At 62.9% G+C, this 55,559-nt stretch carries 55 protein-coding genes and 1 tRNA gene; 39 read left to right on the top strand and 17 right to left on the bottom strand.

Annotated elements, in window-relative coordinates:
• Nucleotides 1–65: 65 nt before the first annotated feature.
• The gene (locus LB551_RS03475; RefSeq protein WP_224658229.1) at nt 66–1,040 is read right to left on the bottom strand and encodes an alpha/beta hydrolase; all 975 of its coding nucleotides are present in this window, start codon (nt 1,038–1,040) and stop codon (nt 66–68) included.
• Nucleotides 1,041–1,133: 93 nt separating this feature from the next.
• The gene (locus LB551_RS03470; RefSeq protein WP_140548623.1) at nt 1,134–1,955 is read right to left on the bottom strand and encodes an SDR family oxidoreductase; all 822 of its coding nucleotides are present in this window, start codon (nt 1,953–1,955) and stop codon (nt 1,134–1,136) included.
• A gap of 230 nt (nt 1,956–2,185) precedes the next feature.
• Here LB551_RS03470 and LB551_RS03465 point away from each other — a divergent pair, with 230 nt between their 5' ends.
• From LB551_RS03465 to LB551_RS03445, 5 genes are all read left to right on the top strand, one after another.
• The gene (locus tag LB551_RS03465; RefSeq protein ID WP_224658228.1) at nt 2,186–3,220 is read left to right on the top strand and encodes a cysteine synthase A; all 1,035 of its coding nucleotides are present in this window, start codon (nt 2,186–2,188) and stop codon (nt 3,218–3,220) included.
• The gene (locus LB551_RS03460) at nt 3,220–3,963 is read left to right on the top strand and encodes an alanyl-tRNA editing protein (protein WP_224658227.1); all 744 of its coding nucleotides are present in this window, start codon (nt 3,220–3,222) and stop codon (nt 3,961–3,963) included. Before LB551_RS03465 ends, LB551_RS03460 begins: the two co-directional genes overlap by 1 nt.
• Nucleotides 3,964–4,038: 75 nt before the next feature.
• Nucleotides 4,039–4,890, top strand: a complete 852-nt coding sequence (gene sseA / locus LB551_RS03455) for a 3-mercaptopyruvate sulfurtransferase (protein ID WP_140548617.1) — start codon at nt 4,039–4,041, stop codon at nt 4,888–4,890.
• A gap of 2 nt (nt 4,891–4,892) precedes the next feature.
• Nucleotides 4,893–5,456: a GNAT family N-acetyltransferase gene (locus LB551_RS03450; protein WP_224658226.1), complete on the top strand. Its 564-nt coding sequence runs from the start codon at nt 4,893–4,895 to the stop codon at nt 5,454–5,456.
• Nucleotides 5,457–5,632: 176 nt separating this feature from the next.
• Entirely contained in the window at nt 5,633–6,100 is a 468-nt protein-coding gene (locus LB551_RS03445; protein WP_224658225.1) for a DUF1203 domain-containing protein, read from the top strand.
• A 390-nt stretch (nt 6,101–6,490) separates the two neighbouring features.
• Here LB551_RS03445 and ald read toward each other — a convergent pair whose 3' ends face one another.
• The gene (ald, locus tag LB551_RS03440; RefSeq protein WP_140501325.1) at nt 6,491–7,606 is read right to left on the bottom strand and encodes an alanine dehydrogenase; all 1,116 of its coding nucleotides are present in this window, start codon (nt 7,604–7,606) and stop codon (nt 6,491–6,493) included.
• A 157-nt stretch (nt 7,607–7,763) separates the two neighbouring features.
• On the opposite strand from ald, the gene LB551_RS03435 reads away from it, so the two are divergent.
• Nucleotides 7,764–8,237 (top strand): Lrp/AsnC family transcriptional regulator, encoded by a 474-nt coding sequence (locus tag LB551_RS03435; protein WP_224658224.1) that lies wholly within the window; start codon nt 7,764–7,766, stop codon nt 8,235–8,237.
• Nucleotides 8,238–8,269: 32 nt separating this feature from the next.
• Here the strand turns inward: LB551_RS03435 and LB551_RS03430 are convergent, their stop codons facing one another.
• The gene (locus LB551_RS03430) at nt 8,270–8,929 is read right to left on the bottom strand and encodes a 5-formyltetrahydrofolate cyclo-ligase (RefSeq protein ID WP_224658223.1); all 660 of its coding nucleotides are present in this window, start codon (nt 8,927–8,929) and stop codon (nt 8,270–8,272) included.
• Between the two features lie 165 nt (nt 8,930–9,094).
• Between LB551_RS03430 and LB551_RS03425 the strand changes: the two genes are divergently transcribed.
• The 7 genes from LB551_RS03425 to LB551_RS03400 all read left to right on the top strand — a co-directional run bounded on the left by LB551_RS03425 (nt 9,095) and on the right by LB551_RS03400 (nt 15,557).
• Nucleotides 9,095–10,360, top strand: coding sequence for an NAD(P)/FAD-dependent oxidoreductase (locus LB551_RS03425; protein WP_224658222.1), 1,266 nt, complete (start codon nt 9,095–9,097; stop codon nt 10,358–10,360).
• Nucleotides 10,361–10,513: 153 nt separating this feature from the next.
• The gene (locus tag LB551_RS03420; RefSeq protein WP_224658221.1) at nt 10,514–12,493 is read left to right on the top strand and encodes a bifunctional 2',3'-cyclic-nucleotide 2'-phosphodiesterase/3'-nucleotidase; all 1,980 of its coding nucleotides are present in this window, start codon (nt 10,514–10,516) and stop codon (nt 12,491–12,493) included.
• Nucleotides 12,494–12,694: 201 nt separating this feature from the next.
• Nucleotides 12,695–12,829, top strand: coding sequence for a hypothetical protein (locus tag LB551_RS29895; protein WP_263486323.1), 135 nt, complete (start codon nt 12,695–12,697; stop codon nt 12,827–12,829).
• A gap of 118 nt (nt 12,830–12,947) precedes the next feature.
• The gene (locus tag LB551_RS03415; protein WP_140548605.1) at nt 12,948–13,238 is read left to right on the top strand and encodes a Dabb family protein; all 291 of its coding nucleotides are present in this window, start codon (nt 12,948–12,950) and stop codon (nt 13,236–13,238) included.
• Nucleotides 13,239–13,285: 47 nt separating this feature from the next.
• Nucleotides 13,286–14,176, top strand: coding sequence for a VOC family protein (locus LB551_RS03410; protein ID WP_224658220.1), 891 nt, complete (start codon nt 13,286–13,288; stop codon nt 14,174–14,176).
• Nucleotides 14,173–15,018: a 3-deoxy-8-phosphooctulonate synthase gene (gene kdsA / locus LB551_RS03405; RefSeq protein WP_140557261.1), complete on the top strand. Its 846-nt coding sequence runs from the start codon at nt 14,173–14,175 to the stop codon at nt 15,016–15,018. The genes LB551_RS03410 and kdsA overlap by 4 nt, the downstream gene beginning before the upstream one ends.
• Before the next feature lie 173 nt (nt 15,019–15,191).
• Complete coding sequence (locus LB551_RS03400; protein WP_140501340.1) at nt 15,192–15,557, top strand: PRC-barrel domain-containing protein; 366 nt, start codon at nt 15,192–15,194, stop codon at nt 15,555–15,557.
• A gap of 69 nt (nt 15,558–15,626) precedes the next feature.
• On the opposite strand, the gene LB551_RS29890 is transcribed toward LB551_RS03400, so the two are convergent.
• Nucleotides 15,627–15,749, bottom strand: coding sequence for a hypothetical protein (locus LB551_RS29890; protein ID WP_263483006.1), 123 nt, complete (start codon nt 15,747–15,749; stop codon nt 15,627–15,629).
• Nucleotides 15,750–15,948: 199 nt separating this feature from the next.
• Between LB551_RS29890 and eno the strand changes: the two genes are divergently transcribed.
• From eno to LB551_RS03350, 10 genes are all read left to right on the top strand, one after another.
• Nucleotides 15,949–17,223, top strand: a complete 1,275-nt coding sequence (eno, locus tag LB551_RS03395; protein ID WP_224658219.1) for a phosphopyruvate hydratase — start codon at nt 15,949–15,951, stop codon at nt 17,221–17,223.
• Between the two features lie 157 nt (nt 17,224–17,380).
• Complete coding sequence (locus LB551_RS03390) at nt 17,381–17,704, top strand: FtsB family cell division protein (RefSeq protein ID WP_140501344.1); 324 nt, start codon at nt 17,381–17,383, stop codon at nt 17,702–17,704.
• A 214-nt stretch (nt 17,705–17,918) separates the two neighbouring features.
• Entirely contained in the window at nt 17,919–18,956 is a 1,038-nt protein-coding gene (gene pdhA, locus LB551_RS03385) for a pyruvate dehydrogenase (acetyl-transferring) E1 component subunit alpha (RefSeq protein WP_140548599.1), read from the top strand.
• A gap of 15 nt (nt 18,957–18,971) precedes the next feature.
• On the top strand, nt 18,972–20,363 hold the full coding sequence (locus LB551_RS03380; RefSeq protein WP_224658218.1) for a pyruvate dehydrogenase complex E1 component subunit beta: 1,392 nt from the start codon (nt 18,972–18,974) through the stop codon (nt 20,361–20,363).
• 18 nt (nt 20,364–20,381) lie between these two features.
• The gene (locus LB551_RS03375; RefSeq protein WP_224658217.1) at nt 20,382–21,791 is read left to right on the top strand and encodes a pyruvate dehydrogenase complex dihydrolipoamide acetyltransferase; all 1,410 of its coding nucleotides are present in this window, start codon (nt 20,382–20,384) and stop codon (nt 21,789–21,791) included.
• A gap of 123 nt (nt 21,792–21,914) precedes the next feature.
• Nucleotides 21,915–22,550, top strand: a complete 636-nt coding sequence (locus LB551_RS03370) for an SGNH/GDSL hydrolase family protein (protein WP_140548593.1) — start codon at nt 21,915–21,917, stop codon at nt 22,548–22,550.
• Between the two features lie 15 nt (nt 22,551–22,565).
• The gene (lpdA, locus tag LB551_RS03365; RefSeq protein ID WP_224624558.1) at nt 22,566–24,011 is read left to right on the top strand and encodes a dihydrolipoyl dehydrogenase; all 1,446 of its coding nucleotides are present in this window, start codon (nt 22,566–22,568) and stop codon (nt 24,009–24,011) included.
• Between the two features lie 99 nt (nt 24,012–24,110).
• Entirely contained in the window at nt 24,111–24,368 is a 258-nt protein-coding gene (locus tag LB551_RS03360; protein ID WP_140498561.1) for a GlsB/YeaQ/YmgE family stress response membrane protein, read from the top strand.
• A 134-nt stretch (nt 24,369–24,502) separates the two neighbouring features.
• On the top strand, nt 24,503–25,468 hold the full coding sequence (lipA, locus tag LB551_RS03355) for a lipoyl synthase (protein ID WP_224658574.1): 966 nt from the start codon (nt 24,503–24,505) through the stop codon (nt 25,466–25,468).
• 114 nt (nt 25,469–25,582) lie between these two features.
• Nucleotides 25,583–26,038, top strand: coding sequence for a type II toxin-antitoxin system RatA family toxin (locus LB551_RS03350; RefSeq protein WP_140548589.1), 456 nt, complete (start codon nt 25,583–25,585; stop codon nt 26,036–26,038).
• Here the strand turns inward: LB551_RS03350 and LB551_RS03345 are convergent.
• Both LB551_RS03345 and LB551_RS03340 read right to left on the bottom strand, forming a co-directional pair.
• Nucleotides 26,017–26,523, bottom strand: coding sequence for a CinA family protein (locus tag LB551_RS03345; protein ID WP_224658216.1), 507 nt, complete (start codon nt 26,521–26,523; stop codon nt 26,017–26,019). The genes LB551_RS03350 and LB551_RS03345 overlap by 22 nt on opposite strands.
• A complete protein-coding gene (locus LB551_RS03340) occupies nt 26,520–27,749 on the bottom strand; it encodes a bifunctional 2-C-methyl-D-erythritol 4-phosphate cytidylyltransferase/2-C-methyl-D-erythritol 2,4-cyclodiphosphate synthase (protein ID WP_224658215.1) in 1,230 nt (409 codons plus the stop codon). The genes LB551_RS03345 and LB551_RS03340 overlap by 4 nt, the downstream gene beginning before the upstream one ends.
• Nucleotides 27,750–27,987: 238 nt before the next feature.
• On the opposite strand from LB551_RS03340, the gene dusB reads away from it, so the two are divergent.
• The 8 genes from dusB (at nt 27,988) to hflX (ending at nt 38,198) form a co-directional block, all read left to right on the top strand.
• Nucleotides 27,988–29,010, top strand: a complete 1,023-nt coding sequence (gene dusB, locus LB551_RS03335) for a tRNA dihydrouridine synthase DusB (RefSeq protein ID WP_224658214.1) — start codon at nt 27,988–27,990, stop codon at nt 29,008–29,010.
• Nucleotides 29,007–30,149, top strand: a complete 1,143-nt coding sequence (locus tag LB551_RS03330) for a two-component system sensor histidine kinase NtrB (RefSeq protein ID WP_224658213.1) — start codon at nt 29,007–29,009, stop codon at nt 30,147–30,149. Before dusB ends, LB551_RS03330 begins: the two co-directional genes overlap by 4 nt.
• On the top strand, nt 30,146–31,606 hold the full coding sequence (gene ntrC / locus LB551_RS03325) for a nitrogen regulation protein NR(I) (protein WP_140515418.1): 1,461 nt from the start codon (nt 30,146–30,148) through the stop codon (nt 31,604–31,606). The genes LB551_RS03330 and ntrC overlap by 4 nt, the downstream gene beginning before the upstream one ends.
• Nucleotides 31,607–31,734: 128 nt before the next feature.
• The gene (locus LB551_RS03320) at nt 31,735–34,020 is read left to right on the top strand and encodes a sensor histidine kinase NtrY-like (RefSeq protein ID WP_224658212.1); all 2,286 of its coding nucleotides are present in this window, start codon (nt 31,735–31,737) and stop codon (nt 34,018–34,020) included.
• A complete protein-coding gene (locus LB551_RS03315) occupies nt 34,010–35,371 on the top strand; it encodes a sigma-54-dependent transcriptional regulator (protein ID WP_140548579.1) in 1,362 nt (453 codons plus the stop codon). The genes LB551_RS03320 and LB551_RS03315 overlap by 11 nt, the downstream gene beginning before the upstream one ends.
• 183 nt (nt 35,372–35,554) lie before the next feature.
• The gene (locus LB551_RS03310) at nt 35,555–36,418 is read left to right on the top strand and encodes a D-amino-acid transaminase (protein ID WP_224658211.1); all 864 of its coding nucleotides are present in this window, start codon (nt 35,555–35,557) and stop codon (nt 36,416–36,418) included.
• A 145-nt stretch (nt 36,419–36,563) separates the two neighbouring features.
• On the top strand, nt 36,564–36,809 hold the full coding sequence (gene hfq, locus LB551_RS03305) for an RNA chaperone Hfq (RefSeq protein ID WP_006202172.1): 246 nt from the start codon (nt 36,564–36,566) through the stop codon (nt 36,807–36,809).
• The gene (gene hflX, locus LB551_RS03300; RefSeq protein ID WP_224658210.1) at nt 36,810–38,198 is read left to right on the top strand and encodes a GTPase HflX; all 1,389 of its coding nucleotides are present in this window, start codon (nt 36,810–36,812) and stop codon (nt 38,196–38,198) included. It abuts the gene before it with no gap.
• Nucleotides 38,199–38,204: 6 nt separating this feature from the next.
• On the opposite strand, the gene mazG is transcribed toward hflX, so the two are convergent.
• Both mazG and LB551_RS03290 read right to left on the bottom strand, forming a co-directional pair.
• Nucleotides 38,205–39,029: a nucleoside triphosphate pyrophosphohydrolase gene (gene mazG / locus LB551_RS03295; RefSeq protein WP_224658209.1), complete on the bottom strand. Its 825-nt coding sequence runs from the start codon at nt 39,027–39,029 to the stop codon at nt 38,205–38,207.
• A gap of 89 nt (nt 39,030–39,118) precedes the next feature.
• Nucleotides 39,119–40,303 (bottom strand): aromatic amino acid transaminase, encoded by a 1,185-nt coding sequence (locus LB551_RS03290; protein ID WP_224658208.1) that lies wholly within the window; start codon nt 40,301–40,303, stop codon nt 39,119–39,121.
• 194 nt (nt 40,304–40,497) lie between these two features.
• Here LB551_RS03290 and LB551_RS03285 point away from each other — a divergent pair, with 194 nt between their 5' ends.
• The 5 genes from LB551_RS03285 to LB551_RS03265 all read left to right on the top strand — a co-directional run bounded on the left by LB551_RS03285 (nt 40,498) and on the right by LB551_RS03265 (nt 44,101).
• A complete protein-coding gene (locus LB551_RS03285) occupies nt 40,498–41,031 on the top strand; it encodes a sigma-70 family RNA polymerase sigma factor (protein ID WP_411908892.1) in 534 nt (177 codons plus the stop codon).
• Entirely contained in the window at nt 41,028–41,801 is a 774-nt protein-coding gene (locus tag LB551_RS03280; protein WP_224658207.1) for an anti-sigma factor family protein, read from the top strand. The genes LB551_RS03285 and LB551_RS03280 overlap by 4 nt, the downstream gene beginning before the upstream one ends.
• 23 nt (nt 41,802–41,824) lie before the next feature.
• Nucleotides 41,825–42,541 (top strand): Bax inhibitor-1/YccA family protein, encoded by a 717-nt coding sequence (locus LB551_RS03275; protein WP_140638091.1) that lies wholly within the window; start codon nt 41,825–41,827, stop codon nt 42,539–42,541.
• Nucleotides 42,542–42,746: 205 nt separating this feature from the next.
• On the top strand, nt 42,747–43,631 hold the full coding sequence (locus LB551_RS03270) for an aldose 1-epimerase family protein (RefSeq protein WP_224658206.1): 885 nt from the start codon (nt 42,747–42,749) through the stop codon (nt 43,629–43,631).
• Nucleotides 43,632–43,708: 77 nt separating this feature from the next.
• Nucleotides 43,709–44,101: a GFA family protein gene (locus LB551_RS03265; RefSeq protein WP_224658205.1), complete on the top strand. Its 393-nt coding sequence runs from the start codon at nt 43,709–43,711 to the stop codon at nt 44,099–44,101.
• Nucleotides 44,102–44,126: 25 nt separating this feature from the next.
• On the opposite strand, the gene LB551_RS03260 is transcribed toward LB551_RS03265, so the two are convergent.
• On the bottom strand, nt 44,127–45,644 hold the full coding sequence (locus tag LB551_RS03260; protein WP_224658204.1) for a winged helix-turn-helix domain-containing tetratricopeptide repeat protein: 1,518 nt from the start codon (nt 45,642–45,644) through the stop codon (nt 44,127–44,129).
• 136 nt (nt 45,645–45,780) lie between these two features.
• Here LB551_RS03260 and LB551_RS03255 point away from each other — a divergent pair, with 136 nt between their 5' ends.
• A complete protein-coding gene (locus LB551_RS03255) occupies nt 45,781–46,041 on the top strand; it encodes a DUF1127 domain-containing protein (RefSeq protein ID WP_318012712.1) in 261 nt (86 codons plus the stop codon).
• Between the two features lie 614 nt (nt 46,042–46,655).
• Complete coding sequence (locus LB551_RS03245) at nt 46,656–47,420, top strand: GNAT family N-acetyltransferase (RefSeq protein ID WP_224658203.1); 765 nt, start codon at nt 46,656–46,658, stop codon at nt 47,418–47,420.
• A gap of 10 nt (nt 47,421–47,430) precedes the next feature.
• Here the strand turns inward: LB551_RS03245 and LB551_RS03240 are convergent, their stop codons facing one another.
• The 7 genes from LB551_RS03240 to LB551_RS03210 form a co-directional block, all read right to left on the bottom strand.
• Nucleotides 47,431–48,252, bottom strand: a complete 822-nt coding sequence (locus LB551_RS03240) for an MBL fold metallo-hydrolase (protein WP_224658573.1) — start codon at nt 48,250–48,252, stop codon at nt 47,431–47,433.
• A gap of 3 nt (nt 48,253–48,255) precedes the next feature.
• On the bottom strand, nt 48,256–49,050 hold the full coding sequence (locus LB551_RS03235) for a TatD family hydrolase (protein WP_224658202.1): 795 nt from the start codon (nt 49,048–49,050) through the stop codon (nt 48,256–48,258).
• Nucleotides 49,050–50,603 carry a methionine--tRNA ligase gene (gene metG, locus LB551_RS03230; protein ID WP_224658201.1) on the bottom strand — a complete coding sequence of 518 codons (1,554 nt, stop codon included), beginning with the start codon at nt 50,601–50,603 and terminating at the stop codon, nt 49,050–49,052. Before metG ends, LB551_RS03235 begins: the two co-directional genes overlap by 1 nt.
• A gap of 83 nt (nt 50,604–50,686) precedes the next feature.
• Nucleotides 50,687–51,742: a DNA polymerase III subunit delta' gene (locus LB551_RS03225; RefSeq protein WP_224658200.1), complete on the bottom strand. Its 1,056-nt coding sequence runs from the start codon at nt 51,740–51,742 to the stop codon at nt 50,687–50,689.
• Nucleotides 51,739–52,413 (bottom strand): dTMP kinase, encoded by a 675-nt coding sequence (gene tmk, locus LB551_RS03220; protein WP_224658199.1) that lies wholly within the window; start codon nt 52,411–52,413, stop codon nt 51,739–51,741. Before tmk ends, LB551_RS03225 begins: the two co-directional genes overlap by 4 nt.
• 178 nt (nt 52,414–52,591) lie before the next feature.
• A complete protein-coding gene (locus LB551_RS03215; protein ID WP_224658198.1) occupies nt 52,592–53,758 on the bottom strand; it encodes a D-alanyl-D-alanine carboxypeptidase family protein in 1,167 nt (388 codons plus the stop codon).
• 83 nt (nt 53,759–53,841) lie between these two features.
• Nucleotides 53,842–55,059 carry a septal ring lytic transglycosylase RlpA family protein gene (locus tag LB551_RS03210; protein ID WP_224658197.1) on the bottom strand — a complete coding sequence of 406 codons (1,218 nt, stop codon included), beginning with the start codon at nt 55,057–55,059 and terminating at the stop codon, nt 53,842–53,844.
• A 324-nt stretch (nt 55,060–55,383) separates the two neighbouring features.
• Between LB551_RS03210 and LB551_RS03205 the strand changes: the two genes are divergently transcribed.
• Nucleotides 55,384–55,473 (top strand) — tRNA-Ser (locus LB551_RS03205).
• The last annotated feature ends 86 nt before the right edge of the window (nt 55,474–55,559 follow it).

The raw sequence follows: 55,559 nt of genomic DNA, 5'->3' as shown, positions 1-55,559 counted from the left end.
CCACCAGTAACATAAAGGGCGACCGCGGTGAGGCTGCGGTCGCCCTTTCCGTATGGAAGCTCGGGCTACTTCGCGACCGCCTCGATCCAGACGGCAATTCTTTGTGCAAGGAAGGTCGTGGTCGATGGCGACAGGGCGTCGCCGGCGATGACGTGGTTGTCGCGATCGCCGGTGTCGTCGACCGGAACCAGTTCGTGCGGCGCGCCCCAACGCCCGGCGATTTCACGCGTGCGGTCAGGCCGCACCACGCTGTCCGAATCCGAAAAGATGAAGAGGGCAGGGACCTTCGCTTTCTCCACCGGCGCGCCATAGGCAAGCTCCGTCAGCGCTTGCATCGGCAGCGTCGCGGCAAGGGGATATCTGGTGGTCCACAACGTCTCGTGCAGCGCGTTGCGCGGCATGAAACTGCGCTCTTTACCAGCGACGAGTTCGGCGATTTGTTTGCCCCACGGCATCGTCAGGACCTCGGCGCCGGACGCCTCGACGCCGAAATTCGGCGAGATGAACGCGATCGCCGCCACGCCGTCCGAAGCGCCCGGCTGTGTTGCCGCCCAGGCCGCCAGCGAGCCGCCGGTCGAGGTGGAGATGACGATCACCTTGTCGCCGATGGCCCGGCCGATCGCGAGCGCCTCCTCATAATCGTTGATCCAGGCATTGACGCTGCCTTGCGTCATGGCCGCGCCATTCTGCCCGTGGCCGGTGAGGCGGGTGAAGAACAGATTGGCGTCGAGCTGGTCGGCAACCTCGTCGGGCAGCGGACGGACCTCGCCTTTCGACGCCGAAAAGCCGTGGATATAGACGATGGACAGCCGTGTCCTGGCATGCACCATCGGATTGGCCCAGATGATCTCCTTCTCCAGCCCGTCGCGGATTCCGGATATGGCCGCTTCTTCCTTGGCCACATAGGCCTGCGGATCGTCGCCGATTGCGGAAGGATCGAAGCGGATCGTGGTGTCGACGGGAACACGCGGGCCAAGCACGAAGGTCAGTGCGAGGATGGCGACTAACCCCAGCACGGCAAGCACGATTCGTCGCCCCATCGCAGACTCCAAACGCAACAACAACAAACCCACCGGGGTGGCCGGGAGCAGGCAACGACCGGCCCGGCGATGATGCCGCCGATCCGGTAGCTTCTATTCGCTCGGCGGCTTGCGGTCGTAATTCAGCGGCCGTGCCTTCCAGCTCGTCATGAGGCTGATCACGCCTCGGTACACCGGTCTCGGCAACAGGCTGAGCAGCTTCAGGGGCCAGCTCGTCCGGCGCGGGAACGTGACCTCGAAGCCGCCGGATTTGATACCTCGCACCATGCGCCGCGTCGCTCGGCTGACCGGCATCAGCCCTGGCATGGGCAGCATGTTTTTCTCGGTCAGCGGTGTGTCTATGAAGCCCGGATTCATGACCTGGACGCGCACGTTCATCTTGTCGAAATCGTATTTCAGCGATTCGGCCAGGATGTTGATCGCCGCTTTGGTGCCGCCATAAGCGGCCGTCGTCGGCCAGCCGAAATAAGCGGTAACCGAGCCGACCAGCACGACATGGCCGCGCGCCCGCACGCGCATGCGTTCGACGACCGGCACCAGCCCGTTGATGATGCCGAAATAGTTGACCTCGAAAGAGCGGCGAAAATCGCTGACGACGAGAGCCTCGCCAGGCGTGGAAATGTAATTGCCCGCGTTTAAGACGGCGAGCACAATGGGGCCAAGCTCGTTCTCGATCGCAGCGACGGTTCTCGCCATGCGCGGCTCGTCGGTGACATCGCAGGGAAAAGCCTTCACCTTGCCCGGCATCTGCGCGGTCTCGACAATCAGCGTGTCGATCGGATCGCCATCGGGTGCCGTTACGGCCACCGCATAGCCCTGGGACGCAAGATCCCTGGCCAGCGAACGGCCGATGCCGCTGCTGCCTCCCGTGACCCAGGCGACGCCATGCTTCGGGTCGGCCCGATAGAGTGTCATCCTGCGCCCCCGTCGAATTGTTCTTGGCTTTTGCTCTAACCGCGAAGAAATCGAATGAAAAGAGCGGTTTTCGATGCGGCCGCAAATGAACAGCGCGGATACGCCCGGCACCAGGGAGATGCCTGCGCAAAATGCAGTACGGAAAATGCGACTGGACCAGGCAAATTCTTGCCTTGAAACCGAAGCTTCGGGTTTCTAGGGTTTCGCCGCAGCTACACAAGGACTCCCGAATGCCCCGCTCCGTGATCGACGCTATCGGCAACACGCCATTGATCCGCCTCAACAGGGCTTCGGAAGAAACCGGCTGCGAGATTCTGGGCAAGGCCGAATTCATGAATCCAGGACAGTCGGTCAAGGACCGCGCCGGCCTGTTCATCATCCGCGATGCCGAAGAGCGTGGGCTGCTCAGGCCGGGTGGCGTCATTGTCGAGGGCACGGCCGGCAATACCGGCATCGGGCTGACGCTGGTCGCCAAGGCGCTCGGCTACCGCACCGTCATCGTCATTCCCGAGACGCAGAGCCAGGAGAAGAAGGACACGATCAAGCTGCTCGGCGCCGAGCTGATCGAGGTTCCGGCCGTGCCGTACAAGAACCCCAACAATTACGTGAAATTGTCGGGGCGGCTGGCTGAGCAAATGGCGCGGTCGGAGCCGAACGGCGCTATCTGGGCCAACCAGTTCGACAATGTCGCCAACCGCGACGGGCATATCCGCACCACGGCGCAGGAGATCTGGAGCCAGACCGGCGGCAAGGTCGACGGCTTCGTCTCGGCGGTCGGCTCGGGCGGGACGCTGGCCGGCGTCGCTTTCGGGCTGAAGGCGAAAAGCAGGGACGTCAAGATCGCTCTCGCCGATCCGCTGGGCGCCGCTCTCTACAGTTTCTACACCAGCGGTGAGCTGAAATCCGAGGGCAGTTCGATCACCGAAGGCATCGGGCAGGGACGCATCACCGCCAACCTCGACGGATTCACGCCCGACTTCTCGTTCCAGATTCGTGATGAGGATGCGTTGCCGATCGTCTTCGACCTGGTCCAGGAGGAAGGCCTTTGCGTCGGCGGTTCGACCGGCATCAACATAGCGGGCGCGATCCGGCTGGCGCGTGAACTCGGCCCCGGCCATACCATCGTGACCATTCTTTGCGACTACGGCACACGCTACCAATCGAAGCTGTTCAATCCCGAGTTCCTGCGCGAAAAGAAGCTGCCGGTGCCCGGCTGGATGGAAGAGAAATCAGAGATTTCCGTGCCGTTTGAAAAGGTTGCGTGATGGCGCACAAGACCGAAGCGCTGTTTCGCGACGACGTCTATCTCAGGACGGCCGATGCCGTGGTTGTCGCCGTCAACGAGCGCGGCGGCATCGTTCTGGACCGCACCATCTTCTATGCCACCTCGGGCGGGCAGCCAGGCGATAGCGGCTATCTCCAGCGCGCCGATGGCAGCCGCATCGTCCTGGCCGCCACCATCACCGGGGAGACGAAGGACGAGATCATCCACGTGCCGGCGGCGGAACAAGCCGCGCCTGCGGTCGGCGAGCGCCTGAAGCTCGCTATCGACTGGGAGCGGCGGCACCTTTTAATGCGCATGCATGCCGCTTGCCATTTGCTCACCGTCGTCTGCCCGTTTCCAATCACCGGCGCGGCGGTTTCGGAAGACGACAGCCGTGTCGATTTCGACATCCCTGACGCCAGCTTCAGCAAGGAAGAGGTGACGGCTAGCCTGATGAGCCTGGTGCGGGCCGATCATCCGATCTTTACCAGGCTGATCAGCGACGAGGAACTGGCCGCCAATCCGGGTCTGGTGAAGTCCAAAAATGTCCGTCCGCCGCTAGGTACCGGCAAAATCCGGCTGGTCTGCATCGGCGAGAACGCTTCGGTGGACAGCCAGCCCTGCGGTGGCACCCATGTCAAAAGCACCGGCGAGATCGGCGAAATCCATATCGGCAAGATCGAGAAGAAGGGGCGTGAAAACCGGCGCTTTCGCATCCGGTTCGGCCCAATGCCCCAAACATGATCTCGAAAGCTGCGACGTTTTCGACAAGATCATGCGGCAAGGCAACGTCTGGTCAATGGCGGCAGGAGAACCACAATGGCTGAAGACAGTCCTTTCACCGTCGACGCGGACTGGTTGCAGGAGCGTTTGGGTCAGCCTGGCCTGACGATTGTCGATGCATCCTGGTACCTTCCGGCGCAAAAACGCGACGCGCGCGCCGAATATGATGCCGGACACATTCCGGGCGCCCGCTTCCTGGATCAGGATGCGGTCTCGGATCCGGACGCTGCGCTGCCGCATACGCTGCCGTCGCCGCAGCATTTTGCCCAGTATGTCGGCGCGATGGGCGTTTCGGCAGATGACACGATCATCGTCTATGACGGCCCGGGCTTTTTCTCGGCACCTCGAGCATGGTGGATGTTCCGGGTGATGGGCGTCTTCCAGACCTATATCCTTGACGGCGGTTTCGATGGCTGGAAAGCGGCAGGTCGGCCGGTGACGGCCGAACCGACAAAAATCGCGCCAAGCGTGTTCCACGCCGATTTCGACGCCGGCCGGGTCGCCAGCCTTGCCGATATGCGCCGCATCGTCGAAACCCGGGAAAGTCAGATCGCCGATGCGCGCGGGGCAGGGCGCTTCACCGGCGCGGAGCCGGAACCGCGCGCGGGCGTCCGTTCCGGCCATATGCCGGGCGCGCGCAACTTGCCTTATTCGGCGCTGTCGGAAAACGGCGTGCTTCTGCCGAAGGAGCGGTTGCGCAAGGTGGTCGAGGAAGCCGGCCTCGATCTGTCGAAGCCTGTCGTCACCTCCTGCGGCTCCGGCGTTACGGCGGCGGTGATCACGCTTGCGTTGGAAACGCTTGGCCATACCGACAACAGGCTTTACGACGGCTCATGGACCGAATGGGGCGGTCTCTCCGACACACCAGTCGTGACAGGCAAGGAATGACGATGGAAAACGGCGAGCTGAAGGACATCGAAGTCACGGTGACGTTCCTCGAGATGCATGCGCCACCGGCCGTGTCGCCGCCCCTGCCCTACAACCGCCAGGTCGCACTCCTGAAAACCAAGGACATTCCGCTGCATTTCTATCGGTACCTGATGGATCGGGTGGGGCGTAAATGGCACTGGGTCAATGTGCTGAGGCTGGATGACGACGAACTATCGGCCGGCATCCACCGCGAGGATCGCGACATCAGGGTGCTCTATCTTGATGGCGCGCCCGCCGGTTTTTTCGACCTCAAGCCGCATCTGCCTGATGAAGTCGAGCTTGCCTATTTCGGCATGATGGAACACGCCACCGGGCAAGGCATCGGCCGCTGGTTCCTGGGATCGGCGATCGCCGCGGCTTGGTCGTATGGACCGAAGCGGGTGACGGTGCAGACCTGCACGCTCGACCATCCTGCTGCCTTGCCGCTCTACCAGAAGCTCGGCTTCGCGCCGGTGGCGCAGAAGAAGGAGACCGTGCACCCCCTGCCTTTCGCTGAGCGCTCGGCCAGCGTCATGCGGCCATAAGCGGTCCTCGAATTACCCGGATGTCACATGTTGGTCGGCTAGTATGGCCGACTAAGCAGGCGATTGCCCGGCAAGGCTCGATACAGCGAACTCAAGACCAACGCTTGGCAGGAATCGGGTGGGAGGCGGGGACTGAAGCGCATAATTTCCGATCAACGACATCGGAGATTTTCGCCATGACCATCCAGTTCAAAGCCTTGCCGACACAAGATGTACGCGCGCTGCAGCGCGGCGGACCCGATGCCTATGGAAACACGCCCGAGCGCAAGGTTTCCGACGGCGACGGCATGCCATGCCGGCATTGCCTGAAGAATATCGCCGCAGGATACGACTATCTCATCCTGGCCTACCGGCCATTCCCCGAGCTGCAGCCCTACGCCGAGACCGGACCGATCTTCCTGCATGCGCAGGAATGCGAACGCGCCGCCGATGCGCAGGCGCTTCCCGAAATTCTCGAAAGCCCGGATTACATCGTGCGCGGCTACGGCAGGGATGACCGCATCGTCTATGGCAGCGGCGGCGTCATTGCGACCGATGCGATCCCCGCGCGCGCCGAGGCTCTCTTGGAACGCGACGACATTGCCTACGTGCATGTCCGCTCAGCGCGCAACAATTGCTACCAGTGCCGGATCGAACGCGTCTGACGGGCGCATGTGGCGGTGCGATAGCGGAGCGCTGTCGTACTTCCGTCATACCATTGCGGTACACGGGTAGCCGTCGATCGATTTGTCGACCGCGGATGAACCGGCGGCAAATCTCGACTCGAGGAAGCGGGGCCTTGGCTCCGCTTTTTTGTTTGCCGGAACCTCCCACAGGAACTTGTGCGCAAAGAAAAAGGCCCGCCGGCCAAGCCGACGGGCTTCGACTATGTGCCTGGAGGGCTCAGTTAAACCTGCAATTGGCGCCGAGACGCAGGTTACGGCACACGTTTCAGGCCCGAGCCTGGTGCAGGCCTGACAGCCCTCAATCCGGAAAGAAAAAACCCGCCGGAATGACCGGCGGGCTGACGGGAGGCAGGTATCCTCTCAGGAGAATCAGGCCGCGAGAACCGCCTTCGGTTCGACCAGTTCGTAGCCGAGCGCTTCGGCGACCGCACGGTTGGTGATCTTGCCTCTGTGGACGTTAAGTCCATTGCGCAGATGATGGTCGTCGACCAGCGCCTTCAGGCCCTTGTCGGCGAGCTGAAGGCCATAGTGCAGCGTCGCGTTGTTGAGTGCATGTGCTGAGGTGACCGGCACGGCGCCTGGCATGTTGGCGACGCAGTAGTGGATGACGCCGTCGACCTCGTAGGTCGGCTCGGCATGCGTGGTCGCGTGCGAAGTCTCGAAGCAGCCGCCCTGGTCGATGGCGACGTCGACCAGCACCGACCCCTTCTTCATGCCCGAAAGCATTTCGCGCGAGACCAGCTTCGGCGCCGCAGCACCCGGGATCAGCACGGCGCCGACGACGATGTCGGCGGAAAAGCATTCTTCTTCCAGAGCCTCCACGGTCGAGTAGCGGGTGTGGACGCGGCCGGCAAAGAGATCGTCGAGCTGGCGCAGGCGCGGGATCGAGCGGTCGATGATGGTGACGTCGGCCCCCAGGCCGGCCGCCATCCTGGCCGCGTGCAGGCCGACGACGCCGCCGCCGAGCACGGTGACCTTGCCGGGCAGCACGCCGGGCACGCCGCCGAGCAGCACGCCGCGGCCGCCATTGGCCTTCTGCAGCGCCGTGGCACCGGCCTGGATCGACAGGCGGCCGGCGACTTCCGACATCGGCGCCAGCAACGGCAGGCCGCCACGGTCGTCGGTCACGGTTTCATAGGCGATGGCGGTAACGCCCGAAGCGAGCAGGCCCTTGGTCTGTTCTGGATCCGGAGCGAGGTGAAGATAGGTGTAGAGGATCTGGCCATCGCGCAGCTGGGCCCATTCGTTAGGCTGCGGCTCCTTGACCTTGACGATCATGTCCGACTTGGCGAACACATCGGCCGCTGTCTTGGCGATGGTGGCGCCGGCGGCGCGATAGGCATTGTCGTCGGCGCCGATGCCGGCGCCGGCTCCGGTCTCGACCAGCACCTCATGTCCGTGGGCGACATATTCGCGGACCGAGCCGGGCGTAAGTCCGACGCGATATTCATGATTCTTGATTTCCCGGGGGCAGCCGACGCGCATTTCTTTTCTCCTGACACGGCCCTTCGGGGCTCGTTCCCTGTATTGACGCAGTCAACCACGAATCGTTGCGTAAGTGTTTGCGAATGCACTTGCAGGAGGGCTCGCTATTCGATAATTGTTGCGTAAAATGCGCAAAAATTCGCAGGAATCACGAAGAATGCCGCTCGACAGGATTGATATCGCCATTCTGGAGACATTGCAGAAGGATGGCCGGATACCGAACGCCGCCCTTGCGGAAAGGGTCGGCCTGTCGCAGTCGGCCTGTTCGCGCCGGCTCGACAATCTGGAGAAATCCGGAACCATCCGCGGCTATCATGCCCGGCTTTCCAATGCAGCACTTGGTCACCAGATGACGGCGATCGTGCACATATCGCTGTCGGGCCAGTTCGAGAAGACGCTGTCGGATTTCGAGGCTGCGATCAAGCGCTGCCCCAACGTGCTGTCCTGTCACCTGATGTCGGGCGAGTACGACTACATCCTCAGGATCGCGGCCAAGGACCTCGCCGACTACGAACGCATCCACAAGGAGTGGCTGTCGGCGATGCCGCATGTGACGAAGATCAATTCGTCTTTTGCCCTGCGCGAAATCGTCGACCGGACGGCGATGGGACTGAAGCCCGAAATGGCCTGATCATTCGATCGGCCTTCTCCGCCTTAAGCCATCTACGCCTTGGCAGCCTCCGTCACGATCCGGTCCATCGGGATATCGTGCGGCTGCGGGTAGATGGTGGCGATGCGCTGCAATTCGTAACCGACGCCGATGACCAGCGGCTTGAACGGCATCGCCGCCAGCGTGCGGTCATAGAACCCGCCGCCGTAGCCCAGCCGATAATTGCCGGGATCGATGCCGACGATTGGCGAGATGACGATGTCGGGCAAGACCGGTTCGCCCTCGGCGGGAATTGGAATGTTCCACACGCCCTTCTCCAGCCGGTCGCCCGGAACATAGGCCCGGAAGATCAGCGGCCGTGCCTTTTCGACGACGACGGGCAGCGCGGTGCGCCCGCCTCGTTCATTGATGGCGGCCATCCATGGCCGCAGGTCCGGCTCGCCGCGAAACGGCCAATAGAGGCTGATCATGCGGCCGGCGATATTGCCGATCACCGCGTCGAGGGCTCCGGCGATGCTCTGCGACATCGCCGTTCGCGCATCGGCGGAAACCGCGAGACGCGCCGCGATCAGGCGTTCCCGTTCGGCCTTGCGCCATCGTCTGACGTCGGTCCAATCGGATATCGGCGCGTGAAACGCAGGATCGAGTTCGTGCATGAAGCATGGCGGCGAGGAATATTGCGCGGGACCCTGGTCGCCGTGATCGTTGGCCATGCTTCACCTCATCGCTGTTTTCCATAACGCTATACCCGGCGGCGGGATGCGACATGTGCATTCACGACATGGAACGACGAGTCTCGGGCACGGTCTTTGTGTTGCTGCATTGCACAAAAGCTCCTACATCAAAGGCAGGCGATATTGCTCGTCAGGGTGAACGCGATGGATCAAGCCAATCACCATGTCGTCGTCGTAGGGGCGGGGTTCGGCGGCCTCGAATTCACCCGCGCTCTCGCCGGTGCGCCCGTGCGCATCACCATGATCGACAAACGCAATCATCATCTTTTCCAGCCGCTGCTCTACCAGGTCGCGACGACGGCGCTGGCGACCTCGGAGGTCGCCTGGCCGATCCGCCACCTGCTGCGCAAGCGCAAGGACGTGACGACGTTGCTCGCCAATGTCACCGGCATCGACCGAACCGGAAAACGCGTGCTGCTCGATGACGGCAGCACCGTCGCCTATGACACGCTGGTGCTCGCCACCGGTGCCCGACACGCCTATTTCGGCCACGATGAATGGGAGCCGTTCGCGCCGGGGCTGAAGACGCTGGAGGACGCCACCACCATTCGACGGCGCATTCTGCTCGCCTTCGAGCAGGCCGAGCGGGAAACCGATCCCGCCAGGCGCCAGGCGCTGCTGACCATCGCGATCGTCGGCGGCGGTCCGACCGGTGTCGAACTCGCCGGCACCATTGCCGAACTGGCGCACGACACGCTGCGCGGCGAATTCCGCAACATCGACACGCGCGAGACGCGTGTGGTGCTGATCGAGGCTGGCGACCGCATATTGGCCAATTTCGCGCCGAAACTGTCCGATTATGCCAAAAAGGCGCTGAAGCGGCTCGGCGTGACGATCGAGCTCGGCCGGGCGGTCACGCGTTGCGACGCCGAGGGCGTGATCTTCGGCGACACGCATCTGCCGGCGAGGACCATATTGTGGGCGGCGGGCGTTGCCGCCTCGCCGGCAGCCGAATGGCTGGGCGCCGCCGCGGACCGCGCGGGAAGGGTGCTGGTTGAACCCGATCTCACCGTGCCGGGCAGCCCCGAGATTTTCGTCATCGGCGACGCCGCCCTCGTGCTGCGGCCCGATGGACGGCCCGTTCCCGGCGTGGCGCCTTCCGCCAAGCAGGAGGGCCGCCATGTTGCCGCGACCATCGAGGCCAGGCTTGCCGGCGACACGAGCGTACGGCCGTTCCACTACAAGCATGCCGGTGACCTGGCCACGATCGGCAAACGGGCGGCGGCGATCGATTTCGGTTGGATCAAACTAACTGGCTGGCCGGCTTGGTGGCTATGGGGCATCGCCCACATCTATTTTCTGATCGGTTTCCGCAACCGGCTTGCGGTTTCCCTGAACTGGCTATGGATCTATGTCACGGGCCAACGCAGCGCCCGCCTGATCACGCAGGGCGACGACGACAAGGGCTGATCTTCCGCGCCTGCGCCCGTTCATCCGCGCGTCATCTGTTGCTGATCGACTGACAGCTCCGGCGCGCGCAACTTCTTGAGTGGACTCGAATATGTTTCAGCGCGAAGTTCGCTCCGGGGCAGGGTCTTTCGTGTCGTCGAAGAAGGAGAAAACATGTCGCAGCTGCTCCATTCCGTCTCCCGCCGCGGTCTCCTCGCGGGCGCCGCCGCCACCGGCGCGCTGATTGCGCTTCACCCTTTCTCCGCCCGCGCCCAGGCCAACCAGGCGCATCTCCGGATCATGGAGACCACCGACATCCATGTGAATGTGCTGCCCTACGACTATTACGCCGACAAAGCGAATGACACGATGGGACTGTCGCGCACGGCCTCCCTGATCGACGCGGTGCGCAAGCAAGCCGTCAATTCGATGCTGATCGACAATGGCGACCTTTTGCAGGGCAATCCGATGGGCGACTACATCGCCTATGAAAAGGGCATGAAGGACGGCGACCTCCATCCGATCATGAAAGGCATGAACCTGCTCGGCTACGAGTGCTCGACGCTGGGCAACCACGAATTCAACTACGGCCTGTCCTTCATGGACAAGGTTCTGGCCGGCGCCAATTTCCCCTTCGTCTGCGCCAACCTGATCCGCGGCACCGAGCTTGCCGCGAACCCGCGCGACGACAAGCTCTACCTCAAGCCCTACGTCATCCTCGACAAGAAGATCAAGGACGGTTCAGGCACCGAGCAACCGATCAGGATCGGCATCATCGGCTTCGTGCCGCCGCAGATCATGGTCTGGGATCTCAAGAACCTCGAAGGTAATGTCAGAACGCGCGACATTGTCGAGGCCGCCAAGGCCTGGGTGCCGCAGATGAAGGAGGAGGGCGCCGACATTATCATCGCCCTCTCGCATTCTGGCATCGACATCAAGCAGGGCGATATGATGGAGAACGCATCGTTCTTTGTCGCCGGCGTTGAAGGCATCGACGCGGTGTTCACCGGTCACCAGCATCTGGTATTCCCTGGCAAGAAGGATTTTCAGGCGCTCGAAGGCGTCGATGCGCAAAAGGGCACGCTGCAGGGCAAGCCCGCCGTCATGGGCGGCTTCTGGGGCTCGCATATGGGCCTGATCGACCTGATGCTGGAGCGCGACGGATCGAAATGGAAGATCGTTTCCGCCACCTCGGAGGCGCGGCCGATCTTCGAGCGTGTCGACAACAAGAACAAGCCGACTGTCGCGGACGACAACCGCATCATCGCCGCGCTCGAGCAGGACCACCAGGCAACGCTCGCCTATGTGCGTCGTCCCGTCGGCAAGACCGCAGCGCCGCTCTATTCCTATTTCGCGCTGGTCGCCGACGATCCGTCGGTTCAGGTCGTCAACCAGGCGCAGACCTGGTACCTCCAGGACATCCTGAAAAACACACAGTGGAAGGACGTGCCGCTGCTGTCGGCGGCAGCTCCCTTCAAGGCCGGCGGGCGCAACGGCGCCGACTACTACACCGATGTGCCGGCAGGCGACATCGCCATCAAGAACGTCGCCGACCTCTACCTTTATCCCAACACCGTGCGGGCCGTTGAGATCACCGGGGCGCAGGTCAAGGAATGGCTGGAAATGTCGGCCGGCATCTTCAACCGGATCGAACCCGGCAAGGCGGACCAGTCGCTCATCAACACCGGATTTCCGTCCTACAATTTCGACGTTATCGACGGCGTCACCTACAAAATAGATCTGTCCCAGCCGCCGAAATACGATGCCAAGGGCGGGCTTGCCAATGCCGGCGCCAATCGAATCGTCGGCTTGATGTTCGACGGCAAACCGATCGATCCCAATCAGAAATTTGTGGTTGCGACGAACAACTACCGGGCCGGCGGCGGCGGCAATTTCCCTGACATTGATGCTTCCAGGATCATCTACGAAGCGCCCGACACCAACCGCGACGTCATCGTCCGCTACATCGTCAAGCAGGGCACGATCAACCCGTCGGCGGACGGCAACTGGTCGTTCGCGCCGCTGCCCGGAACCAGCGTCGTGTTCGAGACAGGGCCTAAGGCGAAGGACTTCATCTCCGAAGCGAAGTCGTTGAAGATCGAGCCGGCGGGCGAAGGCGAGGCAGGATTCGCGAAATACCGAATCCTTCTCTGATCGCCACTCGCAATTGGGCCGCGGGCCGTTTCGGGGTCATGCCCGGCCAGTCGCCCGGCGACGAGATCGAAGGCGCACCGGCATTGATTTGCCAGTTCCAGGTGCCGAGAGCTCACATACCGGACGAGGGTCGACACGGATCCCGTCTTTGCCTGGCGGAAACGTCTATGAGCACAGCCAGGCTTATGCGATAGATTAGCCATGCGTTATGTCATCGTCATCGCCGCCGTTGCGTTTTTCCTGATCTGGGACGGTCTCTACAACCAGGGCCGGTACCTCGATATGACGGTGAGGAATGTCTCTCACGTGGTGCGTTACGTCACCGGCAAGGCCTAGTTCCCGTTCAGGTCTCATGCATCCCGGGCGCGTCGCAAGGACGCGCGGCACCCTGAACGGTTGACCTTACGGCTTCGTCGTCACAAAAGACCCCGGATTTTTGATCGAGGAGGCGGGGTTGATCCGGCATATCGTTTTCTTCAGCGCGCGGCGTGACGAGGATGTGGAGGCAGTGCGCTCTGGGCTGCTGGCGCTCGGCGGCATTCCCCATTCCAGCCTGTTCGAGGTGACTCTGAACACCAAGGTCGATCCGCTGTCGGATGAAATCGACGTGGTCGTCTATGCCGAGTTCACGGATGCCGCCGCATTGGCCGCCTACAAGGCGCATCCGCTCTATGCGCAGACCACCAGCAGGGTCAAACCATTGCGTGAATTGCGTTATTCCGCCGATGTGGTGGCGGGGAGCTGATCCGATACTCTTGAACCCTTTTGCGGAATGATGCACACCGCGCTGGCATGATCCAAACACTACCCACAGGCACTCATCCGCTCGACCATCTCGTGCTGCCGACCTCGAGCCTGGGAGTGGCGCGGGCGCGGCTAACGGCCCTCGGCTTCATCGTCGCGCCGACAGGCATCCATCCATTCGGTACGGAAAATTGCTGCGTCTTCCTTGCGGACGGCACCTATCTGGAACCGCTGGCTGTCGGCGATGACCAGGCCGCGATGAAGGCCGCCGGCCAGGGCAATGTCTTCGTCGCGCGCGACCGGCTCTATCGTGACCGCAATGGCAATGAAGGTTTTTCCGCCGTGGTCCTGGCCACGCATGACGCCGATGCGGACCATGCACGCTATGTCGATGCGAGCCTGTCGGGCGGGGACATGCTGGGCTTTTCGCGCGCCTTCACCGATGCCTCCGGCAAAAGCGATATGGCGTCATTCAAACTGGCCTTCGCGTCGGCAGGGGGTTCAACCGATGCGTTCCTGTTCGCTTGCCAGCGCGTCAACGCGCCGGAAGTGGACCGCACAGCGCTGCAGGCTCACGCCAACGGTGCCACGGGAATCGTCGAGATCGTGGCGCTCAGCGACGAGCCCGCCGAGCAGCGCCGGCTGATTTCCGTGGCAGCAAACGATCCGACGGCTGACGCGCGCGCCTCCATTTTTCGTCTACCTAACGCTATCTTGACTGTGCTCGACCCGGCCTCTTTCACGGCACGCTTTGGCGTGCCCGCCGGTAAGCCGACGCAACTCCGCTTCGCGGCAGTCGTCTTTTCGGTTCAGCGTGCCGCTGTCGCGGCAGGTCTGCTTGCAGCCAATTCCATCAGATACGATATGTCGGGCAATGATATCGTCGTGCAGCCGGCATCCGGGCAGGGCGCGGCCTTCATCTTTCGGGAGATACAATGAGCAACGCCTTGGCGCCCAATTCATCGGTAACCGTCGGCAATGTCGTCTTCGACAACGCAGCACCGCTGTCGCTGATCGCCGGCCCTTGCCAGTTTGAATCACGCCAGCATGCCTTCGACATGGCCGGCGCGCTGAAGGAATTGACAGGCAGGTTGGGCATAGGCCTCGTCTACAAGACCAGCTACGACAAAGCCAACCGCACCTCCCTGTCGGCAACGCGAGGTGCCGGTATGGAAGCGGCGCTCCCGGTCTTCGACGAGTTGCGCAAGGAATTCTCCTTGCCGGTTCTGACCGACGTCCACACCGAGGAACAGTGCGCCATCGTTGCGCCACATGTCGACGTGCTGCAGATCCCGGCCTTCCTGTCGCGTCAGACCGACATGCTGGTTGCCGCCGCAAGGACAGGCAAGGTGATTAACGTCAAGAAGGGACAGTTCCTCGCGCCCTGGGACATGAAGAACGTGGTGGCCAAGATCACCGGCTCCGGCAACGCCAATGTCTTGACCACCGAGCGCGGCGCCTCGTTCGGCTACAACACGCTTGTCTCCGACATGCGGGCCCTGCCCATTATGGCCGACATCGGCGCGCCTGTTATTTTCGATGCCACGCATTCGGTCCAGCAGCCGGGCGGGCAGGGCGGTTCCTCCGGCGGCGAACGTCGCTTTGTCGAAACCTTGGCCCGCGCGGCTGTCGCTGTCGGCGTTGCCGGCGTCTTCATCGAGACCCACCAGGATCCGGATAATTCGACCTCGTCCGACGGACCGAACATGGTGCCGCTGAAGGACATGCCGGCACTTCTGGAAAGGTTGATGGCGTTCGACCGGGTGGCGAAGGCCCGCTGACCCGGCGCAGTTGAAGGTTGTCGCCGAGGTGGGCAAAGCATCGGCCTGCCACGTCAGCGAGAAGTCACCTTCATACAGGCGGAAAAACTCGAACAGACCGGCGGAAAAGTCGGGAACCTTCGATCTCGCCCCTCATTGTGAAAGTCCAGAGCAACGACAATGAGGAGCACATCATGACAACCCAGGCAGGACACACAGAGGCTATCGCTGCTTCGCGGGTTATCGGCACATCCGTCTATAATACCGAAGGCACGAAGATCGGCAGCATCGAGGACGTCATGCTCGACAAGCTGTCCAACGGCATCATGTTCGCTGTGATCGGTTTTGGCGGCTTTCTCGGCATGGGTGAAAAATATCACGCCATCCCATGGGCGAGTTTGGACTACGATGAGGATCGGGGCGGCTATGTCGTGCCATTCTCCAAGGACCAGCTGAAAGCCGCTCCCGCCTATTCGATCAACGAACTGACGGGCGCCGATGGCGAGGCCGCACGTGACGCCTCCTACAATTACTACAAGGTCGAGCCTTACTGGCACTGACCGGCCAGCCTGACGTGAAAAGGCCCCCGCAAACGCACCGGGGGCCTTTTACATGATCGCCTGCCGTGCCTACTCCGCGCTGCGGAGGGTCGACAGTTGCACCGCGCCCTGTGGAGGCTGCTGGTTGTCGCAGGACGTCAGGAACGCCGCCGCGATCAGGAACAAACTCACGATACCGCTCAACTCGGACATGGCGAAACTCCTCCTGTTTCGCCCCGCGCAACCGCCATCATAGACCGGCGGCCACCCCATGGCGCATGACTTATGATGACAGGAATTCGCGCTTCGTGAATCTCGCCGGCGGCAATAATTGCCGGTGGCCCGATTGCCTTTTGCGCCGCTTTGGCTAAGACGGGCGCGACGTTTCGTCAGATCAATCGGGGACATCGCAATGACCGCCATCATCGACATTGTCGGGCGTGAAATCCTGGACAGCCGTGGAAATCCGACCGTCGAGGTCGATGTCGTGCTCGAAGACGGTTCGATGGGCCGCGCGGCCGTGCCGTCTGGAGCTTCGACCGGCGCGCATGAAGCCGTCGAACTGCGCGACGGCGGCGCCCGCTATCTCGGCAAGGGCGTGCTGCGGGCCGTCGAGGCGGTCAATGGCGAACTGTTCGAGGCAATCGGCGGCATGGAAGCCGAAAACCAGATACACATCGACCAGACCATGATCGAACTCGACGGCACGCCCAACAAGAGCCGGCTCGGCGCCAACGCTATTCTTGGCGTGTCGCTGGCGGTGGCTAAGGCCGCGGCCGAAGCCGCCGGCCTGCCGCTCTATCGTTATGTTGGCGGCACCAAGGCGCATCTGCTGCCGGTACCGATGATGAACATAATCAATGGCGGCGCCCATGCCGATAACCCGATCGATTTCCAGGAATTCATGATCCTGCCCGTCGGTGCGCCGACCCTGCGTGAAGGCGTGCGCTGGGGTTCGGAGGTGTTCCACACGCTGAGGAAGAAGCTGAAGGACGCCGGCCACAACACCAATGTCGGCGATGAAGGCGGCTTTGCCCCGAACCTGAAGAGCGCGCCGGTGGCGCTGGATTTCATCATGGAATCGATCGAGCAGGCCGGCTTCAAGCCGGGCGAGGAGATCGCGCTCGGCCTCGATTGCGCCGCGACTGAATTCTTCAAGGACGGCAACTACGTCTATGAAGGCGAGAAGAAGACACGCGACCCGAAGGGACAGGCAAAATACCTGGCCAAGCTCGCCGCCGATTATCCGATCATTTCGATCGAGGACGGCCTTGCCGAGGATGACTGGGAAGGCTGGAAATATCTGACCGACCTGATCGGCAAGAAGACGCAGCTCGTCGGCGATGATCTCTTCGTCACCAACACTGCGCGCCTGCGCGACGGCATCCGCATGGGGGTCGCCAATTCGATCCTGGTCAAGGTCAACCAGATCGGCTCGCTGACCGAGACGCTCGACGCCGTCGAGACTGCGCACAAGGCCGGCTACACCGCCGTCATGTCGCATCGCTCGGGCGAGACCGAGGATTCGACCATCGCCGATCTCGCCGTCGCCACCAATTGCGGGCAGATCAAGACCGGATCGCTGTCACGCTCCGACCGCATGGCCAAATACAACCAGCTCATCCGCATCGAGGAAGAACTCGGCAAGCAGGCGCGCTACGCCGGCAAGTCGATGTTGAAGGGCTGAGCCGAAGCATCGGACACAGGGATGGCGGTGAGGGGCGGGAATTCCCGCCCTTTTTCGTTGGAGCGCCTGTGGACGCGTCATCCGTAACCGTCCGTTAAGCACAATGGAGCGAAAAAGACCGTGGTCGCCTGAGTTCGCGACTGCGAGGGAACGGACGATGTGGACGCGTCAGCACAAACAGAGAAACACCGGCCGGCTGATCATCCCCTCGCTCTGCGCGGTGTTCCTGGCCTATTTCGGCTTCCATGCCTATCACGGCGAGTTCGGCATCAATTCGAAATACCAGCTGGAGGCCGAGACCGTTGCCCTGCAGGCCCAGCTCGATGCGATCAAGGCGCGCAGGATGGAGCTGGAACGGCGCGTCAAGCTGATGCACGACGGCACGCTGGAGAAGGACATGCTCGACGAGCAGGCGCGTAAGGCGCTGAATTTATCCCAGGCCGACGAGATCACCATCATGCTGCCGGTCTCGGCAAAGTAACCAATATCAGGTTAATCACCAATATTTTCAATGATTCTAATTGCTTAGTCGCATGCCAGCTATGCAATTTCGACATGGCGGAACACGTTCTCACGTGTTAGCCTTCCCAAAATCAGTGGGGAGAGCTGATCTCCCCTGAGCAGATTTCATCTTGCTCGAGCAGATTTCGTCTTGCTCGAAATGTCCGCGAAGAGACGCCAACAGGGAGTGATGCATGGCAACCGCAGCCAGGAAAGCGCCTGCCAAGTCGAAATCCGACGGCAAATCGGGCCTTTCCGCGCCCAAACCAGTGGAATTCACCAAGGACGAGGAGCTTGCCGCCTACCGGCACATGCTGCTTATTCGTCGCTTCGAGGAAAAGGCCGGCCAGCTTTACGGCATGGGCTTCATCGGCGGCTTCTGCCATCTCTACATCGGTCAGGAAGCGGTCGTCACCGGTATGAAGATGGCGCTGGTCGACGGTGACCAGATGATCACCGCCTACCGCGATCACGGTCATATGCTGGCGATGGAACTGTCGCCGCGTGGCGTCATGGCCGAACTGACCGGCCGCCGAGGCGGCCTGTCGAAGGGCAAGGGCGGCTCCATGCACATGTTCTCCAAGGAAAAGCATTTCTACGGCGGTCACGGCATCGTCGGCGCCCAGGTCTCGCTCGGCACGGGCTTGGCCTTCGCCAACCGCTATCGCGGCAACAACAATGTCACGCTGACCTATTTCGGCGACGGGGCCGCCAACCAGGGCCAGGTCTACGAAAGCTTCAACATGGCTTCGCTGTGGAAGCTGCCGGTGATCTACATCATCGAGAACAACCGCTATGCCATGGGTACCTCGGTATCGCGCTCCTCGGCTGAGACCGACTTTTCTAATCGCGGCGCCTCGTTCAAGATTCCCGGCATCCAGGTCGACGGCATGGACGTGCGTGCGGTCAAAGCCGCCGGCGATCTCGCCACCGAATGGTGCCGTGCCGGCAATGGGCCGCTGATCCTCGAAATGCAAACCTATCGCTATCGCGGCCATTCGATGTCCGACCCGGCGAAATACCGCTCCAAGGAAGAAGTGCAGAAGATGCGCTCCGAGCATGACCCGATCGAGCAGGTCAAGGCGCGGCTGATCCAGAAGAAGTGGGCAAGCGAAGACGAATTGAAGACCATCGACAAGGAGGTTCGCGACGTCGTCGCCGATGCCGCCGAGTTTGCCCAGCACGACGCCGAGCCGGATCCGTCCGAGCTCTGGACCGACATCGTATTGTAACGAGAGGGCAAGGACATGCCGATCGAAATTCTCATGCCCGCCCTTTCGCCGACCATGGAAGAGGGCAATCTTTCCAAGTGGTTGAAGAACGAGGGCGACAAGGTCGCCGCCGGCGACGTCATCGCCGAGATAGAAACCGACAAGGCGACGATGGAGGTCGAAGCTGTCGATGAGGGCACGCTTGCCAAGATCGTGGTTCCCGCCGGCACCGAAGGCGTCAAGGTCAACGCGGTGATCGCCGTGCTGGCCGTGGATGGCGAAGACGTCGACAAGGCCGGCGAAGGCATCGGTGAAGAGCCCGCCAAGGCTGAAGCAGCGGCGCCGTCGCCGGCGCCCGCCACGGCCAAGAGCGAGGCGGCGGCACCTGTGGCGGCCGCGCCGAAGACGGAAGTCGCCGCCGATCCTGACATCCCTGCCGGCACCGAGATGGTCTCGACCACGGTGCGCGAAGCACTGCGCGACGCCATGGCGGAGGAGATGCGCCGCGACGGCGATGTCTTCGTCATGGGCGAGGAGGTTGCCGAGTACCAGGGCGCCTACAAGATCACCCAAGGCCTGCTGCAGGAGTTCGGGCCGCGTCGCGTCGTCGACACGCCGATCACCGAGCACGGCTTTGCCGGCGTCGGGGTCGGCGCGGCGATGGCCGGCCTGAAGCCGATCGTCGAGTTCATGACCTTCAACTTCGCCATGCAGGCGATCGACCAGATCATCAACTCGGCCGCCAAGACGCTCTATATGTCCGGCGGCCAGATGGGCGCGCCGATCGTCTTCCGCGGGCCGAACGGTGCTGCGGCTCGCGTCGCCGCCCAGCATTCGCAATGCTACGCCGCCTGGTACAGCCATATACCGGGCCTGAAGGTGGTGATGCCTTATACCGCCGCCGACGCCAAGGGCCTGCTCAAGGCGGCGATCCGCGATCCGAACCCGGTCATCTTCCTCGAAAACGAAATCCTCTACGGCCAGTCCTTCGACGTGCCGAAGCTGGACGATTTCGTGCTGCCGATCGGCAAGGCGCGCATCCATAAGTCAGGCAAGGACGTCACCATCGTCTCCTTCGGCATTGGCATGACCTATGCGGTCAAGGCCGAAGTGGAACTGCGCGGCATGGGCATCGACGCAGAGATCATCGATCTCAGGACCATCCGTCCGCTCGACTTCGACTCCATCATCGCCTCGGTGAAGAAGACCAACCGGCTGGTCGTGGTGGAAGAAGGCTTCCCGCAGAACTCGGTCGGCGACCATATCGCCAACCAGGTATCGCAGCGAGCCTTCGATTTCCTCGACGCGCCGGTCATCACCATTGCTGGCAAGGACGTGCCGATGCCCTATGCGGCCAATCTCGAAAAGCTGGCTTTGCCGAATGTCGGCGAGGTCATCGAGGCCGTCAAAGCCGTCTCATATCGCTGAACCGGGCGGGAGGACACAATGCCAATCAACATCACCATGCCGGCCCTCTCGCCCACCATGGAAGAGGGCAATCTGTCGAAGTGGCTCGTGAAGGAGGGCGACAAGGTTTCGCCCGGCGATGTCATTGCCGAGATCGAGACCGACAAGGCCACGATGGAAGTCGAAGCCGTCGATGAAGGCACGGTGGCGAAACTGGTCGTTCCCGCCGGCACCGAAGGTGTCAAGGTCAATGCGCTGATCGCCGTGCTTGCCGCCGAGGGTGAGGACGCAAGTGCCGCGGCGAAAAGCGATGGCGATGCCGCACCGGCGAAAGCGGAGGCCAAGCCGGAGAAGGCGCCAATCTCCCCCCAAGTGGGGGAGATGTCGGCGAAGCCGACAGAGGGGGGCGCTGTCCCGCCGTCCTCTCAGCGCGAGGCGCCCCCCTCCGGCCTGCCGGCCATCTCCCCCACACGGGGGGAACTCCGCCAATCCTCGGAAGGGCGCACCTTCGCTTCGCCGCTCGCGCGCCGTATTGCCAAAGAGGCGGGCGTCGATGTGTCTGCCGTGACCGGCACCGGCCCGCACGGCCGGGTGGTGAAGGCCGATGTCGATGCCGCTATCGCCGGCGGCGCCAAGGCGGCACCCGCTGCCAAAGGTCCGGCCGGCGCGCCAGCCGCTGCTCCCGTGCCGGTAAAGGCGATGTCGGACGATCAGGTGCTGAAGCTGTTCGAGGAAGGCTCCTATGAACTCGTCCCGCACGACAACATGCGCAAGACCATTGCGCGCCGGCTGGTCGAGGCCAAGACCTCCATCCCGCATTTCTACCTGACGCTCGACTGCGAACTCGATGCGCTGCTTTCGCTGCGCACGCAGCTCAATGCGGCCGCACCGGTAAAGAAGACCGACAAGGGCGAGGCGCCCGCCTACAAGCTCTCGGTCAACGACATGGTGATCAAGGCGATGGCCATGGCCTTGAAGGCGGTGCCGGATGCCAATGCCTCGTGGACCGAGAGCGCCATGGTCAAGCACAGGCATGCCGATGTCGGCGTCGCCGTGTCGATCCCCGGCGGCCTGATCACGCCGATCATCCGCAAGGCGGACGAAAAGACGCTGTCGGTGATCTCCAACGAGATGAAGGACCTGGCCAGCCGCGCGCGCAGCCGCAAGCTGAAGCCGGAGGAGTATCAGGGCGGCACCACGGCGGTGTCGAACCTTGGCATGTTCGGCATCAAGGACTTTGCCGCCGTCATCAACCCGCCGCATGCGACGATCCTGGCGGTGGGCGCCGGCGAGGAGCGGGCGGTGGTCAAGAACGGCGAGATCAAAATTGCCACGGTGATGTCGGTGACGCTGTCGACCGACCACCGCGCGGTAGACGGCGCGCTCGGCGCTGAACTGCTGGTCGCCTTCAAGAAGCTGATCGAGAACCCGATGGGCATGCTGGTGTAGGAAGAACAAGGCGGTGCGGAAATTCTTCACCGGCTTCTTCGCCGGCGGCTTGGAGGCGCAGGAATTCGCCGTCGTCACCAATGCCGAGGAAGAATACACCCTCGCAAGGGCGGGTTGAGCACGATGAAGACGGTTCTTTGCTACGGCGACTCGCTGACCTGGGGCTACAATGCCGAGGGTGGCCGTCATGCGCTCGAGGATCGCTGGCCAAGCGTGCTGCAGACCGGACTAGGTGACGGCGTGCATGTCATTGCCGAGGGGCTGAATGGCCGCACAACGGCGTTCGACGATCACCTGGCAGGCGCCGACCGCAATGGCGCAAGAACGCTGCCGACGGTGCTGACCACGCATGCGCCGATCGACCTCATCGTCATCATGCTCGGCGCCAACGACATGAAGCCCTGGATCCACGGCAATCCCGTTGCGGCCAAACAAGGCATCCAGCGCCTGATCGACATCGTGCGCGGCCACGACTATCCGTTCGACTGGCCGCCGCCGCAGATCCTCATCGTTTCACCGCCTCTCGTTAGTCGCACCGAAGATGCCGAGTTCAAGGCGATGTTTGCCGGCGGCGACGATGCCTCCAAGCAGCTTGCGCCGCAATATTCCGCGCTTGCCGATGAGGCCGGCTGCGGCTTCTTCGATGCGGGCACGGTGGCCCAGACCACGCCGCTCGACGGCGTCCATCTCGATGCCGAAAATACCCGAAACATCGGCGAGGCGTTGACGCCGCTCGTGCGCGTCATGCTGGAATTGTGATTGAAGGAGAAAACCGTGGCTGAGAACTACGACGTCATCATTATCGGCTCCGGTCCCGGCGGCTATGTCACCGCGGTACGTTCCGCGCAGCTCGGTTTCAAGACGGCGATCGTCGAGCGCGAGCATCTTGGCGGCATCTGCCTGAACTGGGGCTGCATTCCGACCAAGGCGTTGCTGCGTTCGGCCGAGATCATGCATTATTCGGATCATCTGAAGGACTATGGGCTGAAACTCGACGGCAAGGTCAGCGTCGACACGTCGGCCGTCGTCGACCGCTCGCGCAAGGTTTCGCTGCGGCTCAATGGCGGCGTCGCCTTCCTGATGAAGAAGAACAAGGTCGACGTCATCTGGGGCGAGGCCAAGCTGACAAAACCGGGCGAGATCGTCGTCTCCAAGACGGCCAAGAAGCCGATGGAGCCGCAGCCGCCTGTGCCGAAAGGCGTCAAGGGCGAGGGCACCTACACCGCCAAGCACATCATACTGGCGACCGGCGCCCGGCCGCGGGCGCTGCCGGGCATCGAGCCGGACGGCAAGCTGATCTGGACCTATTTCGAGGCCATGGTGCCCAAGGAAATGCCGAAGTCGCTGCTGGTGATGGGTTCGGGCGCCATCGGCATCGAATTCGCCTCGTTCTACCGCACCATGGGCGCCGACGTGACCGTCGTCGAACTGCTGCCGGCGGTAATGCCTATAGAGGATGCCGAAGTCTCGAAATTCGCCCAGAAGCAGTTCGAGAAGCAAGGCATGAAGATCATCCTCGAAGCCAAGGTGACCAAGGTCGAGAAGGGTGCCAACTCCATCACTGCGCATGTCGAGATGAAGGACGGCAAGGTGGAGAAGATCACGGCCGACCGCATGATCTCGGCCGTCGGTGTGCAAGGCAACATCGAAGGCCTCGGCCTGGAGACGCTTGGCGTAAAGACGGAGCGCGGCTGCGTCGTCGTCGACGGCTACGGCAAGACCAATGTGCCCGGCATTTATGCCATCGGCGATGTCGCCGGGCCGCCGATGCTCGCCCACAAGGCCGAGCATGAAGGCGTTGTCTGCGTCGAGAAGATCGCCAATTTCCCCGGCGTGCACGCCACCGACAAGCTGAAGATCCCTGGCTGCACCTATTGCAATCCGCAGGTCGCTTCGGTCGGCCTGACGGAGGCGAAAGCCAAGGCCGAGGGCAAGGATGTCAGGGTCGGCCGCTTTCAGTTCGCCGCCAATGGCAAGGCCATCGCGCTTGGCGAGGACCAGGGCTTCATCAAGACCATCTTTGACAAGAACACCGGCCAACTGCTTGGCGCCCACATGGTAGGCGCCGAAGTGACCGAGCTGATCCAGGGTTTTGTCGTGGCGATGAACCTCGAGACGACCGAGGAAGAACTGATGCATACGATCTTCCCGCACCCGACCCTGTCGGAGATGATGAAGGAAAGCGTACTCGACGCCTATGGCCGAGCGTTGAACGCATGATAGATTGGCCGCACGAGACTCAGGTGCGAAAGCCGCAGGAGCTCGACGGCAAGTTAGTTCGTTTCCGGATGCGTTTTTTCTCAAGCAAGGAGAGGGCATATGGACGTGAATGGCGTGGGCTGGATCGCAGCCATCATCATCGGCGGCCTGGCGGGCTGGTTTGCCGAAATGGTCATGAAGAGCAATACCGGCGTCTTGATGAACATCATTTTGGGTATTGCCGGCGCAGTGGTGCTGAACGCGATCCTGCGGGCCTTGAACATCGGCGTGTTTGGCGTCGGCTGGACCGCCTACCTGATCACCGGTTTCATCGGCGCCTGCCTGTTGATCTGGGCCGGGCGTCTGGTGCGCCGTTAGTCGGTATCGTTTCCGCCATGCGAAAACGGTTGTGGCGGCATGTTCCGCCGCAGCCTTTTTCTTTGTGCTGAAAAGTCCTAGATGACGTGTAAGTGACGATCGCCGGCGGCGATCGCAAAGAAACCAGGGTTCCGATGGTCACCGTCCTCGACACGATTGCCAATGCGCCGCGGCTGCGCCATCCCGAGAAGGCGCACAAGCCCGACCAGGACGTGCTGCGCAAGCCTGACTGGATCCGCGTCAAGGCGCCGGTATCGAAAGGCTATGCCGAAACCCGCGAGATCGTGAAATCGCATAAGTTGGTAACGGTCTGCGAGGAGGCCGGCTGCCCGAACATCGGCGAGTGCTGGGAGAAGAAGCACGCCACTTTCATGATCATGGGCGAGATCTGCACGCGCGCCTGCGCCTTCTGCAATGTCGCGACCGGCATCCCGACCGCGCTCGATCCGGATGAGCCGGCCCGCGTCGGCCACGCGGTCAAGCAGATGGGGCTCAGCCACGTCGTCATCACCTCTGTCGACCGCGACGACCTCGCCGATGGCGGCGCACAGCATTTCGCCGACGTCATCCGTGCTATCCGCGCGGCGACGCCCTCGACCACGATCGAGATCCTGACGCCTGATTTCCTGCGCAAGGACGGCGCCCTGGAGATCGTCGTGGCCGCCAAGCCGGACGTGTTCAATCACAATTTGGAAACCGTGCCGTCGAACTACCTGACGGTCCGCCCAGGCGCCCGCTATTTCCATTCGATCAGGCTTTTGCAGCGGGTCAAGGAGCTCGACCCTTCGATCTTTACCAAGTCCGGCATCATGGTTGGACTGGGCGAGGAGCGAAACGAAATCCTGCAGCTGATGGACGATCTGCGTTCAGCCAATGTCGACTTCATGACCATCGGTCAGTATCTGCAGCCATCGAAAAAGCACCACCCGGTGATCCGCTTCGTCACCCCGGAGGAGTTCAAGTCCTTCGAGACGATCGGCCGGACCAAGGGCTTCCTGCTGGTGGCGTCGAGCCCGTTGACCCGCTCCTCGCACCATGCCGGCGACGACTTCGCCAGGCTGCGCGCCGCGCGCGAAGCGCAGCTCCAGAAATCACTCTGATGCATGTCGCCCAAAGTGACCTCGGGTTTTGGGAGAACGACATGCACGAGAACAAAGACTCCAAAGCGCGTCGCATGAGTATGTGTCGACGCGACGCGCTTTAGAGTTGGGTTCATGCCGAAATTCGAAGCCACCCGCCGCGTTGCCCACACGCCGGAACAGATGTTTGCCCTGGTCGCCGACATCGAAGCTTATCCGCAATTCCTGCCGCTTTGCGAGGCGCTGACGGTGCGCTCGCGCAAGGAGCGTGACGGGCGTACCATCCTCGTTGCCGATATGAGCATCGGCTACAAGGCGATCCGCGAGACCTTCACGACGCAGGTGCTGCTGAAGCCCGACGAACGCGCGATCGACGTCAAATACATCGACGGTCCGTTCAAATATCTGACCAATGTCTGGCGATTCGACCCTGCCGACGGCGGCTGCGCCGTCTGCTTCTTCATCGATTACGAGTTCAAAAGCCGCATCCTCGGCGCCCTGATGGGCACGATGTTCGACCGTGCTTTCCGCATGTTTTCCGAGGCGTTCGAGAAGCGTGCTGATGTCATCTACGGTGCAAAACCGGCGTGAGCATGCCCAAGCGCGTGCAATCCCAGCTTAAGTGCATGGCTGACGGTCTCCTGGCGAATGAAATCACGGCCTTCATCGGCGAACAGCATGCGCTCGGCCGTCACCGGCCGGCCGCTTAGGCCAATCCCGAACCAGACGAGGCCGACCGGTTTCTCCGGCGAGCCACCGCCCGGTCCGGCAACGCCGGTAACGGCGAGGCTGAGCCCGGCGCGGGAGCGCGCCAGCGCGCCGGTTGCCATTTCGATCGCTGTCTCGCGTGAAACCGCGCCATGAGCCTCCAGCGTGGCGGCGGAAACCCCGAGCATGTCCATCTTGGCTTCATTGGAATAGGTGACGAAACCGCGATCGACCACAGCGGACGAACCGGCGATGTCGGTCAGCGCGGCGATGATCATGCCGCCGGTGCAGCTTTCCGCCGTCGCAAGCATGATGCCGCGCTTCCGGCAGGCTTGCAGCAATGCGTTCGCCAGTTCGCGGTTGCTCATTCCGGCACCTCGCCGGGAAACACCACGCTCGCCGTCGCGATCGCCGCTATGCCTTCCTCGCGTCCGACGAAACCGAGCTTCTCGTTGGTTGTCGCCTTGATCGAGATGCGGTCGGCGGAAATGGCCAGCATCTGCGACAGGGCAGCCGTCATCGCCTCACGATGCGGGCCGACGCGTGGCGCCTCGCAGATCAGCGTGATGTCGGCATTGGCGATGCGCCCTCCGCGCGCGCGTACCAACTTTGCCGCATGTTCGACGAACAGTCGCGAGGCAGCGCCCTTCCATTGCGGGTCGGAGGGGGGGAAATGCGTGCCGATATCGCCGGCGCCGCAGGTCGCCAGCAGCGCATCGGTAAGGGCATGGAGCCCGACATCGGCATCGGAATGGCCGGACAGTTTCTTGTCATGCGGGATGGCGACGCCGCATAGCGTGACGTGGTCGCCAGGCTCGAACGCGTGGACGTCGTAGCCATTGCCGGTTCTGATATCGGGAAAGCGCATGCGCTCGCTGGAAAGTCGTTGGTCCGCCATGGCGATGTCCCGTGCCCAGGTGAGTTTGACATTGTCCGGCGAGCCGGGAACGAGTTTGACCGGCATCTGCATCCACTCGGCGATCGCGGCGTCGTCGGTAAAGTCGGTTTTGCCGCTGTTATAGGCTTCCTCATGCATCGCCATGATCGCCAGGAATGGAAAACCCTGCGGCGTTTGCGCTGCGTGAAGCCCGCTCCGGGACACTGTTTCAGCGACCATGCCGGCGGCGGATTCGCGTTTGAGCGTGTCGGCAACGGGCAGCGCCGGGAGCGCGCCTTCGCGCTCGCCGATGGCTGCGATCGTGCGGTCGATCAGATCCGCGTCGACGAAGGGGCGCGCCGCGTCGTGGATGAGAACCTTGTCCGGTGCGTGGCTTCTCAGCGCCAGCAGGCCGAGCCGAACCGAATCTTGCCGGGTGGGGCCACCCGCAATTGCCGTGACGCGATCGGCGTGCACGCCGACCGCATGTCGAAAAAGGTCATGATCCTCGGCGTGAATAGCCACGACGAGCGGGCCGATACGCGGATGCGCCAGGAAAATATCGATGACGTGGGCGATGACGGCGCGACCGCCGATCTGCTGATATTGCTTCGGGCCGTCGGCCTGTCCGGCACGCGCGCCGCGGCCGGCCGCAACAATAACCACCGCGACCTTGCCGTCCGCCTCCAAAACCTGATTTTCGCTCGCGTCAGTCATGCCGATTGGCTTAGCGCACGATCCCCAAAAGTGTAATCGGTTTTCGGAGAGATCGTAGGCGAACATGAAGTCCTAAAACGTCCATTGCGTGTCCGTGTAAGGCGCGGCGCTATGCTCGGGACTGCAGCCGAGCTCGGCATTTCCCAATTGCGCCTTAATGTGGCGTCATTCCGCGTTGCACATTGCGGCCGATATGGCTAGAGAATGTGCAGCAAATGAACATGCTTGGTTTTTGTGCATGCTTGACCTGACCAAATTGGCCGCACCTCTCGATGTCGGCGGCGTGAGTATCCGCAATCGCGTGTTCCTCGCGCCGATGTCGGGAATTACCGACGAGCCGTTCCGGCGACGCGCCCATGCGCATGGCGCCGGCCTGGTCGTGTCCGAAATGGTGGCAAGCGGCGAGCTCGCTAAAGGCAGGGCCGGCTGCGACCTGCGCATACGTCATTCGGGCCTGCCCGTCCATATGGTGCAGCTTGCCGGCCGCGAAGCGGCACACATGGCCGAAGGCGCACGCATCGCCGCCGGCGAGGGCGCCGATATCATCGACATCAATATGGGTTGCCCCGCCAAGAAGGTGACCGGCGGCTATGCCGGTTCGGCACTGATGCAGAACCTCGATCATGCACTGTCGCTGGTAGACGCCGTGGTCGGCGCGGTCGGTGTGCCGGTGACGCTGAAGATGCGGCTCGGCTGGGACGAAACGGCGCTCAACGCACCTGACCTGGCGCGCCGTGCCGAGCAGGCGGGCGTCAAGATGGTAACGGTGCACGGCCGCACGCGCTGCCAGTTCTACCAGGGCAAGGCTGATTGGCGTGCTATAGCCCGCGTCAAGGCTGCCGTGTCGATCCCGGTCGTCGCCAATGGCGACGTGTCTTCGTCTGCGCAAGCCGCCGCTGTTCTGGAGCAGTCCGGCGCCGATGCGGTGATGGTCGGCCGCGCCCACTACGGCGCGCCCTGGGCCGCCGGAACCATCGCGGCCGCGGCGGCGGGCGAGCTTGCCCATCTGCCGGAAAGCGCTGCGGAACTGGCCGACTACATCATTGCCCACTACGAGGACATGCTTGCGCTCTACGGCGTCGAAAGTGGCTTGCGCCAGGCGCGCAAGCACCTCGGCTGGTATCTGGACCGCCATGCCGGCGCCGGCGCCGACGAAAAGCGCAAGGCCATTCTCACGTCGTTCGATCCCGCGCGGACGATCACCTTGCTTCGCGAGGTGTTTTCGGCCGCCGAGCAAACACCCTTGCGGAGCGCCGCATGAACGCCTCGGTCGGCCAGAGCCCGGAAATGGCGGATGCCGCCCAGATCGTGCTCAACACCATCCGCCGTCCGGTCATCATGATCAGCCCGGAGGGGTTCATCACCTTCGCCAACGCCGATGCGGAAGACTTCTTCCGCTCGAGCGCGACGATGCTCGCCCGTAACACGCTGTCAAAGCTCATCCCCTTCGGCAGCCCGTTGCTGACACTGGTCGACCAGGTGCGCGAGCGCCGGGCCCCCGTCAACGAGTACCGCGTCGACGTGTCGTCTCCGCGTCTCGGCATCGAGAAGGTGGTCGATCTCTATGTCGCCCCGGTGCCGGAGTTTCCAGGCTCCGTCGTGGTTATGTTCCAGGAAAGGTCGATGGCCGACAAGATCGACCGGCAGATGACACATCGCGGCGCCGCGCGCTCGGTGACCGGTCTGGCGGCGATGCTGGCTCACGAGATCAAGAACCCGCTCTCCGGCATCAGGGGCGCTGCCCAGCTGCTTGAACTGTCCGCTTCCGACGAGGATCGCGCGCTGACGCGGCTGATCACCGACGAGACCGACCGCATCGTTTCGCTGGTCGACCGCATGGAGGTGTTTTCCGACGAGCGGCCGATCGACCGTTACCCGGTCAACATCCATGTCGTGCTCGACCATGTGAAGGCGATCGCCAAGAACGGTTTTGCGAAAAAAATCAAGATATTGGAGGATTATGATCCTTCATTGCCTCCGGTTTTCGCCAACCGTGACCAGCTCATCCAGGTGTTCCTCAATCTGGTCAAGAACGCCGCCGAGGCGATCGGCGGCGATCCCCAAGGTGAAATCGTCCTGTCGACGGCCTTCCGGCCCGGCATTCGCGTTTCGGTTCCAGGCACCCAGGACCGCGTGTCGCTGCCGCTCGAGTTCTGCGTGCGCGACAACGGTTCCGGCGTCTCGGAGGATATCCTGCCGATCCTGTTCGATCCCTTCATCACCACCAAGCCGAACGGCTCGGGACTGGGTCTCGCGCTGGTAGCCAAGATCGTTGGTGAGCATGGCGGCATCATCGAATGCGAATCGACGCCGCGCGCGACGATGTTCCGCATCCTGATGCCGGCCTGGAAGGAAACGGCGCTCGGCGCCGATGAATACGCTGAAGGAGACCGCAAATGACCGTTCGCGGCAATATTCTCGTCGCCGACGACGATGCGGCGATCCGTACGGTCCTCAACCAGGCCCTTTCGCGTGTCGGCCACGAGGTGCGCGTGACCTCCAATGCCTCGACGCTGTGGCGCTGGGTGGCGGCGGGTGAGGGCGATCTCGTCATCACCGACGTGGTGATGCCGGACGAGAACGCATTCGACATGCTGCCGCGCATCAAGAAGGCCCGGCCGGAGCTGCCCGTCATCGTCATGAGTGCCCAGAATACGTTCATGACGGCGATCCGTGCCTCCGAGACAGGCGCCTACGAATATCTGCCGAAGCCCTTCGACCTCACCGAGCTCCTCAACATCGTCAACCGGGCGCTGTCGGAGCCGCGGCGCCCCAAGATCGACGCGCGGCCGGAAGAGCAGCCCGAGACGATGCCGCTGGTCGGCCGCTCGGCCGCCATGCAGGACATCTATCGCATGCTGGCGCGCATGATGCAGACCGACCTGACGGTGATGATTTCGGGCGAGTCGGGCACCGGCAAGGAGCTGGTGGCGCGTGCGCTGCACGAATATGGCCGCCGCCGTGGCGGCCCTTTCGTTGCCATCAATATGGCGGCGATCCCGCGCGACCTGATCGAATCGGAACTGTTCGGCCATGAGAAGGGCGCCTTCACCGGCGCGCAGAACCGCTCAACCGGCCGCTTCGAACAGGCCGAAGGCGGCACGCTGTTCCTTGACGAGATCGGCGACATGCCGATGGAAGCGCAGACGCGCCTGCTGCGCGTCCTTCAACAGGGCGAGTACACGACGGTCGGCGGGCGCACGCCGATCAAGACCGACGTGCGCATCGTCGCCGCCACCAACAAGGATTTGCGCACGCTGATCAACCAGGGGCTCTTCCGCGAGGATCTTTTCTATCGCCTCAATGTCGTGCCCCTCAGGCTGCCGGCACTGCGCGAGCGCTCCGAGGACGTGCCGGACCTCGTCCGGCACTTCTTCAAGCTCGGCGAGATGGAGGGTCTCCAGACCAAGCGTATCTCGTCGGGCGGCATCGAATTGATGAAGCGCTATCCCTGGCCGGGCAATGTGCGCGAACTGGAAAACCTGGTCCGCAGGCTCGCCGCGCTCTATTCACAGGACGAAATCTCCGCCGAGATCATCGAGGCGGAACTGAAGACCGGCGAGCGCCCCGTGGTGCCGGGCGGCGGCAACCTCATTCCCGACGACCTGTCCATCGGCCAGGCGGTCGAGCATTTCCTGCAGCGCTATTTCACCTCGTTTGCCGGCGAATTGCCGCCTGCCGGCCTCTACCAGCGCATTCTCTCGGAGGTCGAATATCCGCTGGTGTTGGCCTCGATGACCGCGACGCGCGGCAACCAGATCAAAGCCGCGGAACTGCTGGGGCTCAACCGCAACACGCTGCGCAAGAAGATTCGCGAACTCGGCGTCAACGTCTACAAATCGTCACGCCAGGCCTGAGCCGGGATCGAGCCGAAGCGCTTTTCCGGGGACTGGCCGCGAAAGATTTCCGTCCAGGCCACACTTGTTGCATAATCGCCACAATGCGTTGCATAGATCCGACGCAATCACTGGCTCTAGACGGCGACATGGCTTCGCAGGCTCCGACACCGAACGAACCGCTTTTCAACGACCCCGGCACGCGTGACGGGCGCCGGCTGCTGGCGCTGCCCGGCGTGGTGGCGGTGGTCGGTGCGCTGGTCATGGCTGCCATTTCGTTCGCCATTCTGGTCGGCGCGACGCCGATTGCGCCCGACGCCAGGACAACCTGGGCGCTGATCGCGCTCAACGCCGTCTTCGTCCTGTTGCTGATCGCACTGATCGGCCGCGAGGTGCATCGCATCGTCATGGCGCGCCGGCATGGCAAGGCAGCCTCGCGGCTGCATGTGCGCATCGTGGCCATGTTCGCGCTCGTCGCCGCCATCCCCGCCATCATGGTGGCCATCATTGCGTCGATTACGCTCGATATCGGCCTCGACCGCTGGTTCGAGATTCGCACCAAGACGATCGTCAATTCGTCGCTGTCCATCGCCGATGCCTATGTGCAGGAAAACGCGCGCAACCTGCAGGGCACGACGCTGTCGATGGCCTATGACCTCGACGCCTCGCGCACGCTGTACGGCCTCGACCGGACTGGCTTCCTCGATCTGATGAGCAAGGAAGCGGTGGGCCGCTCGCTGGCACATGCCGCGCTGATCAAGCCCGACGGCTCCTTCGTGATGAGCGCCAAGACCGATGCCGACTTCGCCATGCCGGAACCGCCGGAGGGAGCGGTCGCCAGCGCCACTGATGGCAAGCCGGTTCTGATCGAGCCGCGCACGCGCAACATCATGGGCGCTATCGTCAAGCTGCGTGAGATCGAGGGACTCTACCTCTACACGATCCGGCTGGTCGATCCCGAGGTGATAAAGGCGCGTCAGATCGTCAGATCGAACACCGACGAATATCGCAATCTCGAAGACAACAGGCGCACTTCGCAGGTGGCTTTCGCGTTGCCTTATCTGTCGTTGACTTTGATTATCATCCTGTCGGCAATCTGGACCGGCATTGCCGTGGCCGACCGGCTGGTGCGGCCGATTCGTCAGCTCATCGGCGCTGCCGACGAGGTCGCGACCGGCAATCTCGACGTCGCCGTGCCGGTGCGCCCGTCCGACGGCGACGTTGCCTCGCTCGGTAATACTTTCAACAAGATGCTGCAGGAATTGAAATCGCAGCGCAACGAGATCCTGTCGGCCAAGGATCTGATCGACGAGCGACGGCGCTTTTCGGAAGCGGTGCTGGCCGGTGTCACCGCGGGCGTCATCGGCGTCGATCCCTATGGCATCGTCACCATCGTCAACCGCTCGGCCGAGTCCATGCTGGCCATTTCGGCCAGTGCGGCGTTGGGGCAGAACCTTGCCGCCATTCTCCCGCATGTCGGCCGCGTCTTCGAGATCGGCCGCCAGTCGGGTAAGCCCGTCTATCGCGAGCAGGTGACGTTTTTCCGCGCCGGCACGGAGCGGACTTTCAACGTACAGATCACCATCGAGGCCGGCGATAACGGCACGGAGGAGAAATCCTACGTCGTGACGGTCGACGACATCACCGATCTGGTCCAGGCGCAGCGCTCCTCGGCCTGGGCCGATGTGGCGCGCCGAATCGCCCATGAGATCAAGAACCCGCTGACGCCGATCCAGCTTTCAGCCGAGCGCATCAAGCGCCGCTACGGTAAGGTCATCACCGAGGACCGCGAGGTCTTCGACCAGTGCACCGACACCATCATCCGGCAGGTCGAGGATATCGGCCGCATGGTCGACGAATTCTCCGCTTTCGCGCGCATGCCGAAGCCCGAGATGAAGTCCATCGACCTGCGCGAAGCCCTGCGCGAAGCCTCGTTCCTGGTCGAGGTGAGCCGTTCCGACATCACGTTCGAGCGCATATTCGGCAACGAACCGCTCAAGGGTACTTTCGACAGCCGCCTGTTGGCGCAGGCTTTCGGCAACGTGATCAAGAACGCCGCCGAAGCGATCGACGGGCTGGAACAGAAGGACGGTTCGCACGGCATAATCCGGATTCAAGCCGGACGTCAGAATGGCGCGATTCGCATCGACGTCATCGACAATGGCAAAGGCCTGCCGCGGGAGAATCGCCAACGGCTGCTGGAGCCCTACATGACCACGCGTGAGAAGGGCACGGGCCTTGGCCTCGCCATCGTCAAGAAGATCGTGGAGGACCATGGCGGCAGGCTGGAGCTCCACGATGCGCCTGCGGATTTCCATGGCGGGCGCGGCGCGATGATCAGCATCATCCTGCCACCTGCGGCCGTGGCGCCAGCGCGCGGCGAAAGCAGGACGGAACACGAAAGAGAAACTGAAAAGGTCGGTAATGGCGTCTGATATTCTGATCGTCGATGACGAGGAAGACATCCGTGAGCTCGTCGCAGGCATACTGAGCGACGAAGGTCACGAAACCCGCACGGCATCCGATGCCGACACCGCTCTGGCGGCCATCGCCGACCGAGCGCCGCGGCTGATTTTCCTCGACATCTGGTTGCAGGGTTCGCGCCTGGACGGTCTGGCTTTGCTGGACGAGATCAAGACCATGCACCCCAACCTGCCGGTGGTGATGATTTCGGGCCATGGCAACATCGAAACCGCGGTCTCCGCCATCAGACGCGGCGCTTATGACTTCATCGAGAAGCCCTTCAAGGCGGACAGGCTGATTCTGATTGCCGAGCGTGCGCTGGAAACCTCCAAGCTGAGGCGCGAAGTTTCCGATCTCAAGCTGCGCAGCGGCGAGACCTTCGACCTGATCGGCATGTCGTCGGCGATGAGCCAGTTGCGCCAGACCATCGAGCGCGTCGCGCCGACCAACAGCCGCGTCATGATCATTGGCCCCTCCGGATCTGGCAAGGAGCTGGCCGCGCGCGCCATCCACACGCTGTCGGCGCGCAAGAGCGCGCCTTTCGTGACGCTGAGCGCCGCCAACATCACGCCCGAACGCATGGAGATCGAACTGTTCGGCACCGAATCGAACGGCGTAGAGCGCAAGGTCGGCGCCCTGGAGGAAGCCCATCGCGGCATCCTCTACATCGATGAGGTGGCCGACATGCCGCGCGAGACGCAGAACAAGATCCTGCGTGTGCTGGTCGAACAGCAGTTCGAGCGCGTCGGCGGCACCAAACGGGTCAAGGTCGATGTCCGCATCATCTCCTCGACGTCGCAGAACCTGGAGGCGATGATCGCTGATGGCCGTTTCCGCGAGGATCTATACCATCGCCTCGCGGTGGTACCGGTGATGGTGCCGGGACTTGCCGAGCGGCGCGAGGACATTCCTTATCTCGTTGACAATTTCATGAAGCAGATCGCCCGTCAGGCCGGCATCAAGCCGCGCCGCATCGGCGATGACGCCATGGCGGTGCTGCAGGCGCACAATTGGCCAGGCAATGTTCGCCAATTGCGCAACAATGTCGAACGGCTGATGATCCTGGCGCGCGGCGACAATGTCGATGCGCCGATCACCGCCGACCTGTTGCCGTCCGAAATCGGCGATGTCATGCCGCGCACGCCGAACCAGTCGGACCAGCACATCATGGCGCTGCCGCTGCGCGAGGCGCGCGAACAATTCGAGAAGGACTATCTGATCGCCCAGATCAACCGGTTCGGCGGCAACATTTCGAAAACGGCCGAGTTCATCGGCATGGAGCGTTCCGCGCTGCACCGCAAGCTGAAGTCGCTCGGCGTCTGACCTGATGTCTTGAAGGGTTCGGCGTTTGAGGGATCGCCGACCGCTTGGGGTTTGTCTGCACAATGGCGGACGGAAAACGGTTACAAGTTTTTCCTGGAATTGCTTCAGTGGCCCACGCGATTATCCATCACTGTTGAGGCGGAATCGCCTAAACAAGCCGAAGCAGATCCCCCGAGGTGACAAATGCCGCGTATTGCCTATGTGAACGGGCGCTACACCGCTCATGCCGATGCCGCCGTGCATATCGAAGACCGTGGCTACCAGTTCTCCGACGGCGTTTACGAGGTCTGCGAAGTGGCGCGGGGCTTCATCGTCGACATGCCGCGTCACCTTGCCCGGCTGAAGCGTTCGCTGGGCGAGCTGTCGATCGGCTGGCCGGTCACCCCAGGCGTCCTGCCGCTCATCATGCGCGAAGTGGTCAACCGCAACCATGTCGTCAACGGCCTGGTTTATGTCCAGGTCACACGCGGCGTCGCCAGCCGCGACTTCGCCTTCCCCTCGGCTGACACCAAGCCGTCGCTGGTGATCACCGCCAGGAAGCTGGATCCCGCTGCTGGGGCCAAACGGGCCGAGACCGGCATCGCCGTCATCACAGTGCCCGAGAATCGCTGGGATCGCGTCGATATCAAGAGCACCGGCCTGCTGCCCAATGTGTTGGCCAAGCAGAAGGCCAAGGAAGCTGGCGCGCAGGAAGCCTGGTTCGTGGATACGGACGGCAACGTCAAGGAAGGCGGGTCGTCGAATGCCTGGATCGTCACCAGGGACGGCGTTCTGGTCACCAGGCCGGCCGAGCACGGCATTCTGCGCGGCATAACCCGCACCACCATGTTTGAAGTGGCGGCCAAGCTCGGCCTCAAGATCGAGGAACGCGGCTTTTCCGTCGCCGAGGCAAAGGCGGCGAGGGAGGCTTTCATCAGTTCCGCGACCACGATCGCCATGCCGGTCGTGGCCATAGACGGCGATCCGGTCGCCAACGGCCACCCCGGCTCGATAACACTTTCGTTGCGGCAAGCCTTTTTTGACATTGCGGAAAAAAGTCCAGCCTGATAACCGCACAGGTGGAATGAACATCAATATATCTCGTTCTGCTTGTCGTTACTGACGACAAGACGGTGTTTGCGCGCTTGACATGTGCTGGTTAATTTGGCGCATTGGCCTGCAAACCGAAGGGGATCGGCGAAAGACAAGAACAATGGCGGAACGATCGCAAAACCTTCAGGACCTGTTCCTGAACTCTGTTCGCAAGAGCAAGAACCCGCTCACCATCTTTCTCATCAACGGCGTGAAGCTGACCGGCGTCGTCACTTCATTCGACAATTTCTGTGTCCTGCTGCGCCGCGACGGCCACTCTCAGCTCGTCTACAAGCACGCCATTTCCACGATCATGCCGAGCCAGCCGGTTCAGATGTTCGATGGCGAGGAAAGCCAGGGCGCCTGATTGGCACGTGAGAAGGACCCGGACCGCAGCGTTCGTGGAAAATCAGCACATCAGCCGGGGACGGAAGCCGAGGGTCCGACCCGGGCAGTCGTCATCGTGCCGGTGCTTACCCGCCAGTCGCGCGGCGAGGACGACACCAGCCGTCCGCGGCTGACGCGCTCGGCCGAGGCCCGTCATGATGAGGCTGTCGGCCTTGCCCGCGCCATCGATCTTGATCTGATCCACACGGCCGTGGTTACCGTCAACGATCCACGCCCGGCGACCTTGCTCGGCAGCGGCAAGGTCGAGGAGTTGGCGGAGATCGTCAAGGAAGGGCACGCGGAGGTGGTCATCGTCGATCATCCGCTGACGCCGGTGCAGCAGCGCAATCTCGAGAAGGAATTCAACGCCAAGGTGCTGGACCGTACCGGGCTGATCCTCGAGATCTTCGGCGAGCGCGCCCGCACCAAGGAAGGCACGCTGCAGGTCGAGCTTGCCCATCTCAACTACCAGAAGGGCCGGCTGGTGCGCAGCTGGACCCACCTCGAGCGCCAGCGCGGCGGTGCCGGCTTCCTCGGCGGCCCCGGCGAAACCCAGATCGAATCGGATCGGCGCGTCCTGCAGGACAAGATCGTCAAGTTGAAGCACGAGCTGGAGACGGTGCGCCGCACCCGCGACCTGCATCGTGCCAAGCGCAAGAAGGTGCCGTTTCCGGTGGTGGCCATCGTCGGCTACACCAATGCCGGAAAATCGACGCTGTTCAACAAGCTGACCGGGGCAGGGGTGCTGGCGCAGGACATGCTGTTCGCAACGCTCGATCCGACGCTGCGCCGCGTGCGGCTGCCGCACGGCACGCCGATCATTCTCTCGGATACGGTCGGCTTCATCTCGGACCTGCCGACGCATCTCATCGCGGCTTTCCGCGCCACGCTTGAAGAGGTGGTCGAGGCGGATCTCGTCATCCATTTGCGCGACATCTCCGATCCCGACACATCCGCCCAGGCCGAGGACGTCGAGCGCATCCTGGCCGATCTCGGCGTCGACGCCGGCGATACCAAGCGGGTCATCGAGGTCTGGAACAAGGTCGACCTGCTCGATGAAGGCAATCGCGCACGGCTGCTTGCCGAGAGTACGGATGCCAAGGCGCCTCCCGTCGCCATATCGGCCGTCACGGGCGAGGGCATCGATGCGCTGAACGCGATCATCGAGACACGGATGTCCGGCGAACTCGAAGATCTGACGGTGACGATCGAGCCGGCGCAGTTCGGCCTTGTCGACTGGCTTTACCGCAATGGCGATGTCGTTTCGCGAACCGACAACGAGGACGGCAGCGCCACCATCTCGCTGAAGGCGACGCAAAGTGCCCGCGAAGAGATCGAAAGCAGATTGCGTCGCAAGAATAACGGCTAACGCCAGTTATTTCGCGCTCTTCGCTTCCTGCCAGAGCGTTTCCATTTCGTCCAGATCAGCCTTTTCCAGCGAGCTGCCGGATTTCTCCAGGGCCTGCTCGACATAGTGGAAGCGCGAACGGAATTTCTCGTTGGTGCCGCTCAGCGCTGCTTCCGAATCGAGCCTGAGGTGACGGCCGAGATTCACGACGGCAAACAGCATATCGCCGAATTCGTCCTTGATCTCGGCGGCTTCGCCCTTGGCCAGGGCCTCGCGCAATTCGCCGATCTCTTCCTCGATCTTGTCGAGGATAGGCGCTGCCTCGCTCCAGTCGAAACCGACACGGGCGGCCTTCTCCTGAAGTTTCAGGGCCCGCGTCAGTGCAGGCAGGGCGACCGGCACGCTGTCCAGAAACCCCTTGCCATTGTCTTCCGGGTCGAGACCGCGCGCGAGACGGGCGCTACGCTTCTCAGCCTTCTCTTGCGCCTTGATCTTCTCCCACATGCCCTTGGCCATGCCGGCGCTGCGCGCCTTCTCGTCACCGAAGACATGCGGATGGCGGCGGATCATCTTCGTGGTGATGGCCTGGACCACGTCCCCGAAAGCGAACTCGCCGGCCTCCTCAGCCATCTGCGCGTGGTACACGACCTGCAAAAGGAGATCGCCGAGTTCGTCGCGCAGGTCGTCGAGATCGCCGCGCGCGATGGCGTCGGCCACCTCATAGGCCTCCTCGATCGTGTAAGGCGCGATGGTCGAGAAATCCTGTTCGATGTCCCACGGACAGCCGGTCTTCGGCGCGCGCAGCGCCGCCATGATTTCGATCAGGCGCGAAATGTCTTTCGATGGCTTCATGCGGCGGATGCTATCGCGCGGTCCGCCGCGCGGCCAATGCTGTCGGCCGGCGAAGCGGGCTTGTCCACAGTTGCGCCGGACAAGTCCGGTCAGTCGAGCACGGAAACGATCGCCTTGGCGAGCTTGTCCATGCCGTCTTCCGGCAGGCCGGCGACATTGATGCGGCTGTCGCCGACCATGTAGACGCCATACTCCGCGCGCAGCCGTTCGACCTGCGCTTCCGTGAGCCCCAGCCGGGAAAACATGCCGCGATGGCTGGCGACGAAATCGAAGCGGTCGGAGTTGGACTGCCGGCGCAGCGCCTCGGCGAATTGCACCCGAAGTCTCAGCATGCGCAAGCGCATCTCCTCGAGCTCGGCTTCCCAGTCCGCGCGCAAGGCCGCGTCCTCAAGCACGATGCGCACCGCCGCCGCGCCGTGGTCCGGCGGCATCGAATACATGGCACGAGCCGCCGACAGCATCTGGCCCAGCGCCACATCGGCCTGCGCGCTGTCCTTCGCCAGGATCATCGCAGCGCCGACACGGTCGCGGTAGACGGCGAAGTTCTTCGAGCAACTGGACGCGACGACCATTTCCGGAACCTTTTCGGCCAGCAGCCGCAGTCCGGCGGCATCGGCCTCGAGGCCATCGCCAAAGCCCTGATAGGCAATGTCGACAAACGGCAGCAGGCCGCGCTCGACGACGAGATCGGTGACAGCGGCCCACTGCGCGATGTCCAGATTGGCGCCGGTCGGGTTGTGGCAGCAGCCATGCAGCAGCACCACGTCGCCGCTCTTTGCGGTGCGCAGTGCTGCCAGCATGTCGTCGAAGCGAACGGCGCCCGATGCCGCGTCGAAATAGGGATACTCACGGATTTGCAGCCCGGCGGCGCGCATCACCGGCATGTGGTTCGGCCAGGTGGGATCGGACAACCAGATCGTCGCATCGGCGCGGGTTCGCATCAAAAGCTCGGCCACCAGCCGCAACGCGCCGGAGCCGCCCGGCGCCTGCGCGGCACGGATCCGCGTCATGTCTGCACCCGGACCGAAGGCGAGCCAGGCCATCACGGTATTGAACCCGGTGTCGCCGGCGAGGCCGAGATAAGTCTTGGTGTCCTGACCCTGCAGCAGCCGCTTCTCCGCCTCGCGGACGGCCCGCATGACCGGCGTCTTGCCGTCGCGATCCTTGTAGACGCCGACACCAAGGTCGACCTTGTCGGGTCGAGGATCGGCGCGATAGAGGCCGATCAAGGCAAGGATCTTGTCGGCGGCAGCCGGCTGAAGGTTTTCAAACATCTGCATGGTTCCGTTGGCGCGGCGGAGTGATACGCAAATCGAACCCCTTGCACCAGCGGTTTTAACTCTCGCCAGCCCGAATCGCATAGCCTTGGCATCGCCGCGAGCTACGTCCGCGGTTGCATATCTGCGGCGTTTCGCGAAAAAATCTGCAGGGCCGGGATTAAAACCCCCACATGTTCCGTAAACAGGGCATGAAACGGTCGATGCCACGCTTCGATATCGTCGGACAACTCGGCTCGCTCAGGCGTTACGCGCGCTCGCTGACGCGCGACGGTGCCGATGCCGAGGATCTCGTGCATGACGCTCTTGTGCGTGCCTATGAGCGGCGCGGCACCTTCCGCTCGGGCGGAAATTTGCGCGCCTGGCTGCTGTCCATCGTCCATAACACGTTCGTCGACCGCATGCGCTCGCGACGCTCGGAAGCAGCGCGCCTCGAACAGGCTGGATACCTTGCGGACGCCAGCGCGCCGGCGCCGCAGGAGCATTCGGTGCGCCTGGGCCAGGTGCGCGATGCTTTTTTCAGCCTGCCCGAAGAACAGCGCTCGGCCCTGCATCTCGTCGCCATTGAGGGCCTTTCCTACAGCCAGGCGGCCGATGCCAGCGGCGTGCCGCTCGGAACGCTGATGTCGCGCATCGGCAGGGCACGCGCCGCGCTTCGCGAGATGGAGGAGGGGGCTCCGGCGAAGGCGAAAAATCACCTCAGGATTGTCGGAGGCCCGTCATGACAGCAACTATCGACCCCGTGACGGACGCCGATCTCGACGCCTATGTCGACGATCAGCTCGACGTCTCGCGCCGCATCGAAGTCGAGGCCTTCCTCTCCGCCCGACCGGAAGCGGCCGCGCGTGTGATGTCGGATCTCAGGATGCGGGACGAACTGCGCGTGGCGCTGGCGGGGTCAGGCGGCATGGCGAGGCCGGCCACGACCGATGCCGCGCGGCGCCTGGAGAGGGGGCTTGCCCGGGGCCGTATCTTCGGTGTCTTGCAGCGTGCCGCGGCGGTGGCCGCTTTCGTCGCCGCCGGGTGGCTTGCCAACGGCATAGTCGGGCCGATGTCGGTAACGAAGGTCGTCGCCTCGCCGCAGCCGCCCGCCTATGTCGACGAGGCGGTGCGCGCACACAGGACGACCCTTGTGCGCGAGACCATGCCCTCGCAGGCCGAGGCGCCAAACTACAATGCCGGCGAAATCCGCGCGGCGACGGCCATCGTCATGCCGTCCTTGCCCAAGGACTGGAAGGTCCGCGACGTGCAGGTCTATCCGTCGCGCTTTGGGCCCAGCGTCGAAATGGCGGTCGAGACCAAGGAGATGGGCCTGGTGTCGCTGTTCGCGATCCGGCCGGGAACCTTCGACGTGGTCAAGCCGACCGTCGCGCCCTCGGGCGATATTTCCTCGGCCTATTTCCAGATCGGCGAGGTCGCCTATGCGGTGGTCGCGCAGGGCGAGGTCCGTGACCTCGACCGCGCCGCGGAGACGCTTGCCAGAACGCTTTACTGATCCGTTCACAAAGGAGAATGCAAATGAACACGCCCAATCTGGGATACCGCGTCGGCACCGGCGCCCAAAGCGGCGCCCTCTACGACGAAGGCCTGCGCCAGCACATGCTGCGCGTCTACAACTATATGGGCCTCGGGCTCGTGGTGACCGGCCTCGTCGCCTTCATGGTGTCGTCGACGCCCGCGCTCTACGTGCCGATCTTTTCCAGCCCGCTGAAATGGGTGGTGATGCTGGCGCCGCTCGCCTTCGTCCTGCTGTTCTCGTTCAAGATGCAGACGATGTCGGCGGCAAGCGCGCAGGCGATGTTCTGGGCCTTCTGTGCGGTCATGGGGCTGTCGCTGGCCTCGGTATTCCTGGTTTTCACCGGAACCAGCATCGCGCGCACCTTCTTCATCGCCGCCACCATGTTCGGCGCCACCAGCCTCTACGGCTACACGACCCGGCGTGACCTGACCCAGTTCTCGTCCTTCCTGATCATGGGCCTGATCGGCGTGGTGATTGCCAGCATCGTCAACATCTTCCTCGGCTCGACCGCTTTGCAGTTCGCCATCTCGGTGATCGGCATCGCCGTGTTCATCGGCCTGACTGCCTGGGACACGCAGTCGATCAAGGAGCAGTATGCGGAGAACTTCGACGCGGAGTCGCGGCAGAAACTGGCCGTTTTCGGCGCCTTCTCGCTCTACCTCAACTTCGTCAACATCTTCCAGTTGCTGCTGAACTTCACCGGCGAGCGGGAATAGTCCGAACTGTAGCAGGCAACATTTGGCATCTTGCCGTGGCCGGAGGGAAATCTCCGGCCACTCTTCATTTGAGACGGCGCCTGGCCCACTTGTGCCATCGCAGGTTCATCGTGACTGTGTGAAACGCAATGCAAACCGCCGCCTTGAGTTCACGCCTGGCCATTTGCTAGCCTGCCGGCCAAGCAAAGACAAACCGCGAGAACATATGGCACAGGAAAGCCAGACACTTCATGGCGACGGCATTTCGGCCGTGATAGTCGGGCAGGGGGCGGAACTGGTCTCCTTGCGCGATGCGGATGGGCTGGAACTTGTGTGGCAGGCCGGACCGGCCTGGCGCCGTCATTCCCCGGTGTTGTTTCCGATCGTCGGCCGGCTGAAGGGCGATCAACTGCGCCATCGCGGCCAGACCTATCCGATGACGCAGCACGGCTTCGCCCGCGATAAGTCGTTTGCCTGGGCGGAGAGGGGTTCTCGGTCCTGCATGCTGGTGCTCACTGACGACGCGGAGACCCGAACGCACTACCCTTTCGCCTTCCGTCTGGCGGTAACCTACACTCTCGACCGTCGGCAGCTTGGCGTCACGTTCGAGATCACCAACACCGGCGACGAGCCGCTGCCGGCGTCGATCGGGGCGCACCCGGCATTCAACTGGCCGCTGCTGCCGGATCTGCCCAAGGAGGCTTACCGCCTGACCTTTGCACAGCCCGAGCCTGCGCCGATCCGCCGTCTCAAGGACGGGCTGCTGCTGACGGCGCGGCAGCCGACGCCCATCGAGGGCAACAGTCTCGCTCTGTCGGGTCGCCTGTTCGACGAGGATGCCGTGATCCTGGACCAGCCTGCCAGCACCGCCGTGCGTTACGGCGCCGACCGCGGTCCGGCGATCGAGATGCATTGGCACGGATTTCGGGAACTAGGCATCTGGTCCAAGCCGGGTGGCGCGCCGTTCCTCTGCATCGAGCCCTGGTACGGCCTCGCCAGCCCGGCGGATTTCGACGGCGATTTCGCCGACAAGCTAGGACTCATGCTGATCGAGCCGGCCGGAAGGCGCGTGCTCGGCTACCGGATCGAACTTCAACCGCGGGCGCATTAGCTGAAAGCTGGCGCCGCGTTCATGGATGGTGGAGTTGGTCGTAAACATCCAGCCCGCTTGATTTGGAGGAATACAGCATGGACCGATTCACCGGCGGTTGCCTGTGCGGCAACGTCCGAATTGTGGCGACTGGACGCCCATACCGGGTGGGCCTCTGTCACTGTCTCGATTGCCGCAAGCATCACGGGGCTCTTTTTCACGCTTCCGCAATTTTCCCTCAGGACGCGGTGACGATCGACGGCGAAACACGCGACTATGCCGGGCGGTTTTTCTGTCCGCGCTGCGGCTCGACCATTTTCGGCCGCACCGCCGACGAAATCGAAGTGAACCTGGGATCCCTGGATGCCCCTGACCAACTGAAGCCGACCTACGAAAGCTGGATCATCCGTCGCGAAGCCTGGTTGCCGCCGTTTCCGCTCACGAGACGATATGAGCGCGATCGTGACGCCACGGGCCGCTTCGAGGAGTAGGCGGCACCAGGGGACCGGCGGCGAGTCATTCCGGAAGGCCGGCCTTGCGGAAGCCGTCGACAAAATGATCGAGCATCGCCGCATCGCGGAAGGGCTCCGTCCAGACCCAGTGGCTGGTGGTGAAATGCGGGTTGCCGACGAGGAACAGTTCGACCTCCGTGCGCGCCTCGTCGAGCCGGCCGAGCTGCGCGAGGCTGGCCGCCAGGAAGCGGCGTGAGCTCGTTCGGTAAGTCTCGTCCCGGCGCAACGTCTTGACGGCGGCCTCGTAGTCGCGCGCCGCATATTGCGCCGCGCCGAGTGTCAGATAGTACCAGCTTGCCGGAAACGGGTTGAGCCGGAACGCCTTGCGGATCTGCTCGAGCCCCTCCTCGACCCGCCCGGCCAGCACGGAGATGTCGGACAACGTCGCCCAGGCATCGGCCTCGTTGGGGTCGAGCTCGAACGCCCTGGCGAATTCCGCATCCGCTTCGGCGAAGTCGCGCTCATAGGCGAGCAGGTTGCCGAGCACCCAGCGGCAGCCGGCGTCATTGGGATCGATCGCCACCGCCTTGCGCGCCAGATCGAGGGCCAGGCGACGGTTGGGTTCCACCGGCTCGCCCCAATGTACCCATCCCATCCAGTGGTTCATGGCAAGCCAGCGATAGGCCTCGGCATAGTCGGGATCGAGTGCGACTGCGCGCGTCAGCATCAGATGCGCCTCCCGCGCCGTCTGCGGCGAATCGTCGATCAGCTTGCGCGCCCGAACGCAGAGATCGTAGGCCTCGAGATTCTTGGGCCGATTGCGCGGCAGCGGCGCGCGCAACCGGCCGAGCAGCGCTTCCACGATCTTGGCCGTCACCTCGTCCTGAACGGCAAAAATATCGTCCACCCCGCGATCGAAGCGTTCCGCCCACAGGTGATCGCCGCTCACGGCGTCGACCAGCTGGGCGTTGATGCGCACGCGTCCCGCGGCACGTCTTGCGCTACCTTCCAGGAGATAGCGCACGCCAAGCTCCCGGGCGATCTCGCGCACGTCCATGGCCTTTCCCTTGTAGGCAAAGGTCGAGTTGCGCGCGATGACGAACAAGCCCGAGGCCCTGGACAGGTCGGTGATCAGGTCTTCGGTCAATCCGTCGGCGAAGGGCTCCTGCTCGGGGTCGTTGCTGAGATTGACGAAGGGCAGCACGGCTATCGAGGGCTTGTCGGGCAGCGGCAAAGCTTTTCGCTTCGCGCCATCGAGGGATTCCACGATCCCGGCGAAGCGGTAGCCGACGCGCGGAACAGTGGCGATCCATTCCCCGCCGTCGGCGGGCTTACCAAGCAGCTTGCGCAGCTGCGCGATCTGGACGGTGAGATTGCCTTCCTCGACCGCTGTACCCGGCCATGCCGCATCCATCAGCTCGGCCTTGTCGAGGACTTCGCCTGGCCGTTCGACGAGCGCCGCCAGCAGCTTGAGCCCACGGTAGCCGACGGCAACGGGATTATCGTTCCGAAGCAGTGTTCCCGCATCCGGATCAAGCACAAACGGACCAAAGGCAAAGCGCGATCCCTGCATGAAGCGCATCTATAGCTCGTTTGGAACTTTTGAGAACTATTTGGGAGAGCTTAATTACGGCGCTGTTCGCATCCGGCACAATTCAACCTCTTTCAGGTCGAGGTCCCAAGTCGAGGACCCCACCCTCAAACCGTAGGAGGTTGCCATGAACGATACCCTTGCATCGACGCGGTGTCGGACCGCGCGGCCGAGGATGCCCGAGGGGCTGGCGGAAGCGTTGCATCGGCGCCTGACGACCCTGCGAAGCATTGTCGAGAGCTGGCACGATCGGAGCTGGCGCGAGCGGATACGCTTTCGCTGGGAGCTTGAGCGAATGACGAAGGACAATCCCCATCTGATCGACGACATCGGATTGACGAAACGGCAGGTCGAGGCAGAGCTAGCAAAACCCTTCTGGCAACGGTAGGCCGAATGCTGAGCAGATATCAGCGGCAAAGGGTAGGGCGGATTTCAGACCTGCCGGGCGATGGTACCAATCACATTGATGACGAGCCGTGCGGCGGTCAGGGCCGACAGGCGTCGATATCGGGACGTAGAGCGGCTTCGATGCTATGGGCCTGGACCTCGCGGGCGGTCACGAAGTGGCTGCCATAACGCAGGGCCGCTTAGACGTCGGTGTAAGGCGCGCGCTGCCAAGCAGGTGTTCGGCGAAGCGCTGCCGGCGCAGACCCTGGGAGGCGCTGAGTTTCGTCTGCCGCTATTATTGGCACGTTCAACTTCGCTGGAAGCAGTGATCCTGAACAAGGCGATCAGCCTGGTCGTGGTGGCCACGGCGTTGCCGTTCAGGGCGCAGACAGTGCCTGCTGGTCATCATCGCGGCCGTGCTGTTGTTCGGTACGAAGCGCTTGAATGCACCAGATCGCCGTCAACACGAGACGGCGATCTGGTGCCCATTCAAGCAGCCGCTCTCCCGCACCAGCCTGCCATCTCCATAAGTCGCATAAGATAGATTATGGAACTGTCGCATTGAGCTGATGCAGCGTATTGCCTTGATCTGTCCAGCAACGCTAGCCTACGGCGATGACGGGTTCAAACCGAACGATTGAGTCTGCCATCGAGGTGTTCGTGCACGGGCACAGCACTGGCAAGAGCCGTACCTTTCCTTACGAGACAAGTCGTGTCGGGTCGTTGTGGTTGATGCGCGATGCTGAGCGCAAGAACGCTCGCGATTACCGCAAGGAAGAATGGATCGCCTATCACGTCGATCCCGAGGACGTCGATGCGACTGCCCGGCAGCATGCGCGAGGAAGATTCCATGTCTGCGTCATGGTTGCGACAGCGGAGCCAGACGAGCCGACGCGAAGCGCATACAAGGCTCTCGGCTACCGGTTGCTCGGGACCGAAGGTTTCTTCGTGCGGCGGATAACCCAGATTCCGAGGCCGCCGCAGGCTGCCGTTTCGATCGAACGTGTGCAAACAGCCGAACTGGCGGTCCAGTTGGGAAAGATCACGCGCACACGGCCGATCCCGGACACTTTGCTTGGCGATGACGCTCCATTCCGCCAGTACGTGGCGATCGACGGAGAAGACATCGTCGGTCGCGTACGCAGCCTGGATGCTGTGGGCGCCACATGGTGCGCGGACATGTATGTCGAACCCTCGCACCGCCGCCGTGGCATCGGCCAGGCGCTTCTCTCAAGGATGTTGTGGGACGATCAGGCCCATGGTTCTAAGTCCTCCGTGCTGACGGCCACTCACACCGGGGCGCATCTGTACCCTCATGTCGGTTATGAGCGGATTGGAACGCTGTTCATGTTCGCGCCAAAGAGTATGGCGCCCCGATGAAGACTTCTTCCTATGATGCTGACTCATAAGGAATTTCAAGCGCCATGCCATCAAATGCCGGCTCGACATTTGCCGGAGTCTCAGCCATCACGGTAGCGTAGTCCAGCGGCCCATGCATATGGGTCAGCACGGCCCGTTTCGGAGCCAGCCGTTCGATCCATTCTAGCGCCTGGCCGAGCGACAGATGGCTCGGATGTGTCCTGTACTGAAGCGCGTCCACGATCAGGACATCAAGATTACGCAGCCGCTCGGCGGTGGCAGCCGGAAAATCGCTGATGTCGGGGCAATAGGCTAGTCCGCCGATGCGGAAGCCGAGCGATATGATGTCGCCATGGACCTGCGGCAGCGGCTCGAGGGTGAGGGCACCGCCCTCGCCTTCGATCACGACGGGATCGGCGTGATCGATGATATGGGCGTCGACGATCGGCGGATAGGAGCTGCCTGGCGGCGTCTCGAAACAATAGCCGAAGGCCTGGCGCAGCCGCAGCATCGTTGGCTGGTCGGCATGGATATCGATCCGCTGCCGCTGATCGAGCACGAAGCCGCGCAGGTCGTCGATGCCGTGGATGTGGTCGGCATGGGGATGCGTGTAGACGACCGCGTCGATGCGCTTGACCGAGGCCATCAGCATCTGCTGGCGGAAATCCGGTCCGGTGTCGATGACGACGGTGGTGCGGGTGCCGCTCGCGGCGATTCGCTCGACAAGGGCAGCCGTGCGCATGCGCCGGTTTTTCGGATTTTGCGGATCGCAATTGCCCCAGTCGCCGGTGATGCGCGGCGTGCCGGGTGACGAGCCGCAGCCGAGAATGGTGAGGCGCAGCCGGTCTGTCATCATTCAGGCGCTTTGCTCGGCGGGTCGCGGCATCTTGCCGAACAGCCGGAAGAAATTGTCGGTCGTCAAAGCCGCGATTTCACCTTCGCTGACGCCGACCGTCTCGGCCAGCACCTTGGCCGTGTGCGCGACATAGGCGGGTTCATTGCGCTTGCCGCGAAATGGGATCGGCGCGAGATATGGCGCATCGGTCTCCACCAGCAGCCGGTCATGCGGCAGGTCGGCGGCTATGGCGCGTATTTCGGCCGAATTCTTGAAGGTCAGGATGCCGGAAAACGAAACATAGCCGCCCAGCGAGACGCCAACCTCTGCCAGCCTGCGTCCCGACGAAAAACAGTGCAGGACGAACGGGAAGGCGCCCTTCCCCGTTTCCTCCTCCAGAATATGAGCCATGTCGTCGTCGGCATCGCGCGAATGGATAACCAGCGGCAGGCGCGTCTCGCGGGCAGCGGCGATGTGGTTGCGCAAACCCTGCGCCTGCGCATCGCGGGGCGCCTTGTCATAGAAATAGTCGAGCCCGGCTTCGCCTATCGCCACCACCTTGGGATGGGCGGACAGGCGCACGAGATCCGCCGTCGTCACGTCAAGCTCTTCGTCAGCATTGTGCGGATGGGTTCCGACGGAGCAGTATACCTCGTCGAAAGTTTCTGCGATTTCAAGTATTTGCTGAAATCGCTTCACGCGCGTCGAAATCGTCACCATGCGGCCGATCCCGGCGGCCAGGGCGCGGACGACGATGGCCGCCCGCTCCTCGGCGAAGTCCGGAAAATCCAGATGGCAGTGGCTGTCGACGAGCATCAGCCGTTCGCTTCCGGCTGATCGACATAACGCGGAAACACGCCTTCTGGCACAGGCAACGCTCTGCCCGGCACAAGCGCATGATCGGCGTGGAGATGCACGAAATCGCGCTCGTCTGCCGGCACAGCCAGCAGGTCAAGCAGCTTCGCGGCCGATCCTGGAGTGAAGGGCTGGCACAGAATTGCCACGCGCCGCACCACTTCGGCCGTAGTCCACAAAACCGTTTGCATGCGCTCGGGGTTGGTCTTCTTGAGCGCCCAGGGTTCCTGCCCGGCGAAATACCGGTCGGCTTCGGCCACCACGCCGAAGATCGATGCCAGCGCCAGATGGATGCCTTGCTCGGCCATTGCCTTGCGCGCGGCGGCAAGAGCGGCCGCCGCCTGATCGAGGATTGCCTTGTCGGCATCCGTCAGCTCGCCGCGCGTCGGCACCACGCCGCCGCAGTTCTTGGCGATCATCGACAGCGAGCGCTGCGCCAGATTGCCGATGCCGTTGGCGAGGTCGGCATTGGTGCGGTTGACGATCGCTTCGTGGCTGTAGCTGCCGTCCTGGCCGAACGGCACCTCGCGCAGGAAGAAATAGCGCACCTGGTCGAGCCCGTAATGCTCTATCATAGTGAAGGGGTCGATGACGTTGCCGACCGATTTCGACATCTTCTCGCCGCGGTTGAACAGGAAGCCGTGGCCAAAGACGCGCTTCGGCAGCGGAATGCCTGCCGACATCAGGAAGGCCGGCCAGTAGACGGCGTGGAAACGCACGATGTCCTTGCCGATGATGTGCGCATCGGCCGGCCAGAATTTCCAATTATCTGCTTTTTCATCGGGATAGCCGACGCCGGTAATGTAGTTTGTCAGCGCGTCGACCCAGACATACATCACGTGCTTCTCGTCGCCGGGCACTGGCACGCCCCAGTCGAACGTCGTGCGCGAGATCGACAGGTCCTTCAGTCCCGATCTGACGAAGCTCATCACTTCATTGCGCCGCTCGGCCGGGCCGATGAAATCCGGTTGGCCCTCGTAGAGCGCCAGCAGTTTGTCCTGATAGGCCGAGAGCCGGAAGAAATAGCTTTCCTCCTCGACCCATTCGACCGGCGTTCCTTGCGGGCCATAGCGGACATCGTCGGGACGAACCTCGGTTTCCTCCTCGCCGTAATAGGCTTCGTCGCGCACCGAGTACCAGCCGGCATAGCCGCCCTTGTAGATGTCTCCATTGGCAGCCATCGCCTTCCAGATCGCCTGAGATGCCGCGTAGTGCCGCTCTTCGGTGGTGCGGATGAAATCGTCGTTGGAAGCGTTGAGCGCGGTCGCCATGCGCTTGAACTCGGCCGAATTGCGGTCGGCCAGTTCGCGCGCCGAAATGTCTTCCCTTTTCGCCGTCTGCAGCATCTTGATGCCGTGTTCGTCGGTGCCGGTGAGAAAGAAGACCTGCTTGCCGTCGAGCCGCTGGAAGCGGGCAAGCGCATCGGTGGCGATCAATTCGTAGGCATGGCCGATATGCGGCTTGCCGTTGGGGTAAGAGATCGCGGTCGTGACGTAGTATGTATCGCGTGACATGAATGAACCGTCATGAATGTCTGAATGGAAGGCGTGGCGGTGGATATCGCATCGGGGCGGCGATTGCCATCCCGAGGGAACCATCACATTCGCATTGCAGACTTCAGGCGGTCGATCATGGTCAAGGCGTGCTGCTTCTTGTCGAGATTGTAGGTGTCCGTCTCAGATATAGCGTCCAGCGCCTCATGCCAAGTGTCCGACAGCGTTTTGGCCTGCGCAAGGTCGCCGGCCAGCGCCGCCCGGCTCGCCGCATCGGACAACAGGTCGAGCGCACGGCGGTTGAAGATATCGAACTGGATCGCCTGGTCGCGACCGGCCACCACCTCGGCAAGGCGATAGGCGCCGGCGATGTCGCTCTTGCCGGCGGTCACCAGGGCGTCCAGCGTTTCGGCGATCTCCAGCCCGCCATACTGCGTCAGGAGGATCGCATTGCGGGCGCTGCCCCCTGCCCGCGCCGCCAGCGCCGCACGCGCGGCCGGATCGTCCGGCGGAGGCGGCTCGGCGGTTTCCAGCACCGCCATCAGTTCGTCGGCATCGAGCGGCGACAGCCGCACCAATTGGCAGCGCGAGCGGATCGTCGGCAGCAGGCTGCCCGGTGCATGGACGATGAGGATGAACAGCGTTCGCGCCGGCGGCTCCTCGAGATTCTTCAGCAAGGCATTGGCTGCGTTGGTGTTCATGTCGTCGGCCGGGTCGACGATCACCACCCGGTAGCTGCCGTCATGCGAAGTCAGCGACAGGAAGCGACTGACCTTGCGTATCTCGTCGACGGTGACGACCGTCTTGAAGTTCTTGGTCTTGTCGTTCAACGGACGCGTCAGATGCAGCACGCCCGGGTGCGCGCCGGTGGCGATCTGACGAAACAGCGAGGACGCCGGATCGGGAACGGCGAGCGTCTCCGGCGCTTGCTCGAAGGCGGGATGCTTCAGGAGGTGATGCGCCAGATGGAAGGCGAGCGTCGCCTTGCCGATGCCGACCGGTCCGACGAAAATCAGCGCGTGTGGCAGCTTTCCCGCGCGATAGGCGGCGGCGAGCATGGCAGCGACCTGCCCGTGCCCGACCAGAACAGGCGTTTCGGATGGTTCGGGGACGCCGTCCAGCGTGTCATGCTGTTCCGGCGCGATGCGTTCGAAGATCATGCGGGTGCGGTCTGTCTGTTGCGTGTGGGCGCCCTCGCCTCCAGCGCCGCGAACACGGTGGCGGTGACGGCATTTTCTACCGCATCGGGAGCGGCGGATGCGTCGATCACGACGCAGCGCTCCGGCTCGGCCGCGGCGATCGCCAGGAACGCCTCGCGGCGCGCCTGGTGGATGGCAAGCGTTTCCTTTTCGAAGCGGTCGGGGCCGGCGCCGGTGCCGCGACGCACTGTTGCGCGTCTCAGGCCTTCGGTGGGATCGATGTCGAAGATCAGCGTCATATCGGGCATCATGCCATTGATGGCCACCTGCTCCAGCGTCTCCATGAACACCGGGTCGAGGCCGCCGGTGACGCCCTGGTAGACGCGCGAGGAATCTAGGAAGCGGTCGCATAGCACGATGGAGCCGCGCTCGACCGCCGGGCGGATGACCTGCTCGACATGGTCGGAACGCGCCGCGGCGAAAAGCAGCGCCTCCATCTTCGGCCCGAACGGCTCGGCGGCGCCCGAAAGCAGAACATGCCGGACCGCTTCCGCGCCCGGCGAGCCGCCCGGCTCTCGGGTGACGAGGACGTCGTACTTCTTGGCGCGCATCTTTCCCGCCAGCCGCTCGATCTGCGTCGACTTGCCTGCTCCTTCGCCGCCTTCGAAGGTGATGAAAAATCCGCGTGCCAATCGAAAGGCCTTTATCCCATATTTGAATGGATTCTAGCGCTTTAGATAGTCCGCGCTCGGGAAAACGTCCATGCCGCCGGCGCATCGCATGTCGCTCAAAAGTGACATCTGAGAGAACGACATGCATAAACGAACAAGCTAAAGCGCGTCGCATGAATCCGGTTCAGCCCGACGCGCTTTAGCGCAGCCAGCCGACCGCCAGTTCCTTGACGGCGTCGAGGGCGCGTTGCGGCAGCGTGCCGACGCCGATCGATTCTGCGGCGAAAAGTGGCGTCTCCTGGCTCAGCGTGTCGCCGATCCAGACCCGCAGCGCACCTACAGGCTGCCCCTCCTCCACAGGTGCGGCAACCGGGCCGTCATAGACGATGCTCGCCCTTAACTTGTCGCGGTTGGCGACGGGCAGGAAGATGGCGATCGGCCCCTTCGCCTTCAACGTCACGCCGGCTTTAGCGCCGCCGAAAACCTGCGCCTGGCCCACCACCTCGTCCTTAGCGAAGATTTCCGTCTTCTCGAAGGAACGGGCACCCCATTCGAGCAGCTTGCGCGCCTCTTCGGCGCGTTCCTTGTCGCTGGCGAGCCCACTCATCGCCGCGATGACGCGCACGCCATTGTGGCTGACCGAGCCGACTATGCCGAAGCCGGATGCCTCACTGCTGCCGACCGCCAGGCCATCGGCGCCGATGTCCATCGCCAGCAGCGGGTTGCGGTTGCGCTGCGAAATCTTGTTCCAGGTAAAATCCTTCAGTCCGTAATAGCGATAGAGGTCCGGATAGTCGCGCCACAGATGCAAAGCCAGCATTGCCAGTTCGCGCACGCTCGTCTGCTGGCCATCCGCCGGCAGGCCGGTCGAATTGACGAAAGTCGATTTCGCGAGGCCGATCCGGCGGGCGCGTTCGGTCATCTGGGCCGCGAAATTGCCCTCGGACCCGGCCATGCCTTCGGCCAGCACGATACAGCCGTCATTGGCCGCCTGTACCGTCACGCCCTGGATCAGGTCCTCGATCCGGACCGCCGATTTGAGCTTGGCGAACATCGTCGACGTTCCGGAAGGGGCACCGCCCGTGCGCCAGGCGTTTTCACTCACCACGAATGTATCGTCGAGGGTCAGGCGTCCTGACTTGATGGCGTTGAACACCACTTCCATCGTCATCAGCTTGGCCATCGAGGCGGGCTGTATCGGCTTGTCGGCATCTTTGGAAAACAACACCGTCCCAGTGTCGGCATCGATCATGAAGGCCTGCGCTGCCTTGGTTTCGAAAAGCTGCGCGCTGGCGGGCCCGATACAAAGCAGCAGCAGGGCCAATCCCAGAACTCCGGCCAAAGGCGGAAAGACGCGCAACTGCATGAAATCTCGACCCGTTTGCCGGTTCTGGCACAGCCAAGCTATCAGGATTTTTTCCGCAGGATCAACCGTGCGGGAAAAATAGATCAGTTGCGCACGGCCAGAGCGTCCGGCGCACCATGCGACCATGCCGCCTGCAGCAGATCGTCGACGCCGCCATGGCCGTCCGGATAGAGGTTCACCGCATACCAGTCCTTGCCGTCGAATTCGGAACGCTGGATCTCGATCCTGCCGAAGGGCTCGAGCGCGGCGGCCACGCGTTTTGCCTCGGTGGCGTCATCGAAGGTGCCGGCCGCGACATAGGCGGGCGATGGCGCTTGCGGGTTGGCGTTCTTCCATGAGCGCAGGATGTCGGCGGGCGACATGCCGTCGTCGTCGAGTGCGGCAAAGACATCGGCGCGCCGCACGCGCTCGTCGGCATAGGAAAGCGAGGCCACCGAGAACGGCGATTGCGGCGGCAGGCCGATGTCCGGACGCTCCGGCACGATCGGGCCGAAGGCGGGCAGCGCCAGGTCGCCCAAGGCCGGCGATTGTGCCGGCACCTGCGCTTGCGGAGCTGTATCGGAATTCGTCAGCTGGCCCGGAAACGGCACGGCGGCAGCGCCCACCGGCAGACTGGGCGACGGTCCGTTCATGGCCACCATGACGCCGGTTGGCAGGCCGTCGGAGGGATCCGGTATCCTGTTGCCTGGGTGGTAGGAGGCCATCAGATACTGGTCGTCGTTTCCGTCGAGCGGTGCGCGGCCGACATACTCCACCTTCACCTCGGCCGTGCCGACATTGGCATAGTCGAGCATCTGGGCGGCGCGTTCCGAGACATCGATGATGCGGCCCTGGTGGTAGGGACCACGGTCATTGACACGCACGATGACCGAACTGCCGGTCTTGAGATTGGTGACGCGAGCGTAGCTCGGCAGAGGCATGGTCGGGTGCGCCGCCGTCAGATGGCTCATGTCGTAGACTTCGCCGTTGGCAGTCAGCCGTCCATGAAAGGCATCGCCGTACCAGGACGCCAGGCCGACCTTGGCATAGTGCTTGTCTTCCTTCGGATAGTACCACTTGCCGCGAACCTGGTAGGGTTTGCCGAGCTGGTCGCGGCCGCCGCCGCGCCGCATGAAGGCGGCGCGTGGGCTGGCTTTCACGCCATATTCGGTTTCGGCGAAATATTCCTTGGAACGGGTCTTCTTGTGGACCATCCCTTTTGGTTCAGGCTGCGACGCGCAGGCGGCAAGCAGGACTGCCGACATGGTGAAGAGCGCGAAAGCGCAAGCACGGCGTAGACGCGGGCGCGCCGTAGTCTGCATTTCCTGATGTCCCCTACAGTCTCGACCAAAGACGCCGCGGCTTGAATGTCGCAGGAGCCAAAGCTTACCTGACCAATACCGACGACACCTTGAACCCCTGTCCTTTGTGCGCAGGAATTGTTTATCACGCTATTAATCGATTGTGGCCGGAACCGGGCAAGATTGTGACGCCGCCCGGCCCGGGGTCGGGTGCCGGGAAACGTGCTGTCCGCGCATGCCGGTTGACAGGCCTTTGCCGGGCACACTAGAGCATCAGCCAGATGGCTCTCTTTGCCGCCAGGCTCGAATATATGTCGAGTGATGTTGGGCGAAGAGATGTCGCTTGGAGGGATGGCCGAGCGGTTTAAGGCACCGGTCTTGAAAACCGGCGTGGGCGCAAGTTCACCGTGGGTTCGAATCCCACTCCCTCCGCCATTTGCTCAAATGTACAACCCGGAGACATAGGTAACGTATTGTACCTAAGACATGGGTGACAATCTCGTGCCGAACGGATTGTCGAT

This window comes from Mesorhizobium sp. BR1-1-2, assembly GCF_020165435.1.
Lineage (GTDB): Bacteria > Pseudomonadota > Alphaproteobacteria > Rhizobiales > Rhizobiaceae > Mesorhizobium.
Note: the sequence above shows the minus strand (reverse complement) of the source record. Positions and strands in the feature narration are given on the sequence as shown.

Excerpts from the sequence above, each read along its gene's own strand:
- LB551_RS03400 (WP_140501340.1), top strand. The coding sequence starts at position 15,192 with ATGACAACCCAGGCAGGACACACAGAGGCTATCGCTGCTTCGCGGGTT.
- LB551_RS03435 (WP_224658224.1), top strand. The coding sequence starts at position 7,764 with ATGCCGCTCGACAGGATTGATATCGCCATTCTGGAGACATTGCAGAAG.
- LB551_RS03225 (WP_224658200.1), bottom strand. The coding sequence starts at position 51,742 with ATGATCTTCGAACGCATCGCGCCGGAACAGCATGACACGCTGGACGGC.
- LB551_RS03210 (WP_224658197.1), bottom strand. The coding sequence starts at position 55,059 with ATGCAGACTACGGCGCGCCCGCGTCTACGCCGTGCTTGCGCTTTCGCG.
- mazG (WP_224658209.1), bottom strand. The coding sequence starts at position 39,029 with ATGAAGCCATCGAAAGACATTTCGCGCCTGATCGAAATCATGGCGGCG.
- LB551_RS03460 (WP_224658227.1), top strand. The coding sequence starts at position 3,220 with ATGGCGCACAAGACCGAAGCGCTGTTTCGCGACGACGTCTATCTCAGG.
- LB551_RS03360 (WP_140498561.1), top strand. The coding sequence starts at position 24,111 with ATGGACGTGAATGGCGTGGGCTGGATCGCAGCCATCATCATCGGCGGC.
- LB551_RS03215 (WP_224658198.1), bottom strand. The coding sequence starts at position 53,758 with ATGCAGTTGCGCGTCTTTCCGCCTTTGGCCGGAGTTCTGGGATTGGCC.
- LB551_RS03345 (WP_224658216.1), bottom strand. The coding sequence starts at position 26,523 with ATGAGCAACCGCGAACTGGCGAACGCATTGCTGCAAGCCTGCCGGAAG.
- LB551_RS03280 (WP_224658207.1), top strand. The coding sequence starts at position 41,028 with ATGACAGCAACTATCGACCCCGTGACGGACGCCGATCTCGACGCCTAT.
- LB551_RS03235 (WP_224658202.1), bottom strand. The coding sequence starts at position 49,050 with ATGCTCGTCGACAGCCACTGCCATCTGGATTTTCCGGACTTCGCCGAG.
- LB551_RS29895 (WP_263486323.1), top strand. The coding sequence starts at position 12,695 with ATGCGTTATGTCATCGTCATCGCCGCCGTTGCGTTTTTCCTGATCTGG.
- LB551_RS03430 (WP_224658223.1), bottom strand. The coding sequence starts at position 8,929 with ATGGCCAACGATCACGGCGACCAGGGTCCCGCGCAATATTCCTCGCCG.
- LB551_RS03410 (WP_224658220.1), top strand. The coding sequence starts at position 13,286 with ATGATCCAAACACTACCCACAGGCACTCATCCGCTCGACCATCTCGTG.
- LB551_RS03310 (WP_224658211.1), top strand. The coding sequence starts at position 35,555 with ATGCCGCGTATTGCCTATGTGAACGGGCGCTACACCGCTCATGCCGAT.
- LB551_RS29890 (WP_263483006.1), bottom strand. The coding sequence starts at position 15,749 with ATGTCCGAGTTGAGCGGTATCGTGAGTTTGTTCCTGATCGCGGCGGCG.
- LB551_RS03290 (WP_224658208.1), bottom strand. The coding sequence starts at position 40,303 with ATGTTTGAAAACCTTCAGCCGGCTGCCGCCGACAAGATCCTTGCCTTG.
- LB551_RS03270 (WP_224658206.1), top strand. The coding sequence starts at position 42,747 with ATGGCACAGGAAAGCCAGACACTTCATGGCGACGGCATTTCGGCCGTG.
- LB551_RS03260 (WP_224658204.1), bottom strand. The coding sequence starts at position 45,644 with ATGCGCTTCATGCAGGGATCGCGCTTTGCCTTTGGTCCGTTTGTGCTT.
- LB551_RS03285 (WP_411908892.1), top strand. The coding sequence starts at position 40,498 with ATGAAACGGTCGATGCCACGCTTCGATATCGTCGGACAACTCGGCTCG.
- LB551_RS03265 (WP_224658205.1), top strand. The coding sequence starts at position 43,709 with ATGGACCGATTCACCGGCGGTTGCCTGTGCGGCAACGTCCGAATTGTG.
- LB551_RS03380 (WP_224658218.1), top strand. The coding sequence starts at position 18,972 with ATGCCGATCGAAATTCTCATGCCCGCCCTTTCGCCGACCATGGAAGAG.
- dusB (WP_224658214.1), top strand. The coding sequence starts at position 27,988 with ATGCTTGACCTGACCAAATTGGCCGCACCTCTCGATGTCGGCGGCGTG.
- pdhA (WP_140548599.1), top strand. The coding sequence starts at position 17,919 with ATGGCAACCGCAGCCAGGAAAGCGCCTGCCAAGTCGAAATCCGACGGC.
- ntrC (WP_140515418.1), top strand. The coding sequence starts at position 30,146 with ATGACCGTTCGCGGCAATATTCTCGTCGCCGACGACGATGCGGCGATC.
- LB551_RS03275 (WP_140638091.1), top strand. The coding sequence starts at position 41,825 with ATGAACACGCCCAATCTGGGATACCGCGTCGGCACCGGCGCCCAAAGC.
- lipA (WP_224658574.1), top strand. The coding sequence starts at position 24,503 with ATGGTCACCGTCCTCGACACGATTGCCAATGCGCCGCGGCTGCGCCAT.
- LB551_RS03420 (WP_224658221.1), top strand. The coding sequence starts at position 10,514 with ATGTCGCAGCTGCTCCATTCCGTCTCCCGCCGCGGTCTCCTCGCGGGC.
- LB551_RS03340 (WP_224658215.1), bottom strand. The coding sequence starts at position 27,749 with ATGACTGACGCGAGCGAAAATCAGGTTTTGGAGGCGGACGGCAAGGTC.
- LB551_RS03320 (WP_224658212.1), top strand. The coding sequence starts at position 31,735 with ATGGCTTCGCAGGCTCCGACACCGAACGAACCGCTTTTCAACGACCCC.
- sseA (WP_140548617.1), top strand. The coding sequence starts at position 4,039 with ATGGCTGAAGACAGTCCTTTCACCGTCGACGCGGACTGGTTGCAGGAG.
- LB551_RS03445 (WP_224658225.1), top strand. The coding sequence starts at position 5,633 with ATGACCATCCAGTTCAAAGCCTTGCCGACACAAGATGTACGCGCGCTG.
- metG (WP_224658201.1), bottom strand. The coding sequence starts at position 50,603 with ATGTCACGCGATACATACTACGTCACGACCGCGATCTCTTACCCCAAC.
- LB551_RS03470 (WP_140548623.1), bottom strand. The coding sequence starts at position 1,955 with ATGACACTCTATCGGGCCGACCCGAAGCATGGCGTCGCCTGGGTCACG.
- LB551_RS03315 (WP_140548579.1), top strand. The coding sequence starts at position 34,010 with ATGGCGTCTGATATTCTGATCGTCGATGACGAGGAAGACATCCGTGAG.
- LB551_RS03450 (WP_224658226.1), top strand. The coding sequence starts at position 4,893 with ATGGAAAACGGCGAGCTGAAGGACATCGAAGTCACGGTGACGTTCCTC.
- LB551_RS03465 (WP_224658228.1), top strand. The coding sequence starts at position 2,186 with ATGCCCCGCTCCGTGATCGACGCTATCGGCAACACGCCATTGATCCGC.
- LB551_RS03375 (WP_224658217.1), top strand. The coding sequence starts at position 20,382 with ATGCCAATCAACATCACCATGCCGGCCCTCTCGCCCACCATGGAAGAG.
- ald (WP_140501325.1), bottom strand. The coding sequence starts at position 7,606 with ATGCGCGTCGGCTGCCCCCGGGAAATCAAGAATCATGAATATCGCGTC.
- kdsA (WP_140557261.1), top strand. The coding sequence starts at position 14,173 with ATGAGCAACGCCTTGGCGCCCAATTCATCGGTAACCGTCGGCAATGTC.
- LB551_RS03390 (WP_140501344.1), top strand. The coding sequence starts at position 17,381 with ATGTGGACGCGTCAGCACAAACAGAGAAACACCGGCCGGCTGATCATC.
- LB551_RS03255 (WP_318012712.1), top strand. The coding sequence starts at position 45,781 with ATGAACGATACCCTTGCATCGACGCGGTGTCGGACCGCGCGGCCGAGG.
- hfq (WP_006202172.1), top strand. The coding sequence starts at position 36,564 with ATGGCGGAACGATCGCAAAACCTTCAGGACCTGTTCCTGAACTCTGTT.
- LB551_RS03350 (WP_140548589.1), top strand. The coding sequence starts at position 25,583 with ATGCCGAAATTCGAAGCCACCCGCCGCGTTGCCCACACGCCGGAACAG.
- LB551_RS03245 (WP_224658203.1), top strand. The coding sequence starts at position 46,656 with ATGACGGGTTCAAACCGAACGATTGAGTCTGCCATCGAGGTGTTCGTG.
- LB551_RS03240 (WP_224658573.1), bottom strand. The coding sequence starts at position 48,252 with ATGACAGACCGGCTGCGCCTCACCATTCTCGGCTGCGGCTCGTCACCC.
- LB551_RS03370 (WP_140548593.1), top strand. The coding sequence starts at position 21,915 with ATGAAGACGGTTCTTTGCTACGGCGACTCGCTGACCTGGGGCTACAAT.
- LB551_RS03475 (WP_224658229.1), bottom strand. The coding sequence starts at position 1,040 with ATGGGGCGACGAATCGTGCTTGCCGTGCTGGGGTTAGTCGCCATCCTC.
- eno (WP_224658219.1), top strand. The coding sequence starts at position 15,949 with ATGACCGCCATCATCGACATTGTCGGGCGTGAAATCCTGGACAGCCGT.
- LB551_RS03425 (WP_224658222.1), top strand. The coding sequence starts at position 9,095 with ATGGATCAAGCCAATCACCATGTCGTCGTCGTAGGGGCGGGGTTCGGC.
- LB551_RS03330 (WP_224658213.1), top strand. The coding sequence starts at position 29,007 with ATGAACGCCTCGGTCGGCCAGAGCCCGGAAATGGCGGATGCCGCCCAG.